This window comes from Achromobacter sp. SD115 (assembly GCF_017355315.1).
Classification (GTDB): domain Bacteria; phylum Pseudomonadota; class Gammaproteobacteria; order Burkholderiales; family Burkholderiaceae_B; genus Achromobacter; species Achromobacter xylosoxidans_B.
This window is the reverse complement of the sequence record NZ_JADIJM010000001.1, coordinates 230279-287949: the sequence shown is the minus strand read 5'-3', so window position 1 is coordinate 287949 and position 57671 is coordinate 230279. Positions and strand designations below refer to the sequence as shown.

Below are 57671 nucleotides of genomic sequence, written 5' to 3'. Positions count from 1 at the left end.
CGGTCAAGGGCGTTTCGGTGGCGGGCTTGAGGATGCAGGTGCAGCCTGCCGCGAGTGCGGGCGCGATCTTGCGGGTGGCCATGGCGGCGGGGAAGTTCCACGGCGTGACCAGCAGGGCGATGCCTATGGGCTGGTATTGGACGATGATGCGGCTGGCGCCGCCAGGCGACACGCTGATGTCGCCGTTGATGCGCACCGCTTCCTCGGAGAACCAGCGGAAGAACTCGGCGGCATAGGCGACCTCGCCGCGCGCGTCGGCCAGCGCCTTGCCGTTCTCCATCGAGATCAGGCGGGCCAGGTCGTCGGCGTCGCGCACCATCAGTTCATAGCATTTGCGCAGGATTTCGCCGCGCTGGCGGGCGGGGGTGGCGGCCCAGCCGGCGGCGGCGCGCGCGGCGGCATCCACGGCGGCGGCGGCGTCTTCCAGCGTGGCGTCGGCCACGCTTGCGATCACCTGCTCGGTGGACGGGTCGAACACGTCGATGCGACGCCCCGACGTGGCGGCGCGCCAGGCGCCGTCGATGTAAAGGTCAGTGGACAGCTTGCTGGCCTCGATGGTCATGTGTCAGCTCCGGATAGGGATGGGGAAGGGGTTATCGGGATGGGCGAAACGAGCCGCGGCCTGCGTGGGCGGCGGCCACGATGGCCGCGATGCCGGTCTGGTCCAGCGGGCGGGGATTGTTCGTGACCAGGCGCGCGGCCAGCATGGATTGCTCGGCGATCCAGTCCAACTGGTCGGCGCGCACGCCCAATCCTTCCAGCGTTGCAGGGATGCCGATGCCCGCGAACAGCTCGTAGACATGGCGGGGCGCGTTGGCAGCGAGGCGTCCGGGATCGGTTTCCGTATCCCCCATCGCCTGCGAGATGGCTGCGTAGTCGGCGGCGCAGGCCGGCGCATTGAAGTCCATGACGTAGGGCATCAGCGTGGCCACGCCCGCGCCGTGCGCCGTGTGGGTCAAGGCGCCGATGGGGTACTGGATGGCGTGAGCGGCGGCGGTGCCGGCCACGCCGAAAGCCAGGCCCGCGGCCAGCGCCGCGGCCATGACCTGCCCTCTGGCGTGCAGGTCGGCGCCGTTTTCGACCGCCCGAGGCAGATACGACGCGAGCGCGCGGATGGCGACCAGCGCCTGTTGGTCGCTGAAGGCGTTCTTGCCGACGAACACGCGCGTCTGCGCGATGTCGGCGTCGGGGCTGCGCCGGACGGCGGTCAAGGCCTCGATGGCATGGGTCAATGCGTCGGCCCCGGCGATGGCGGTCAGCCCCTTGGGGCAGGTCAGCGTCAACTCCGGATCGCAGATGGCGGTGTGGGGTATCAGGTGCGGGCTGGATACGCCGACCTTCAGGTCGCGGGCGCTGTCGGCCAGCACGGCCACGGGCGTGACCTCGGAGCCCGTGCCCGAGGTGGTGGGCAGTGCGATCACAGGGATGGTGGGGCCGGGTACCTTGTACTCGCCGTAATAGTCGGACGCTTGTCCGCCGTGCGCCAGCAGCAGGCTGACGAGTTTGGCCATATCCAGGCAGCTGCCGCCGCCCAGCCCGACAATGGCATCAGGCTGGAAGGCGCGGTGCGCGGCCACGCATTCGTAGACGCCTTCAACCGGCAGGTCGGGCTGGGTGCGGTCGTACACCTGGACGCGCACGCCCGCGGTTTCCAGCGACGCCAGCAGTGCGGACATTTCGGGCGTGCCGGCAAAACGCTCGTCGGTGCAAATCAGCACGCGTTGCCCCAGGGCGGCCGCGACGCGGCCCAATGCCAGGCGCTGGCCGTTGCCGAACAAGACAGCGCGCGGCGCGCGCATGATTCCAAACAAATCAGTCATTGCGGATCCTTGAGAGAAGTCGTAGTGCGTTCAGGCGGCGCATTGCGCCAGATCGAGAATGCGGCGCCAGACCTCGTCGGCCAGCTCGATGCCGGTGTCCAGGCGCTGGCGGCGTTCTGCGCGCGCCCGGTCTCCCGGTACCGCGACGGGCCGCTCCGGCTGGAGGGCGGGGCATGCGCGGATTTCATCCAGGTAGCGGGTGATGCGGTCGGCGACCGCGCCCGACCCCGCCTCGACCACAATGAAGACGTCGCCCTTGTTGCAAACCTCGGTGGAATCCAGCGTGCCCTTGACCGCCGTGCCGAGCGCGGATGTCGTCAGGCTGGCCACCAGCAGTTCAAACGCCAGCCCCAGCGCGTAGCCCTTGGCTTCGCCAAAGGGCGCCAGCGCGCCTGCCTTGGCGGCCGTGGCGTCGGTGGTGGGATTGCCCGCGCCGTCCAGCGCCCATCCCGGGTCCAGCGGCCGGCCATGGTTGGCATAGTCGTGGATCTTGCCCATGGCGACCTGGCTGGTGGCCATGTCCAGCACGAAGGGTTCGTCCTCGGTAGGCACGCCGATCGCGATGGGATTGGTGCCGATCAGGGCGCGGCGGCCGCCCCAGGGATGTACCAGGGCTTCGCTGGTCGACAGGGCCAGCAGGATCTGGCCTGCACGGGCCACCTGTTCCGCATACAACGCCAGCATGCCGATGTGGTTGTTGTTGCTGACCGCCGCGATCGCGATACCCGTGTCGCGGGCCCGGCCGCAGATCTGGTCAAGGGCCGCCAACGCGATGACCGGGCCCAGGCCTCGTTCGCCATCCATGTCCAGGAAGGCGGGGGAGCGCCAAACGGCGGCGCCGCGGGTTTTCGGGTCGGCCACGCCGTTGTGGATCCGTTCGATGATGCGCGGAAGCCGTAGCAGGCCGTGGGAAGCCCGGCCTCGCAATTCGGCTTCAAGCAGCAGGCTGGTCTGTGTCGCGGCGTGGCTCGTGGGGGTCCCCGCCAGTTCCAGCGCGCGCATGCAAGCCAGCCTTGCCTCCCCCGTTTTTATCGTTGTCGTCATAGTCTCGTTCAGTTGTTAAATCCGATCGGATCCGAAATACGATCTGATTTATGCTAACCTCGTAACAAATTGGACGTCAACACATTGTTGGCAAACCTGGGTGAAACAACCATGACGACTCTCTCTCTCGGTTCCGGAGCCGCGCCATCAAACGCGTCGGCGAGCGGCCAGCGCCTGGGCGAGCGCGTGCGCTCCTTGGGCGATGAGGTCTATGAGACGCTGCTGTCGCAGCTCATTTCCTTGAAGATCGCGCCCGGCATGCGTATCGCGGTCGATGCGCTGGTGCGCGAATTGGGCGTGTCGCAGACGCCAATACGCGCTGCGCTGATCCGGCTTGAAACGGAAGGCCTCGTCGTCAAGACCCACCACGTGGGATACAGTGCGGCGCCCATGCCCACGCGCCGGCGCTTCGAGCAGATGTATGAACTGCGCCTGCAACTGGAGCCGTTCGGGGCGAGCCTGGCCGCGCAGCACATGACGGACGCGGCGCGCCAGGAATTGGCCGCGCTGTCTGCCGCGATGAGCGCCCCAAGCGCCGACGACGCGCGCGTGGCCTACGGCAAGTTCGCCGTGCTGGACGCGCAGTTCCATTCCTGGATCGCGCAGCAGAGCGGCAACGAGCTGCTGGCCGAAGCGCTGGCGCGGTTGTATGCGCATACCCATCTGTTCCGGCTGCGCTTCCACTCGCGGGTCACCGAGGAAGCCGTGACCGAACACGCGCGCATCGTGCAGGCGCTAGAGGCGCGTGACGCCGACGGCGCGCAGGCCGCCATGCGCGACCACATCCTGAGGTCGCGTGAGCGCATGGCGCCGTTCTTTGAAATGCTGGACTGAGTCGAGGCGTCGGCTTTCGATTCCCGCCGTCGTGCGCTGCGGGAGTCCCTCGGCCAGGGCGGGGCGGGGAGCCCGCCCTATTGCTTGCCCAGGCTGATTCCGTCCCGTATCTGGCGGAATGCGGACAGGGCGCCTGGCATGTCGCGGCTCGTCGTGGTGCAGCGCATGGCGACACGCAGCGTGGGGCTGTCCAGCAACGCGTTGTACTCCAGCAGGGGCACGCCATCCGCTCTGCTGCCGGCCGGGGCGAGGTAGTCGATGCCCTTGACGCCCTGCAATTCAAAGCCGCTCCGCTGTCCGGGCGACTCGTTTTGCGCGGCCAGAATGGCTACGGCGGCCGCCAGCCGGGAAGCGGCCGAGAGCGGGGCTTCGGCGCCGGGGTGGGTCTTCAGCGCCTTGCGCGGTGTGCTGAAGCCGACGCCGCACAGATAGCCCGCCGCACCCGCTGCTTGCGGAGTACTGGCGGTGCTGGCGATCTGCACCAGCACGTCGAATTCCTCGGACTTGCCGACCCGTGCGATCTCGTAGGGGGCGGGCACGGTCACGCCGAAGCCGCGCGCCGGGTCGGCGTAGCGGAGCTGCACATTGCGTGTGGGCCGCGAGGGCTGGTCTTCGATCTCGAAACGCACCGGCACCATCAAGATTTCCTTGTCGGCCGGCATGTCGGCGGAAAAGGCCGGCAGCGGACTGGCGCGTTGGATCATGCGGGTGACCGCTATGTCCACGGCGACATGACCCGAGGACTTGGCCAGTTCCACCGCAGCGATCTTGCCGTCCCGCATCACCGTCAGCCGCAGGCGCAGGCTCAGCGAGCCATCCAGGCCTTGCGCTTCCTTGGGCATCGACAGGTCGCGATGCAGCTTGCGCATGACGCCGCTGGTCCATTCGGCCCGATCGGCCGGCGCGGCGGCCAAGACGGTGGTGGATGCGCACAGCGTGATTGCGGCGATTGTCCAAGCGCGCAGCGGCCAGTTCATGTCGGCAAGTCTCCAGAGTGAACGGCGCCCGCAAGCGGGGCGCGTTGGCAGCATAACCCGGCCGCTAGGACGCTTTCGGCGATCCCAAATCGAGATTGCTGGCCAACAGCTCGACGAACTCGCGCACCTTGGGCGAGGAGCGTCGCGGCTGCGGATACACGGCATACAGGTTTCGTTCCGCAGGCTGCCAATCGGGCAGCAGGTGCGTGAGACGGCCGCAAGCCAGATCCTGCGCCACCAGAAAGGCCGGCAACAGTCCGACGCCGGCGCCGCTCAGCGCGGCGTCGTGCAGGGTCTGGCTGTTGTTGCAGCGCAGGGAGCCGCTGACGTGGACGGTCTGCTCCACGCCGCTGCGCGTAAAGCGCCATTCGCTGGGGCTGGCGCCGCGCGTGTAGACCAAACATTGGTGGCTGGCGAGGTCCTGGATTTCCCTGGGGCGGCCATGGCGTTCGAGGTAGGACGGTGCCGCGACCAGCATTCTGGGCAAGGTGGCGATGGCTTGGGCGCCGGTCGCGAAATGCTTGGGCGTGGCGCCGATGTAGAGCGCCACGTCGACGCCTTCCTCGGCCGGATCGAGATACCTGTCGTTGAGCGTCATCTCCACGGTGACCTCGGGAAAACTCGTGGTGAATGCGGTGATCAGGCGGCCCAGGTTGGCGCTACCGAACGAGATCGGCGCACGCACCTTCAAGAGCCCCCGTGGCGTGGTCTGGACCTGGCCGGCGGTGCGTTCGGCTTCCTCGACATCGTCCAGGATGCGCGAGCATTTGTCGTAGTAGGTCTTGCCCGCGTCCGTGAGCACGATACGGCGGGTGGTGCGCGCCAGCAGCGGCGTGCCGATGTGGTCTTCCAGCGCGGACACGTTCTTGCTGACCGAGGCGGTGGACATGTCGAGGCGCGTTGCGGCGACCGTGAAGCTTCCGTGTTCGACGACTTTGCAGAAGACGCTCATTGCCACCAGGCGATTCATATTCTTTCCCGCAGCGAAACCGTTTATTTCTGGAGCGACCCTTTAATCACGGGACCTGGCGATGTCAATATTGCGGCTGATTATAACGAGGGAGACTAGCGTGGCACAGAAAAGATCAGGCGTTCCGTTGGAGTCTTGGGACGCAATCAAGATGAGCAGGAAATCCTTTCTGCGCCTGTCCTTGGGCGGGGTGGCGGCTGCTGCCGCGAGCGGCAACGCGTTTGCGCAGGAGCCCCTTCGGAAGGTCGCCGTGGCCGCGCGCCCCGCATCGGGATTCTCCCGGACTTTGATCCGGAATGCGGACCTGCTGACCATGGACCCGCAGCATCAGGAGATGACCGGCGCGGACGTGCTGATCGACCAGGGCCGCATTGCGGCCATAGGCAGGAACCTGTCCGCGGGCGATGCGGAAGTGATCGATGCCCGCGGGAAAATCCTGATGCCTGGCATGGTCGACGGCCATCGCCATCTCTGGCAGTGCATCGACGCCGGACGCCTGGTCAAGATGGACCCCACGGGATACTCGCGCGCCTATCTGGGATGGCAACGCCGGACCATGGCTTGCATGACGCCGGAAGACAACTATCTGGTGGAGTTGATTGGCGGCCTGCAGGCCATCGACTCGGGCGTGACCACGGTGCTGGACTATGCGCATGGGCAACCCTCCGAGGAAACGGCGCTGGCCGCGGCGCGCGGCATCCGCGATTCGGGCGTCAACGGCTGGTTCACGTTCCAGCTGGGGCGCACGCTGGCGTTCGGTCCCGGGTCGACGATCTCCATGGCGCGGGTCCAGGCGGATCTCACCACCACCACCGAGCAGAACTGGCGCACCGTGGAGCGGCTGCGCTCCGAAATATTCTCGGATAGCGCCGCGCCGCTGCAATTGGGGCTGGCGCCCTCGGACGCCATCGGCCGCGCGGTCGCGGACGTGAAGAATGAATGGGCGCGGGTCCGTGACACGGGCGTGAAGCTGCTCGCGGCGCATGTGCACAAGCCCGCGGCGCCCAAGGCTTTGGGCGCGATCGGCCACCGCGGGTCCGGCATCCAGGATCTGTACGAGGCCGGGCTGTTGGGGCCGGACTATCACATCGCCCATGGCAACCGCCTGACGGCGGAGGAACTTGGACTGTTGCGCGATACGGGGGGCATGCTGTGCGCTACCGTGGTGGGCGAATTTCCCTACATGCTGTCGCCCAACATGATGGCTTCTTCCCATGGACGCGCGCGTCAGGCCGGCGTGGCGACCGGCATTGGCATCGATGGCGCGCTGGTGGTGCAGCAGGACTTCTTCGAACATGTGCGCGGCGCGTTCCTGAGCCTGTTCCTGGAGCCGGAAGGGCGCGAGATCGTGCGCGAGTACAAGTCGCAGGACGCGCTGGCGTTCGCGACCTCGCTCGGGGCGAGCGCGGTCCGGGCGGGGGACATGGCGGGCAGCATCAGCGTCGGCAAGCGCGCTGACCTGGTGCTGCTGGCCACGGACCGCATCGGATTCCCCATGCAGGGCAGCCTTGCCGATCGCGTTGCCAACTTCGCCTCCCTGGCGGACATCGATAGCGTCTGGGTTGCCGGCCGGGCCCGCAAGCGCCACGGCAAGATGCTCGACGTTGATTGGGCCAAGCTCAAAGCGGAGCTCGCCGCCGTGCAGCAACGCATCAGCGCCCAGGCGCAAACCATCACGTTCACCGCGTGACGCGGGCGCGGGTCCGCCTGAGCGCGGGCCCGTTTCCTGCATGAGGCCGGCGTCCGCCGGCATCCATCAATCCTGCCTGTAGTACGGCGCCGCGCATCCCGGTTCGCGCGGGGCCGGGAGTTGCTGCGTCCTGCGGCAGGCTTGTTGCCGACCATGGCAAACATAACGAAGTCAAAAGGGGGGGTGTTCATGAAGTGCAGCACGCAATTCAAAGCTCTGGCGAAATGGGCGGCCTTGGCTGCCTGTGCCGGGTACGGACCATCGGCACTCGCACAGTCCAGCCTGACGCTGTATGGGCTGGCCGACAGCTATATTGAGTACCGGAGCAACAATCGCTCGTCTGCGGATTCGTCCTCGTCCGGAGGGTCCGCGTTGCGGATGAATTCGGGAGGACTGTCCGGCTCTCGCTGGGGGTTGCGGGGCGTGGAGGACCTGGGCGGAGGAACGCAGGCCGTGTTCGCGCTGGAGAGCGGTTTCTACATGCATACGGGGGCGATGGGCGAGGCGGGGCGGCCGTTCAACCGGCAGGCATTCCTGGGCCTGAACGGGCCCTACGGCATGCTGAGTCTCGGGCGGCAATACATCAGCATGTTCGATCTGTTGCCGGCCTTCATGCCTCTGACCTACGCGGGCGCCTATGAGCCCATGCCGTTTCTCATGGGCAACCTGCGCCTCGATAATTCGGTCAAGTATCGCGTCGCAACGGGGTCCCTGGCCGCGCAGGCGCACTACCAGCTCGATGACGCATCCGGCGCGCCGTACCAGCGGTCGGCCTGGGGCGGCGGCGTGAGCTACCTCTCCGGCCCTTTCGGCCTGGCGGCGGTCTATGACCAATCGGGGGGCGTGGCGGCCGCCGCATCCAACCGGCTGCGCAAGCTGGCCCTGGCCGCAACCTATGCGCCGGATCCGTGGAGGTTGACCATAGGCTACCGGTGGGCGCAAGACAAGACGGCGACAGGCAATCTGAACCAGCGCGACGACATGTGGTGGATCGGAGTCGGGTACCGCATTTCTCCCGTGCTGCGGATTACGGCCGCCTTTTATTACGACGACGTGAAGGCCAGGGCGGGGGCGGGCAATCCGTCGAATCCCAGGCAGCATGCGCTGCAACTCGTGTACGGCGGTCTGTCCAAGCGCACCGACCTGTATGCGGCCGCTGCCTATGCGCGGAATTCGGCGCTGAACTTCGCGCCCCTGAGCACATTGCCGGCCGGCAAGGACAGCCAGGCCGCCGTCGCGCTGGGCATCCGCCACAAGTTCTGAGGGGCATGGCGCGCGGCGGCGCGCCATGCGGGTTCAGTTCATGTCCGCCAGGCCTTCCTCGCGGACGACTTTCTGCCACCGGGCGACCTCGCTGGCCAGCAGTTCCTGCGCGGCGGTTGGTGTGGACGGCGCAGGTTCCGCCGCCTGCAGACGCAGGCTTTCGATGATGTCCTGGCGTTGCAGCGTGTCGCGCACCATCTCGTTGAGCTTGGCGACGATGGCGGGCGGCAGGTCCTTGGGCCCCGCCAGCGCATACCAGGCCGTGACGTCGAAGCCGGGGGCCACCGTTTCCGACAGCGTGGGCACGTCGGGATACTGCGCAAAGCGCTCCCGGGTCGTCACGGCCAGCGGCTTGACCTTGCCTTCAGCGATGTAGGTGCTCATGCCCGCCAGGGCCGTCATGATGACGGGAACCTCGCCGCCGATCACCGCCAGCGCGGGCGCGCCGCCGCCCTTGTAGGCCACGTGGTTCAGGCGGACGCCGGTGCGCGCCTGCAGCAGCGTGGCGGCCAGGTGCATGCCGCTGCCTATGCCGCCGGAACCGTAGTCGATCTTCTCCGGCTGCTGGCGCGCCGCGTCGATGAGTTCGCGCATCGATCCGTAGCCGGCGGCGGGATTGGCGATCACGGCGTAGGGACTCTGGGCCACGACGGAGATCATGGTGAAGTCCTTGACGGGATCGTAGCCCAGGGACCTGTAGAGGCCCGGCGCGGACGCATGGCCGGAGGCCATCAGATAGAGGATGTATCCGTCCGACGGACTGCGCGCGACGAAGCGCGCGGCGATGGTGCCGCCGGCGCCCGGTTTGCCCTCCACGATGGCAGGTTCGCCGAAGCGGTCGTTGAATTGCGCGGCAAGCAGGCGTGCGAAATTATCGATGGGACCGGCGGGCGCGAAGCCATGGATGATCCGCACCGGCCGGTTTGGCCAGGAATCCGCGCCCTGCGCGGCGGCCGGGGTGAAACAGGCCTGGAGGGCGGCGAGGGTGGCAATACCTAGTATCTTTTTCATGTTCGAAAACTCCTGTACGCGTGAAACGCCCGCGGCGGCTGCGACTTGGCCGGGATGCGTTTCCCGCCGAGGTCTGCAGCCGCCATGCGGAAGGCGTCCGTAGGAAGAATGACGATCAGACGAGACGTATCGTGGCCGCCAACTGGCCGACGCGCTCCTGCGCTTCGACCAGGCGTTTTTTAAGCGTCGGCCAGTCTACGCCCAACATCTGACCGTGGCGCTTGCGCGCCTTGCCGGCGATCCACACGCTGTCCACGTCCGCCGTGCAGGCGAAGCTGACCACGCGGTCGGCCAGACTGCCCGCCATGCCGAAGCCGATGCGGTCCGTGCTCAGCAATACCAGGTCGGCACGCTTGCCCACGCTGATCGTGCCGGCGGTGTCTCCCAGCCGCACCGACTTGGCGCCCAGGCCGGTGGCGAAGTCCAGGATGTAGTCGGAGGAACAGGCCTTCATCACGTCGCGGACTTCCGGATCCAGGTACAGGTTCCAGTAGGTCGCGCGGATATGCTCGAAGTAGTCGCCCGGCAACGCCAGGGAGATGTCGATGCCCATGCCCGTGGGCACGCCCGCTCGGCGCGAGCGGCCATGCACGGACGGCCCCTTGTCGGCCGACATGACATAGGGGAACTCGCCCATGGCGGTGGCGCAGATCATCCCGCCGGTATCACGCAGCATGGCCAATTCCTCGGACGTGAGGCGGTTGGCGTGCGTGGCCTGATAGTCTGGCCCGAGCAGGCCGGCATCGTGCAGGTCGCCGATGCCCGAGTCGCGGTGCCCCATGAAGCCCGCGGGGTGGGGCGCCTCGGGCTTGTGGATATGGGCGGCGAGCATGCCGACGCCCATGCCTCGGGCCCGGCCCCATTCGGCGCGGATGTCGTCCAGCGCGCTGCCGTTATTGCCGCTGGGAGCCAGCGCCAGTTGCAGCGGCGCCGAACTGTCGGAGAAATACTCGCGCTGCAGGCGCTCGGCGGTGCGCCAATGCGTTTCCGTGGTCTTGGCGATGCGCTGGCCGTCGGCCTGGGCCAGCGGCACCGTGTCGCCGGGTCCATAGGAAGAGGACACACCCAGCTGGAAACCGAACCAGCCGGCGATGCCCGAATCCTTGAGCCCCTGGGCGGCGGCGAGCGCGCGGTCCTCGGTGGGCTGGCCATGGGCGAAGTCGAAAACCGTGGTGACGCCGGAGTTGATCGCTTCCAGCCCGCCGACCAGCTCGGCCAGGTAATTGTCCTCGGGCGTCATGCAGACGATGGTCCGCATCTTCCACTTCTGGTAGTTGCTGGCATACTCGGCCGGCCGGGATTTCACCAGCCGGCCCATGTCGATGATCTCCCATACGTGGCGATGCGCGTCGATCAGTCCGGGCATCAGGATCATGCCGCTGGCGTCGATGACCTCAGCGTCCTGCGCTTGCAGGTCCGGGCCGATCGCGGCGATGCGGTCGCCATCGATCAGGACGTCGCCATGCAGTTCGCCAAGCGTCGCATCCATGCTCAGGATGCCGGCATGTTTTATCAATGTTCTTGCCATGTCTTCCGTGTCTCCTTTGGGGAGCACAGATTCTGTCAGCTTCCATTGGCCGGATAAATCCAGGTATGGGAAACAATGGCTTTCCAATAGCAAAAGAATGGGCGCTGTCAGGCTGCTCCCAGCGCCAGCTCATCGAACAACAGATCGCCGCCCATCTGTCCGCCCTTGAGCATCAGTTCGATGCCGTCGGTCACAGGGTCGTCGCTGCGCGCCAGGCTGACGGTGACACCGGGCGCCAGCACGCAGCGGAACGCCAGGCCCCACAGGCCCAGGGCCAGGGTGGCCTGGCTGGAGGTGTCGCCGCCGGCAATGCCGATGCGCGACAGGCGCGTGCTGGAATGCGCGCTGGCGCGCACGATGTCCGCCACCATTTGGCCGGTGGCGCGGGCGGTGGCGGCGGTCTGGTGCGCGCTGAGCGCCTGGGCGGGCCGGTCGGTGTGCGCCAGTACGTTGCGCCCCTGGGCCAGCATGGCCGCGGCTTGCCGGACCTGTTCCGCCGCATAGGCCGGATCCCGCTGCAGCCGTTCCGCTTGCAGCGGCTGGCGCTGGTACTGGCGGCAAGCGTCGATCTGTCTGGCGGTGACTGGAGACAGGCTGCCGGCCACCACCAGCACGGGGCCGCTGGCGACACGCAGCGGCGCGGCCGTGGCGCTTGCGCCGCCTGCCGGGGTGGCGCGGGCCAGCGCTTGCTGCACGCTGCTGGGACCCACGGCCAGCAAGGGCAGGCAGGACGCCGCGCGCCAGATCAGGCGGCCGATGACGGCCAGTTGCTCGTCGTCGACCAGGTCCAGCAGCAGCGGCCCGTCGGTGGTCTCGATGACCTGGTCTACCCAGTCGTCCAGCAGCGGCGCGTCGGCTGCCCGGCGCAGGCGCGGGTAGGCCGTGTGCGGCAAGGAGCGGATGTCCGGCAGGCCTTGCGCCGCCAGGTGCAGGCGCAGGTCGGCCTCGTGCATCGGGGTGACGGGATGCGCGCGCATGACCGGATGGCGGTCGATGCGGTGGATCTCGGGCGCGGCACCCGCGCGGGCGAACAACTGGGCGAAGCTGCAATAGCGGCCGATGCTGGGCTGTCCGCCGACGATGGGCACCAGCGGGTTGGGCATGTGGCGGCGCAGTTCAAGCACCGCGGCGCCGATGCTGCCCACCTGCGGCGCGCTGTCGAAGGTGGAGCAGCACTTGTAATGCAGCACGCGCACGCCCGCGCCCGCCATGTAGCGGCCCACGGCGCGCAGCTCGGTCTGCATTTCGGCTGGCGCCATGCCGCGCGCCGCGCCGGCGATGCCGATGGCGTCCAGCGGGCCGGCGCGGCGCAACTGTTCCGGCGTCGGCACGCCCAGGAACAGCAGGCTGCGCAGGCCGGCGCGGGCGGTTTCCGCCAGCGTGTCGGTGGCGCCGGTGAAGTCGTCGCCGTACCAGCCGAGCTGCGGCCGCGTTGCCTGCCGCTGTTCCGGCGGCGTGTCTGCGTGCGAGACCGCGCTCATGCGCGGTGGCCGAAGCATTCGATGGCGCGCCGCAGTTCGGGCGCGTTGCGCGCATAGTCTTCCAGGCGCTCGCCGTCGCGCATGGCCTGCCAGGCCTGGCGGATGCTGAGCACGCCCGCGGCGGGGCCGTCGGGGTGGGCGAGGATGCCGCCGCCGGACATGAACAGCAGGTCGTCGCTGCGCACCGCCGCCCAGGTGGCGGGCACGGTGCCGGCCCATTGGCCGGACGAAAACGCGGGCATGACGGGGTCATCGATGCCCAGGGTCAGCGAGGCCAGGCAGTCGCGCGCGGATTCGACCACCTCGGCGTCTTCCTGGGAGAACTTGCCTTGCAGGCCGTGCACGTGCATATGGTCCACGCCGGCCAGCCGCCACAGCGTCTGGTAAGCCTGGAAGCCCACGCCCAGCAAGGGGTGGCGCGACAGCGCGCCGTAGCCGTTGCGGTGGCCGTGCAGCGCCAACGGGGTGCTGCGGCGCAGGGTCTGGATGGCCGAGTAGCCGCAATGGTTCAGGCTGGCCATGACGCAGGTGCCGCCTTCGCGTTCGATCAGCTCGGCATGGCGGCGCATGGCGTCGGTTTCGTCGCTGATGTTGAAGGCCACCATGACCTGCCTTCCTGTGCGTTCACGGTGCGCGCGCACCACTGCCATGACGGCGGCGACGCGCTGCGCCAGCGGCGCGTGGGCGGGGTTGGCGCAGACTTCGTCGTCCTTGATGAAGTCCACGCCCGCAGCGCACAGCTGGGCTGCCAGATGCGCGGTCTGTTCGGGCGACAGGCCGACGTTGGGCTTGATGATGGTGCCTACGAGCGGACCCTGCGCCACGCCAGTCAGTTGCCGCGTGCCGGCGATGCCGACGCGCGGCACGTCGAACTGGGCGCGGTAATTGGCCGGCAGTTCCATGCTTTCCAGGCGCAGCCCGGTGACTTCGCCCAGATCGTACAGATTGCCGCCTACGGTGGCGGCCAGCGTAGGCAGGTTGGCGCCGATGTTGGCGACGGGAAAGGCGATGCGCACCCGGGCGCGCCGGTAGAGGCCCGGCATGCCGCCGGGCTGCCGCGCCAGCCAGGCGTTGGGCAGGCTGGGCGCGGCAGCGGATTCCAGGGTTTCGATCGATTCGATGCGCGCGCGGGCGCGGGCGCGCAACTCGTCGGTTTCGCCCTGCACCCGCGTGAAGGTGCCGCAGGATTGCTCGCCGGCCATGACATCCGCGACCTGGGCGGGGTCCAGCGGGGTTTCGATCAGATAGGTGGCGGTAAACGATTGGGAATTCATGGCGGCGGTGGCGGGTAGGGGTCAGATCCGGTTCAGGTCGGGGAAGGGGCGCACGGGGTCCTTGCCGTCCCAGTCGCGGGCGCTGTCGCGGATCAGGTCGAACAGGCGGCCCTTGGGGCCGGCGACTTCGGACAGCTCGATCACGGTGCCGGGGTGGTACTCGGTGTCGAAGTAGATGAAGCGGCCTTTCTCGCCAACTTCGCCGCTCATCTTGGGCTTGAAGCCCTGGGCCAGCAGGCGCTCCAGGTCGGCGTCGTAGCTCTCGGTCCAGTAGGCCACGTGCTGCAGCCCGGTGCGGCCGGCCAGCAGGAAGTCGCGGTACATGGAGGGCACGTCGTTGCGGGTCTGGATCAGTTCGACCTGCACGAAGCCGGAGTTGGCCAGCGCCACCGAGTTGTGCGGCTGGTGGCTAGCGCCGTCGTACTGATAGTTCACGATGGGCACGCGCGGGTTGTAGTACCAGGGGCCGACGCCCAGCGTGGCGCTCCAGTAGTCCATGGCGGCTTCGATGTCGTGCACCACATAACCGAGTTGGCGGATTTCGCCCAGGAAACGACTCATGATGGATTCTTTGCGGGAAAAGGTTTGAGGATGTCGGGAGGACGCTGCCCGGACCCGGGCCGCGGGCCTCACAGGAAACCGATGGAGAACCAGGGGAAGGCGGCGACGATGACCAGGCCCACCAGCAGCGCGGCGATGTAGCCCCAGATCGGGCCTATGCCTTCGTTGGGATCGACGCGGCTGATGGCGCAGGCGCCGTAGTAGCCCACGCCGAAGGGCGGCGCGAACAGGCCGATGCCCATGGCGAAGATCACCACCATGGCGTAGTGCACCTCGTGCACGCCGGCCTGCGCCGCGATCGGGAACAGCAGCGGGCCGAACAGCACGATGGCGGGTATGCCTTCCAGCACGCTGCCCAGGATGATGAAGGCGACGATGGACACGGCCAGGAAACCGTAGCTGCCGCCGGGCATGCCGGCCATCAGCTTGGCCAGGTCGCCCGAGAAGCCGGACTGCGTCAGCGCCCAGGCCATGGCGGTGGCGCAGCCCACGATCAGCATGATGGCGCCCGACAGTGAGGCGGTCTCGATCAGCATGGGCTTGAGCCGGGCCCAGTCGAAGCGCCGGTAGATCAGCAGGCCGACCACGGCCGAATACACGATGCCGATGGTCGAGACCTCGGTGGCAGTGGCCACGCCTTCGACCACCGCGGCGCGGATCACGAAGGGCAGGGCCACGGCGGGCAGGGCGATGACGAAGAAGCGGCCGATTTCGCGGGCGCTGAAGCGCTGCGCCAGGCTCAGGTCTTCCTTGCGGTAGCGCCACCACACCACCGAGCACAGCGCCAGGCCCAGCACCACGGCCGGCAGCAGTCCGCCCGTGAAGAGCGCGGCGATCGACACGCCCGTGACCGAGCCGATGGTGATGAGCACGATGGACGGCGGAATGGTCTCGGTCTGCGCGCCGGTGGCCGACAACAAGGCCACCAGATCGCCGGGCTTGGCGCCGCGTTTCTGCATTTCCGGGAACAGCACGGGCGCAATGGCCGCCATGTCGGCGATCTTGGACCCCGAGATGCCGGACACCAGGTACATGGCGCCGATCAGCACATAGGACAGTCCGCCGCGCACGTGTCCCAGCAGGCTGGCCAGGAACTGGATCATGGCGCGCGCCATGCCGGTCATCTCGATCAGCGAGCCCAGGAAGATGAAGAGCGGCACCGCCAGCAGCATCAGGTGCGACATGCCTTCGTCCAGCCGGCCGACCATCACCACCATCGGGGTGTTGGTGGTCAAGGCCAGGTACGAGAACGTGGCCAGGGCGAACGAGAACGCAATCGGCACACCCGAGAACACCGTGGCGGCCACGATGCCCACGAAGAAGATCAGCAGGTTCAGCTTGCCCAACGTGGAAAACAGCGGCTGCGCCAGCCAGAACAGCGCGACCACCGCGGCCGCCCCGGCCAGCGCCGCCAGCATCTGCGGCGCGGTCTGTGTGCGCAAGAGCCGCAGCAGGGCCACCACCGCCATCAGCCCCATGCCCACCGGAATTGCGGCGGCGCGCCAGGCGTTGCTCAGTTCCAGCGCGGGCGTGATGATGAAGTGTTCTTCATGCGCGTATTCCACGGCGGGCGCCAGGATCAGCGCCAGGAAGGCCAGCGACGCGGCCAACGCCAGCGTTTCCAGCTGGGCGCGGCGCGCCGGGCTGACGTTGTTGACCAGGGCCGTCATCCGCATGTGCTCGCCGCGGCGCAGGGCGACCACCGCGCCCAGCATGGACAGCCACAGGAACAGGATGGAGGCGAGTTCGTCGGACCAGACCAGCGGGCTGTGGAAGGCGTAGCGCGCCACCACGCCCGCGAACAGCACGGCGATCTCGACCAGCACGAGGGCCGCCGCCACGTGTTCGACCACGCTGCCCAGCAGCGCGTCGAAGGCCCCGGCGGCACGGCGCAGGGGATGGGCCGGCAGCGCTTGCGGCGCGGGGTGGGGTGCGGACAAAGAGGACATGGCGCGTCCTCAGACCAGCTTGCCGACGGCCTGCTCCAGCAGGGTCCAGGCTTCGTTGCCGAAGCGGCCCTGCCATTCCTTGTAGAAGCCGGTGGTGCGCAGTTGTTCGCGGAAGCTGTCGGCGGACGGCTGGTTGAACAGCAGACCCTTGCCTTCCAGATCCGATTGCACCGAGGCATTGAGCTTCTTGATGTCTTCGCGCTGGGCCAAGCCGGCTTCGTTGATGCCGCGCGCCACGATGGCCTTCAGGTCCTGCGGCAGGCCTTCCCACATGCGGCCGTTGGCGATGAACCAGTAGCCATCCCAGATGTGGTTGGTGAGCGAGCAGTACTTCTGCACTTCGTACAGCTTGGCCACCTGGATGATGGGCAGGGGATTTTCCTGGGCGTCCACCACCTTGGTCTGCAGCGAGGAATACACCTCGCTGAATTGCAGGCTGGCGGGGGCGGCGCCCAGGCCCTTGAACATGGAGATCGGCAGCGAGCTGACCGGCACCCGTATCTTCAGGCCGTCCATGTCGGCGGCGGACTTGACCGGCGCCTTGCTGCTGGTGGTCTGGCGAAAGCCGTTGTCCCACATCTTCTCGAAGGCATAGAGGCGGCGCTGCGCGATGGCGGCGCGCACGTGGGCGCCGAGCGCGCCGTCCATGGCGCTCCAGACCTGGTTGTAGTCCTTGAAGGCGAAGCCCACGGCGTTGATGGCCGCCACCGGTACCAAGGTGGCGATGACCAGGGCGGACGGGGTGAAGAAATCGATGCCGCCCGAGCGCACCTGGGCCAGCATGTCGGTGTCGCCGCCCAACTGGTTGTTCGGGAAGATCTTGATGTCCACGCGGCCGTTGCTTTCCTTGAGGATGCGTTCGGCGGCTTCCTGGGCGCGGATATTCAAGGGATGCGTGACCGGCAGGTTGTTGCCGTACTTGAGCGTGTAGTCCGCCGCGCGGGCAATCAGCGGAAAGCCCGAGCTCAGGGTGAGGGCGGGTATCGCGCAAAGGCGGCGCAGGGCACTACGGCGTGTCAGCAGCTTCATGGTTGTCTCCATAGTTTTGGTTATGATGTTTTTTGATGTGCCACAACAGCGCCAGTACCATGCGGCAGAATGGACAATAGTGAATCAGAGCTATCATCGTCAAACCTGATTAATGATGGATTTTGATGTGAATCGAACGCCTCCCGAACGCAAGCTGGCGCGCCTGGCCGATGTGGCGGAGCGCGCCGGAGTGTCCACCGCCACGGCCGACCGGGTCCTGAACCGCCGGCCCGGCGTGCGCGCCAGCACCGCCCAGAAAGTCTTCAAGGTGGCCATCGAGCTGGACTATCTGCCGGAACAGGAGGTGCTTGCGGCCGCCGCGCCCGAGCCCCTGCGGCTGGTGTTCCTGCTGCCGCGCGGCAGCAACCGCTACCTGCGCATGCTGGGCGACACCGTCAGCTATGCGCAGGAACACTTCGCGCCGCTCAACGCCAAGTGCCAGGTCGAGTATGTGGAAAGCTTCAATCCCGACGCGCTCGCGCAGGCGCTGGCCAGGCATGGCAAGCGCGCCGACGGCATCGCGTTCATGGCGCTGGAGCATCCCGCCGTGCGCGAGGCCGTCAACCTGCTGGCGCAGCAGGGCGTGCCGGCGGTGACGCTGATTTCCGACCTGGCCAACAGCGCCCGCGTGGCCTATGTGGGCCTGGACAACCGCGCGGCCGGACGCACAGCGGGCTACCTGATTGCCCGCTTCATCGGCTCGCGCGCGGCGCACGTGGCGCTGATCGCCGGGTCACGCCACTACCGCGCCCATGAAGAGCGCGAAGGCGGCTTTCTGCAGCTGTACGCCGAACAGTTCCAGGCCATGCAGGTGGTGGACCTGCGCGAGGGCTATGACGATGCGCAGCGCAACTACGAGCAGGCCCGCCAGTTGCTGGAGCAGTACCCGCAGCTTGCCGGCATCTACAACATCGGCGGCGCATCCGACGGCGTGGCGCGCGCGTTGAAGGAAGCCGGCTTGCAGCACCGCGTTGTCTTCATCGGCCACGGCCTCACGCCCGACACCCGCGCGCTGCTGATAGACGGCACCATGGACGCAGTCATCACGCAAAGCCCGATGGAAGCGCTGATGAGCTGCGTGCGCATCTTCTGCAACCTGCGCGACAAGCGCAGTCCGATGAACGGGGTGGAACTGGCGCGCAGCCAGGTGATCTTCCGCGAAAACCTGCCGTAGACGGGCAGGTCCGGAGTAACCCTGACTGCGGGGGCGTTATGCAAACTATGCATAAGCCCCCCGGACGCGGTCCCTATACTGCCTCGCATTCAATCTGACGGCGCGGCGGTTGTTATGGATCTACGTTGGTTCCAGGATTTTCTGACCCTGGCGGAATGCGGGCAGTTCACCACGGCCGCCGAATTGCGGCATGTCTCGCAATCGGCGTTCAGCCGGCGCATCCAGTCCCTGGAAACCTGGGCTGGCGCCGCGCTGATCGACCGGGGCTGTTTCCCCTTGCGTCTGACCGCGGCGGGCGAGCAATTCCGCTCCAATGCCGCCGAGATCGTGCGCAAGGTGGTGGATGCGCGCGGCGAGGCCGGCGTCACCGGCCATGACGGCGCAGTCCTCAGAGTGGCCATGCCGCATTGCCTGGCGACCTCGCACTTTCCGGGTTGGTGCGTCCGTTGGAAGGACGAGAGTGGAGTCGAGTCGCTGCGGCTGCATGTAGGCAATGTGCACGACTCGGTCGAGTGGCTGGCCGCCGGCGTGGTCGACCTGCTGGTGTGCTTCCGCCATGCCGCCGAAGACATACAACTGGACCCGCAAGCCTATATGCGGACCGGCATGGAGCCGGACTTCCTGCGCCTGTTCCGCCCCGCCGCCATGCCGGTGGACGAGACCGCGCTGTACGCCGCCGATTCCCAGGCGCGCTATCCCTATGTGTCGCATGCCCAGGGCGCCTACTTCCGGCGGCTGGTCGACCTGTCTTGCGGCGACCTGCTGCAGCGCCCCGTCCTGCAACGCGTCTGCGAAACCGATTTCGTGGACGGCGCGCGCACGCTGGTCAGTGCCGGCGTCGGGCTGGCGTGGCTGCCCGAATCCAGCGCCAAGGTGTCGGTGGACGCCGGCCAGATCGTCGCGATCAAGGACCGCCGCTGCGCGATCCCGATGCAGATCTGCATGTATGCCCGCCGCCAGGGGCCGGCCCAGGAGCCCGTGGAACGCGTGTTCAACCTCTATACCAAGCGCTGACATAAACCCCAAGGAGAAAAGCATGGCACTTTGCATCAAGGCATCGGTCGCGGCGTTGGCGATCTTTATGGTGGGCGCCGCCTCGGCCCAGCAGCTGGAAGGAACGCTGAAGAAGGTCGCCGACACCGGCACGATCACCATCGGCCACCGCGAGACCTCGATTCCGTTTTCCTACTATGACGGCAACCAGAAGCCCGTGGGCTACTCGATCGACATCTGCGAGCGCATCGTCAGCGCGGTGCAGACCCGGCTCAAGCGCAGCGATATCCAGGTGAAGTACCTGCCCGTCACCTCCGCGACGCGCATTCCCCTGATGGGCAACGGCACCATCGACCTGGAATGCGCCTCGACCTCCAACACCCTGGACCGCCAGCAGCAGGTGGCATTCTCGGTCACGACTTTCGTGACCGGCAATCGATTCCTCAGTCAGAAGTCGTCGAAGTTGCGCACTATCGACGACCTGAAGGGCAAGGTCGTGGCCTCGACCTCCGGCACCGCGAACATCCGCCAGATCAACGAATTGAACGAGACGCGCGGGCTGGGCATGCGTATCGTGCCCGTGAAGGAGCATGCCGAAGGCTTCCTGATGGTGGAGACCGGCCGCGCCGCCGCCTTCGTCATGGACGATATCCTGCTGTACGGCCTGATCGCCAACGCCAAGCAGCCGGATCGCTACGAGGTCTCCGACGCGTCCCTGTCGATCGAGCCCTACGCCATCATGCTGCGCCGCGACGACCCGCAGTTCAAGGCGCTGGTGGATGACGCCATCAAGGCCCTCTACGCCAGCGGCGAGTTCCAGGCGCTGTACGACCGCTGGTACCGCAGCCCGCTGCCGCCCAAGGGTATCAACCTGAACGTGGCCATGAGCGAGGCGCTCAAGCGCGTGGTCGCCACGCCCACCGATTCGGGCGATCCCGCCGCCTACCGCTAGGCCCAGGCTTAGCCGCAATACGCCGATGCGCGGCCCCGGCGAGGGGCCGGGACCGCGCGCGGCCAGATCATCGAGAAAAGCATGGCATATCAATGGAACTGGGGCGTGTTGTTCGCCCCGTCGCCCGACGGCGGGCAGACATATCTGCAAACCCTGCTGGACGGGCTGAGCGTGACCGTGAAAACGGCGGCGCTGGCGTGGCTGATCGCGCTGGCGCTGGGCTTGGCGGTCGGCGTGGCGCGCACGCTGCCGTCCCGCGGGGTGCGCGCGGCGGCAGCCGTTTATGTGGAAGTGTTCAGGAACATCCCGCTGATCGTGCAGATGTTCCTGTGGTACTTCGTCTTGCCGGAGCTGCTGCCGACGACGGCCGGCGACTGGATCAAGCAATTGCCCGACGCGTCCTTCTATACGGCGGCGCTGGCTATCGGCATGTACATGTCGGCGCGCATCGGGGAACAGCTGCGCGCCGGAATCGAGGCCTTGCCGCAGGGCCAACGCAACGCGGGCCTGGCGCTGGGCCTGACCTTGCCGCAGTTGTACCGGCATGTGCTCTTGCCTAACGCATTGCGCACGGTCCTGCCGACCATGACGTCTGACTGCCTGAACACCATCAAGAACACGTCGGTGGCGCTGACTATCGGGCTGGCGGAACTGACTGCCCAAGCCCATGCGATGCAGGAATTCTCGTTCCAGGTGTTCGAGGCCTTTCTGACCGCCACCATGGCCTACCTGGCGCTCAATCTCATCGTCATCGTGGTGATGCGCGCGCTGGAATACAAGCTGCGGATTCCGGGCCGGGCCGCTGGCGGGCGCATGGCGAAAGGGAGCCGGGCATGACCGATTTCGATCTGCAATCGATTGTTGACGCCTTGCCGTACCTGATCCTGTCCGGCTTGCGCTTCACCCTGCTGTTGACCTTGACGTCGACCGTGGGCGGCGTGCTGCTGGGCACCTTGCTGGCCGTTGCCCGGCTTTATGGCGGACGCCTGGCGGCGTGGCCCGCGACGGTATATGTGAACCTGTTCCGTTCCTTACCGCTGGTGCTGGTGATCTTCCTGATCTATTTCATCCTGCCCTATGCCTTGCAAGCGATCACGGGGTCTGAAAGGCCCATCGTGCTGGGCGCCATGGGGTCGGCCTTCATTACCTTCATTCTGTTCGAGGCCGCGTACTTCTCGGAAATCATCCGGGCAGGGGTAGGCAGCGTCGGGCCCGGCCAGTATGCCGCGGGCAGCGCCCTGGGCCTGCGACACGGCCAGGTGCTGCGCAAGGTGATCCTGCCGCAGGCGTTTCGCAACATGCTGCCGGTACTGCTGACCCAGGTGATCGTCATCTTCCAGGAAACCGCGCTGGTCTATGTCCTGTCGCTCACGGATTTCCTGGGGGCGGCGACCAAGATCGCGCAACGAGACAACCGGCTGGTCGAGATGTACATGCTGGTGGCGCTGGTGTTCTTCGTGATCTCGTTCACCGCCTCGCGCGGCGTGCGGGCGCTGCGCGCCCGGATCGGCGCCTGAGCGCCCGGGCGTTTCCATTCGGAGTCTTCATTCATGATCGAAATTCAACAGGTCGGCAAGCGCTACGGCGACTTGCCGGTACTCAAGCAGTGCTCGCTGCGCGTGCAGCGCGGCGAAGTGGTGGTGGTCTGCGGGCCGTCCGGGTCGGGCAAGTCGACGCTGATCAAATGCGTGAACCGGCTGGAGCCGTTCGATGCGGGCCGCATCGTGGTGGACGGCACCGACGTCGGCGCGCCGGGCACGGACCTGCCGAAGCTGCGCGCCCGCGTCGGCATGGTGTTCCAGCACTTCGAGTTGTTTCCCCATCTGACGGTGCGGGAGAACGTCTGCCTGGGACAGGTCAGCGTGCTGGGCCGCAGCCGTGCGCAGGCGATGGACAAGGCCGCCGCGCTGCTGGAACGGGTCGGCGTGGCGGCGCATGGCGACAAGCATCCGGGCCAGCTTTCAGGCGGCCAGCAGCAGCGGGTCGCGATTGCGCGGGCGCTGGCCATGGACCCGGTGGTGATGCTGTTCGACGAGCCGACCTCGGCGCTCGACCCGGAAATGATCGGCGAAGTGCTGGATGTGATGACGGGGCTGGCGCGCGACGGCATGACCATGATGGTCGTCACGCACGAGATGGGATTCGCGCGCCGCGTGGCCGACCGCGTCGTGTTCATGGAGTCCGGAGAGATCGTCGACGACGCCAGTGCCGAGGCATTCTTCGGCAACGCCGCCTCGGCGCGCTCGCGCGCTTTCTTGTCCCGCATCATCAGCCACTGATTTCCCTCACCCTCATAAGCATCCATGTCCTCCATTTTCTATATCAACGGCAATCTCGTTCCGGCCGGGCAGGCCGTCATTCCGGCGCTGGACCGGGGTTTTCTATTCGGCGACGGCGTCTACGAAGTGATCGCGGTGATCGACGGACTGTTGCTGGAGTTCGAACGGCATGCCGCCCGCCTGGCGCGCAGCCTGGCCGAGGTCGGCATCCGCAATCCGCTGCCGCGCGACACGCTGCTGGAGCGTTGCCGCGAACTGGTGCGGCGCAACGGACTGCGCGAAGGATCCGTCTATGTGCAGGTAACGCGCGGCGCGGATAGCAAGCGCGATTTCGCCTTTCCGGCCGAGGTCGAGCCCACCGTGATGATGTACGTCAGCGAGAAGTCCTTGCGCGTGAATCCGTTGGCCGAATCTGGCGTCCGGGTGGCAAGCGTGCCGGACATGCGCTGGCAGCGGCGCGACATCAAGAGCGTGTCGCTGATCGCCCAGGTGCTGGCCAAGCAGGCCGCGCAGGCCTCGGGCGCGTTCGAGGCGCTGATGGTCGACCCCGACGGCGTGGTGACGGAAGGAGCGTCGTCGAGCGCGCTGCTGGTCGACGCGCAGGGGCGGATCGTGGTGCGGCCCTTGTCGCGCGAGATACTGCCGGGCTGCACCCGCGCCGCCGTGCTGGCGCTGGCCGCCAAACGCGGGGTGGCCGTGGAGGAGCGCAAGTTCACGCTGGACGAGTGCCGGCGGGCGACGGAACTGGTGTTGACGTCCGCCTTGCACTTTGTGCTGCCGGTGATCGAGCTGGACGGCCAGCCCGTCGGCACGGGACGGCCGGGACCGGTATGCCGGGAGCTGCGGCAACTCTATATGGAGTACGTGCTGGCGTCCGCGCTATAGCGCTGCGCGAGCCGCGGCGGGCGTATGATTCCCGATAAGGGCTCGCACCCCGTCCGGCAATGGCCGGCACGCCATTGCCTCCTTCATCGCAGGGTTGCTCAACCTCGGTCACCCGGGCCTATCGTCGGGTGACCGTGAAGGCGTTGCGCCATGGATCATTTCCTGTCCGCTGTCCGCGTGGATGGCCCGGACCGCGCCAAGGCTGGCATCAAGACCCGGTCACCGGCGCGTCACCACGATCTCCAGGTATTCGCTGGGTACGACCATCGCGCTATCGCCAGAGCGGTTGTACCGGTCTATCTGCACCATGAGATCGTTGGTCAGCGCGGACTGCGCCGCAGGTTCCAGCGCGCCAAAGGCCTTGAGCAGCGGACCATAGTAGGTCTTGAAGACCTGCAGCCAGTGCTCCGGCGAGCGGTAACGGAACACGAAGTGGCGGGGTTCGGCCTGGATCGAGGACGCATGCGGGCCGAACATTTCATCGATTCGCGCCCGGGTGCCCCACAGCGCGGGCGATTTGATCCCGGCGGGCGGCGGCAGATGCTTGCCGATGGTCTTGAAGACCTGGCCGATGAAGCCGTCCGGGGTCCAGTTGGCCAGGCCGATCTTGCCGCCGGAGCGGCACACGCGGACCATTTCGGCCGCCGCCTGGTCCTGGTCGGGCGTGAACATCACGCCGAAGGTCGAGACCACCGCGTCGAATCTCCCATCCGGGAAGGGCAGGGCTTCGGCATCGGCCTCCTGGAACTCGATCTGCAAGTGTTCGGCGGCGGCGCGTTCGCGGGCGCGTCCCAGCAGCGCCGGCACGTAGTCGGTCGAGACGACATCGCACCAGCGGCGCGCGGCGGCCAGCGAGGCATTGCCGTTGCCGGCGGCCACATCGAGCACCTTCTGTCCGGCGCGGACGTCCAGCGATTCGCACAACTGTTCTCCTACGATCTGCAACGTGGTGCCGACAACGGCATAGTCCCCGGAAGCCCAGGTGCCCTGCTGGCGTGTCTTCAAGGCGGCCAGGTCGGGCTGCGCGGTGTCGCGCACGGGGCTGGTGGCGAGGGAGGAAATGGACATGGTCTGTCTCCGTTAAAGCACTGTGTATGCGGCAGCGGGCGAAGCCGGCCTGCCGGGAAATCGCAACCGGCGCCGCGCAGGCTTGCGCGCACCGTGCTTCCCGAGATCCAAGTTAAGAGCTGGCCATGGAGGCGGGCGTGGTAGCCGGCGTGGAATCCGCCGAGGGTTCGGCGGACCGCGATCCGCCGGCTGGTTCCGTCCCCGGCGCGGCTCTCCAGTTGCGGCTGCTTGGAGCCATGGCGATCAGCCGGGCGGGCGCAGCCGTGGCGCTGCCGCCATCGCGCAAGCTACGCGCGCTCATCGCCTATCTCGCGCTCGCTCCGCATCCCGTGCAGCGCGCGCATCTCTGCGAGTTGTTGTGGGACGTGCCGAACGATCCGCGCGGCGAGCTGCGCTGGTGTCTCAGCAAGGCCCGAGCCCTGCTGGACGATCCCGGACGCCGCCGGGTGGAGACGGCGCAGGACACGGTGAGGCTGAACCTGGCCGACTGCCAGGTGGACGCCATCGAGATCGGCAACGCGATGCAGCAAGGCATCGCCCGGCTGGACATCGAGCGGCTGCGCGCGCTGGCCGGCCTGTTTGCGGGCGATTTCCTGGAGGGGCTGGGGATCGATCGCAATCCCTTTTTCAATAACTGGCTGACCGCGCAGCGCCGGCGCTTGAGGGCCTGCCATGCGGCTGTCCTGGAGCATCTGGCGTCCGCTCTGCCCGCAGGGTCCGGCGAGGTCTTCGCCTGCCTGGACAAGTGGCTGCAGCTTGCCCCGTTCGACCGGCGCGCCCACGAGCTGCTGCTGGACCTGCTGGCGCAGCGTGACCAGTGGCGTGAAGGCGAGGAGCATCTGGCCGCGGCCATGCGGGCCTTCGAGGCGGATGGCCTGGACGGGCGGCCCCTGCGCGATGCATGGCGGGAACTCAGGGGGAGAGCCAGCCAGACGCCACGGCCGGAGGCGGCACGAAGGGAGGAAGCCGAGAGCCCGGTCGCGGACGCCGGCGACCGCGCAGGCCGCGCTTCGATCGCGGTGATGCCGTTCGTGGACCGCTCGGCGCAGGCCGGCGTGCGGGGAGGGCTGGCGGACGGCCTGGCCTACGACATCATCACCCGGCTGGCCAAGCTGCGCAGTCTGTTCGTCATCGCCCAAGGCACGGTTTTTGCGCTGGACCAGCGCAATGTGGGGCCGGACGAGGCAGGCCGTACGCTCAATGTGGACTATGTCGTCAGCGGTGCGCTGCAACGGCGCGAAAAGCGCATAAGCGTGGCCGTCGAACTCGTGGAATCGCGAACCGCCCGCATTGTCTGGGCGGACGTCTTCGACCGCGAGCTGGATGACGCATTCCTGGCCCTGGACGAGATCGGCAACCGGATCGTCGCGTCCGTCGACATCGAGATCGAATCCGCCGAGCGCAACCGGGCCATTCTGAGGCCGCCGAACTCCCTGGACGCCTGGCAGGCGCATCATCGCGGCCTGTGGCATATGTACCGCTTCAACCGGGCCGACAACGCGCAGGCGCGGCATTTCTTCGAGATGGCCTTGCGCCTCGATCCGACGTTTTCACGGGCCTACGCCGGCCTGTCGTTTACCCATTGGCAGGATGCGTTCCAGCGGTGGGGCGAGCCGGCGCCGGCCATCGACCTGGCCTTCGAAGCCGCCGGGCAGGGCCTGATCGCCGATGACCGCGACCCGGCGGCGCACTGGGCCATGGGCCGGGCGCTATGGCTGCGCGGCAGCCAGGAGCCGTCGTTGGCGGAGTTGAGGCGCGCCGTGGACCTGAGCCCGAACTTCGCCCTGGCGCACTACACCCTGGGCTTCGTCAACTGCCAATCCGGCGACGCCGAGGCCGCGATAGGCTCGTCCGACCATTCGCGCGACCTGAGCCCCTACGACCCGCTGCTGTTCGGCATGCTGGCCGTGCGCGCGCTGGCGCTGGTCCGCCTGGGCCGGTTCGAGGAGGCCGCCGACTGGGCCCTGAAGGCCGCGGCGCGTCCCAATGCCCATGTGCACATCCTGGCGATCGCGGCCTGCTGTCTTGCGATAGCCGGCAAGGGCGATGAAACGTCCGGCCTGCTGGCCGCGATCCGCAAGACGCATCCCTCGTACCGCGTGGACGATTTCCTGGCGGCATTCCGCCTGGCCGGCGACGCCGAGGCCTTGTTCCGGCAAGGCGCCCGGCGCATCGGGCTGGGCTGATCCGGCGGCGGCGCGCCTCAGGCGATCTCCACCGCATCGCCGTTCACGCGCGCCCGCCAGGTCCGCAGGCGCTGTTCCGGGTACTGCACACACACGCCGTCGGCGAGCCGGAAGTGTTGCTTGTAGAGCGGCGAGGCCACCACGAGTTCGCCGCCGACGTGGCCGACGAGGCCGCGGCCGATGACGTTGGCGCCGGATCGGGGGTCGCGGTTTTCCAGGGCGTAGACGCCGCCGCCCGCGGGCTGCGGCACATAGAAGAGGGCGATCTGGGCGCCATCCACCAGCGCCACCACGCCGGAGTTGGGCACCAGGTCCTGGCGGCGGCACACCGGTAGCCAGTCTTGGGGTTCGCGGATCAGGGCGTCCATCAGGCAATCTCCTCGGCGATGGGGATGACGCGCGCGGGAGCGGGCCGGGGCTGGCCGCGTTCCTGCACGAACTGGATGTCGGGATCGGCGCCGCGATCGTTGACGAAGGTGCGGAAGCGCTTGAGCTTTTCCGGGTCGTTCAGCGCGTTGGCCCATTCGCATTCGTAGCGGTCCACCACCAGCTGCATCTGCGCTTCCAGCTCGGCGCACAAGCCCAGGCTGTCCTCCAGCACCACCTGCTTCAGGTAGTCCAGGCCGCCCTCCAGCGATTCGCGCCAGTCCGAGGTGCGCTGCAGCTTGTCGGCGGTGCGGATGTAGAACATCAGCAGGCGGTCTATGGTGCGGATGAGGGCGGCGTCATCCAGGTCGGTCGCGAACAGTTCCGCGTGGCGCGGGCGCATGCCGCCGTTGCCGCAGACGTAGAGGTTCCAGCCGTTCTCGGTGGCGATGACGCCTATGTCCTTGCTTTGCGCCTCGGCGCATTCGCGGGTGCAGCCGGATACGGCGAATTTCAATTTGTGGGGCGAACGCAGGCCCTTGTAGCGGTGCTCGATGCCCAGCGCCATCTTGACGCTGTCCTGCACGCCGTAGCGGCACCAGGTGCTGCCCACGCAGGACTTCACCGTGCGGGTGGACTTGCCGTAGGCGTGGCCGGTCTCGAAGCCGGCGGCTATCAGTTCCGCCCAGATGTCCGGCAGCTCATGGAGTTGCGCGCCGAACAGGTCGATGCGCTGGCCTCCCGTGATCTTGGTGTACAGCTGATACTTCTTGGCCACGGCGCCGATCGCGATCAGGCCGTCGGGCGTGATCTCGCCGGCGGGGATGCGCGGCACCACCGAGTAGGTGCCGTTCTTCTGCATGTTCGCCATGAAGGTGTCGTTGGTGTCTTGCAGCGGCACCAACTGCGGGTCCTGGATCGGGCGGTTCCAGCACGAGGCCAGGATGGAACCGACCGCGGGCTTGCAGATGTCGCAACCCTGCTGGCCGCGTCCGTGGCTGGCCAGGAGCTCTTCGAAGGATTCGATGCCGTTGACGCGCACGATGGCGTACAGCTCCTGGCGGGTGTGGGGGAAGTGTTCGCACAGGCTCTTGTCGACCGACACGCCGCGGCTGGCCAGTTCGTGTTCGACCACCTGCTTGAGCAGGCTGGCGCAGCCGCCACAGCCGGAAGCCGCCTTGGTGCAGGCCTTGACCGCGGCCAGGTCCGCGCAGCCGCCGTCGATCGCGGCGCAGACCGCGCTCTTGCTTACGTTGTGGCAGGAACAGAGGGTGGCGCCCGCTGGCAGCGCGTCCACGCCCAGCAGCGGCGCGCCCTGGCCCTGCGGCAGGATCAGGCTGGCCGGGTCCGCCGGCGGCGCGATGCCGTTTTGCACGTATTGCAGCAGCGTGTCGTAGTAGCTGTTGTCGCCCACCAGCACCGCGCCCAGCACGCGTTTGCCGTCGGCCGAGACCACCAAGCGGCGGTAGCCGGCGCCGGCTTCGTCGATGTAGCGGTAGCTGCGCGAACCGGGCGTGGCGCCATGGGCGTCGCCGATCGAGCCCACGTCCACGCCCAGCAGCTTGAGCTTGGTCGACATGTCGGCGCCGCTGAACGCCTGCGCGGCGTCGCCGCAAAGCGCTGCCGCCACCGTGCGTGCCATCTGATAGCCGGGTGCCACCAGCCCGAACACGCTGCCATTCCAAGCCGCGCATTCGCCGATGGCGTAGATGTGTTCGTCGCTGCTGCGGCAGTGGTTGTCGATGGCCACGCCGCCGCGTTCGGCCAGCGTCAGTCCGGCTTTGCGCGCCAGCGTTACTTGCGGCCGGATGCCCGCCGAGAACACGATCAGGTCGGTTTCCAGCGGCGCGCCCTCGGCAAAGCGCATGCGGTAGCGGTACTGCGTGCCGGGCTTGATGTCCTGCGTGGCGCGCGACAGGTGCACGCCCACGCCCAGCGCCTCGATGCGCGCCTTGAGCGCCGTGCCGCCTTGCTCGTCCAGCTGCACCGGCATCAGGCGCGGCGCGAACTCCACCACGTGCGCCTCCAGGTTCAGCGACTTCAGCGCGTGGGCGGCTTCCAGCCCCAGCAGGCCGCCGCCCACCACCACGCCGCGGCGCGCGCCGTGGGCGGCATCGCGGATCAGGTCCAGGTCGTCGAGCGTGCGGTACACCAGGCGCGATGCGCCTTCCGCGCCCGTGATCGGCGGCACGAAGGGGTAGGAGCCCGTGGCCAGTATCAGTTTGTCGTAGGCGCTGCGGCCGCTGGCGGTCACGATCTCGCGCTGGCGGCGGTCTATCTCCAGTACGGGCGCGCCCAGGTGCAGGGTCACGCCTTCCTGTTCATACAGCGCCGCATCGCCCAGCGCCATCGATTCCGCGTCGCGTCCGTTCAGATATTCGGACAGGTGCACGCGGTCGTAGGCGCGGCGGCTTTCCTCGCCGTAGACGTGGATGCGGTAGCGCGCAAGCGCGCCGCGGGCGATGAGTTGCTCGACGCAATGGTGGCCCACCATGCCGTTGCCGATGACAACGAGAGTCTGCAGAGAATCGGATGAGGCCGCTACGTTCATGGGATATCCCCGGGCTTGGGTATTCGGTTTTCAGAAAACGCAAAGGCGCCCTGGACCTTGCGGTCGGGGCGCCATTGCCGTTGCTGCTCAAGTTGTCTCGCCGGCCTTGCGGCCCGCGCATGAACCATCAAGCAAAGTCCGTGCCAGGGATGCCGTAGTGCATCCGCGAGCGGGAGCCGTCCGCGGATTCATAGGGGAAACAGAGTGGGAGCGGGGCGGGCGGCGCGATCTGCCTGCGGACGCCCCAAGGTGCCGATGCGTCAAGGCGGTGCATATCCCTGTGCGGATCTGCACCCGTTTGGCGCAGCCGGGCGGACAGGGAAACGCCGCTACGCAAACGCCGTCTGGACAGCGGCAAAGGCGGCGGCGACCAGCGGATCGTCGCGGCGGGAGGCCTGGGTGATGAAGGAGAGTTCGGCCTGGATGGCCAAGCCCTTGACCAGCACCAGTCCGCTGGCCTGGGACTCGCGCAGCGCGATGGAGTCTCGCGCCAGCGACAGGCCCACACCGGAGCGCACCAGGTCCAGCATCGAAGCTTCCTGGTCCACCTCGGCCACGGCATTGGGCGCAATGCCCAGCGCGTCGAATTTTTCCGACAGCAGCCGGTGATGGACCGAGTCCGGCGGCGTCCAGATCCAGGGCAGGGCGGCGATCGCGGCCCAATCGCGGCCGGCCACCTGCGCGCCCCAGCCCTTGGGAGCCACGACGAAATAGGTGAATGATGCGAGCGGCAGCGCCTCCAGTCCGGCGGGCCCCGGGTCCCGCCCTTGGGGGCCGAGCGCAAAGCCCACGTCCAGTTCGCCCGCGCGCACCTGTTTCGCCACCGATCCGGACATGCCATGGCGCAGGGTGGGGCGGATCTTGGGATAGCGCTCCACCAGGTATTGCAGCGTGGCGCCCAGGCGCAGGAACTCCGGATCAAGAATCGTGCCGATGCGCAGATCGCCCTGGACGGTGTCGCGCAAGGCGCCGATGGCGCGCTGGAAGTCGTCGAGCGCGTCCAGGATGCGTTGCGCCGAGGGCAGCAGGGCGCGGCCGTCGGCGTTGGGCGCCAGGCCCTGCGCCGTGCGCGAGAACAAGCTCAGGTCCAGCGATTCCTGGAAGTTCTTCAGTTGCAAGCTGAGCGCGGGCTGGGTCAGGTGCAGATGCTCGGCCGCGCGCGTCAGGTTGCCCTCGCGGGCCACGGCGGCAAAGGTGCGGATGTGCTTCAGGTCCATGGGGCGGTTCCCGGAGTGAGTGGCGAGCGGCAGGACTGAAAGCCGTCAAAAGGCTTGAGCATTATTTAAGTTGCTTATAAATCGTTTTTCAACAATTCATTGGACAGTTTTGCCCGGCTGCGCGAGAGTCACGCTGATGCCCGGCGCAACGGAAACGGTCGCAGCCGGGTCGGCTCAATGTCGCCGGCGGGCGTTTCGTCCGGCAAATAGATAAGAAGAGCTTATGGAGACATACGACTACATCATTGTCGGCGCGGGTTCGGCTGGCTGCGTGCTGGCCAACCGCCTGAGCCGCGACCCCGCTGTGCAGGTGCTGCTGCTGGAGGCCGGCGGCAGCGACAACTACCACTGGATCCATATCCCGGTGGGTTATCTGCATTGCATCGGCAACCCCCGGACGGACTGGATGTACCGCACCGCGGCGGAACCGGGCCTGGGCGGCCGTTCGCTGATCTACCCGCGCGGCCGCGTGCTGGGCGGCAGCTCATCGATCAACGGCATGATCTACATGCGCGGCCAGCGCCAGGACTACGAGGATTGGGCCGAGCTGTCCGGCGATCCGGCCTGGAGTTGGGATCAAGTGCTGCCCGTGTTCAAGCGCAGCGAGGACTATCACCGCGGCGCGGACGAGTTCCACGGCGCCGGCGGCGAATGGCGCGTGGAATCGCAGCGCTTGCGTTGGGACATCCTGGAAGCCTTTGCCGGCGCGGCCGAGCAGGAGGGCATCCCGCGGGTGCAGGACTTCAACCGGGGCGACAACTTCGGCTGTGGCTACTTCGAAGTGAACCAGCGCGGCGGCTGGCGCTGGAATACCTCCAAGGCGTTCCTGCGCCCGGTGCGCAGGCGCGCAAACCTGCGGGTGATGACAGGCGCGCAGGCCGAGCAGCTGGTGTTCGAAGGCAAACGCTGCGTGGGCGTGCAGTTGCGCCAGGGCGGCCAGAGCGTCACCTTGCGCGCGCGCCGCGAGGTGGTGCTGGCGGCGGGGGCCGTGAATACGCCGGTGTTGCTGGAAACCTCCGGCGTGGGGGAACCTGCGCGCCTGCGCGAAAGCGGTATCGCACTGCGCCACGCCCTGCCGGGGGTGGGCGAGAACCTGCAGGATCACCTGCAGCTGCGCGTCATCATCCAGGTGCAGGGCGTGAAGACGCTGAACCGCATCGCCTCCACCTGGTTGGGCAAGGCGGGCATTGGATTGGAATATCTGCTCAAGCGCAGCGGCCCCATGAGCATGGCGCCGTCGCAGCTGGGCGCGTTCGCCAAGTCGGATCCGGGGCAGGCGCGCGCCAACGTGGAATTCCATGTGCAGCCGCTGTCGCTGGGCGCTTTTGGCGAACCCCTGCATGGCTTTGACGCTTTCACGGCCAGCGTGTGCAACTTGCGGCCTACCTCGCGCGGCAGCGTGCACGCACAGGGGCCGCAGGGGAAGCCCGCCATTAGCCCCAACTATCTGAGTACCGAGGAAGACCTGCGCGTGGCGGCGGACTCGATCCGCCTGGTGCGGCGGATCGCGGCGGCACCGGCCTTGCAGCGCTACCAGCCGCAGGAATGGCTGCCGGGGCCGGCGTTCCAGACCGACGCCGAACTGCGGGAAGCGGCCGGCAAGATCGGCACCACCATCTTTCATCCAGTGGGCACTTGCGCCATGGGGCGCGATGCGGACGGCGGGGCGGTGGTGGACGCGCGGCTGCGCGTCCACGGACTGGAGGGCTTGCGCATCGCCGATGCTTCGGTGATGCCGCTGATCACCTCCGGCAATACCAACTCGCCCACCATCATGATTGCGGAGCGGGCGGCCGACATGATTCGCGAGGACGCCGGGGGCGTCGCCGCCGGCCGCTGAACCGAAGCTTCCCAGCAAGAAGGCCGCCCGAGAGGCGGCCTTCTTGTCATGGCGTCACCGCGCTCAGCGTAGCGAGCGATACATGTCCTGCCGTTGCGGATGCGTCAGCATCACTTGCCAGAGCTGGCCTTCGCGCGATCGGAAGAAGCCGGCGCAGCACATCAGGTAGTACTTCCACATGCGGTAGAAGCGCTTGCCGTAGCGCGGCTCCAGTTCGGGCCAGGCATGATCGAACCTGTCCCACCAGGCCATCAGCGTGCGGTCGTAGTCGGCGCCGAAGTTGTGCCAGTCTTCGATGATGAAGCGGCCCTCCACCGCCGTGGCGATCTCGCGGGCGGACGGCAGCTTGCCGTTGGGGAAGACGTAGCGGTCGATCCAGGGGTCGGTACTCTGGCTGGTGGAGGCGATGCCGATGGTGTGCAGCAGGAACACGCCGCCCGGGGCCATCAGGCGCTGCACGTTGCTGAAGTAGGTGTCGTAGTTCTTGGGGCCGACGTGCTCGAACATGCCTACCGAGACCACCTTGTCGAAGCTGCCCTGCAGGTCGCGGTAGTCCTGCAGCAGCAGTTGCACGGGCAGGCCCTTGACCCTTTCCTGCGCCAAGGCCAACTGCTCCTTGGACACGGTGACGCCGGTGACCTTGACGCCATAGCGCTCGGCGGCAAAGCGCGCCAGGCCGCCCCAGCCGCAGCCGATGTCCAGCAGCGTCTCGCCTTCGCGCAGCTGCAATTTGCGGCAGATCATCTCCAGCTTGGCCAGTTGCGCTTCTTCCAGCGTCTGGGCGTTTTCCCAGTAGGCGCAGGAATAGATCATGCGGCTGTCCAGCATGGCCTCGAACACGTCGTTGCCGGCGTCGTAATGCTGTTCTCCGACCTCGAAGGCGCGGTTCTTGGATTGCAGGTTGAACAGCTTGTGGCGCAGGTGCTCGGCGATCAGCTTGACGCGGGCCATGCCCAACGCCGCCGATCCCATGTCCGCGCGCAGCAGGCGGGTGAACAGTTCGTCGAGCTGGTCGCAGTCCCACTCGCCGTCCATATAGGACTCGCCCAGCCCCAGCGACCAGCTGGCGAAGACGCGGTCATACATATGCTTGTCATGAACCTGGATGTCCCAGGGGCGCGTGCCGTTGATGTGCACGTCAGCGCGGGCCAGGACGTCCTGGAGCACTTTGGGAGGTTCGGGGGGAGGGGGACTGACGGATTGATGGCCGGTGGCCAGCGGCGAGGAAGGACTGCTTTGCTGCATACGGACTCCATATCAATTTTGGGATGACTGATCTGGCAATGCTTGAAACTTCCGACTCTGATCCTAACAGGTCCGCAACTCCAATTTAATGATTGGATCGCCTCGATAGGCAATGGCAATTCCGCGGTGGCAGGGGGCGGGATGGCGATCCGAATGCAAGGATCGTAGCGACGACCGGGCTGATAGTCCAGAACCAGGCGGCCTGGGTGTTGCGGCGCCGCCGCTCGCCGTCCTATAAGATACCGGCCTGGCGCGCCTCCAGCCGCGGCGCGCACCGACTTGTGGAGTGTATCGATGGTGGACGCCAGCCTGGAACCCCGTTTGGATTTCGTCACTTGCGCCAGCCCGGCGGGCCTGCACCGCATGGCCTACTGGGAATGGGGCGACCAGGCCAACGACCAGGTGCTGGTCTGCGTGCACGGCCTGACCCGCAGCGGGCGCGACTTCGATACGCTGGCGCGGCGGCTGGCCGGGCGCTACCGGGTGGTCTGCCCGGACGTGGTGGGGCGCGGCCGTTCCGATTGGCTGGCCAATCCCGCGTTCTACACCGTGCCGCAATACGTCTCGGACATGGTGACCCTGCTGGCGCGGCTGAAGCCGGAGCGCCTGGCCTGGGTGGGTACGTCCATGGGCGGGCTGATCGGCATGGCGCTGTCCGGCGCTGCCGTGTTCGCTCGCGCCATGCTGCCCATGCGTCCGCACGCGGGCATGTTGCCGCCCGAGCAGGGCTTCCATCTGGACAAGCTGGTGCTCAACGACGTGGGGCCGCGCCTGGAAACCGGCGCCCTGGCGCGCATCGGCCAGTACGTGGGCGAGCCCGGCGAATTCGCGAGCTTCGAAGAGGCCGTGGCCACCATGCGCGCCAACTCCACGACCTTCGGCCCGCATACCGATGCGCAGTGGGCGGAACTGGCGCGCTACCTGTATCCCCAGCAGGGCGACAAATGGGTCAAGCACTACGATCTGGCCCTGTCCCAGGCCCTGGCCGCGCAGACCCCCGAGGAACTGGCGGCCGGTGAACAGATCCTGTGGCGGTCGTATGATTCCCTGCCGTGCCCCGTGCTGATCGTGCGCGGCGCGGAATCCGATCTGCTGACGCGCGCCACTGTCGAAGAAATGCTCAAGCGAAATCCACGCGCGCAGGCCCTCGAGGTGCGCGGCGTGGGCCACGCGCCCACCTTGATGTCGGACGAGCAGGTGGATCCGGTCGCGGCGTTCCTGCTGTCCTGAGTACGCCAGCAAACCGGGGACGGCACGGCGCTATCCACGCTGCCGGGCCTTCTCTACAATAGCGGGATGAACGCGCGCACCCTGAACATCGATCTGCATTGCCATTCCACCGTCTCGGACGGCGCGCTCGCGCCGCGCGACGTGGCGCAGCGCGCGCATGCCAACGGCGTGGACGTGTGGGCCTTGACCGACCACGACGAAGTCGGCGGCCTGGCCGAAGCGGCCCGCGCCGCGCGCGACCTGGACATGGACTTCGCCACCGGGGTCGAGATCTCGGTGACCTGGGCAGGCGTCACGGTGCATATCGTGGGCCTGCGCTTCGACCCCGAGAACACTGCCCTGGTCGAAGGCCTGCGCAAGACCCGCTCCGGCCGCGCCGAACGCGCCAAGCGCATCGGCGAACGCCTGGCCGACATGGGCATGCCCGGCGCCTACGAAGGCGCGCTGCCTTTCGCCGGCAATCCCGAACTCATCAGCCGCACGCACTTTGCCCGTTATCTGGTCGAAGCGGGTTATTGCCCCGATGTGCAGACCGTGTTCACCAAGCACCTGGGCGACGACCGGCCCGGCCACGTGCCCATGCAATGGGCCACGCTGGCGGAGGCGGTGGGCTGGATCCGCGGCGCGGGCGGTACCGCGGTCATCGCGCATCCCGGCCGCTACAAGTACACGCCGCTGCAATTCGCCGCGCTGTTCGACGAATTCCTGCAGCTGGGCGGCCAGGGCATCGAGGTCAACACGGGCAGCCATACCTCGGAAGAGGCCCGCTATTATGCGGACGTGGCGCGCCGCTACGGCTTTCTGGCGTCGCGCGGCTCGGACTTCCATAGTCCCAAGGAAAGCCGGGTGGACCTGGGCCGCTTGCCGGCGCTGCCGCCCGACCTTAAGCCGGTCTGGCACGACTGGTTCTGACGCGGGTGGCGGCCAGGCCGCCTTGCCCTGCACGCTATCGACTGTGACCGCGCCCAAACGGCGCAACCGCCATGAATAAAGCCTTTGTCAAAGAGTCGGACAACGAGGACGACGACGATCTGCCGCAAGCCCAGGCCCTGCCTGCCGGCACCAAGAACTACATGACGCCTGGCGGCTACGAGCGCCTGCGCGGCGAACTCACGCACCTGATGAACGTGGAGCGCCCGTCGGTGGTGCAGGTGGTGTCGTGGGCCGCGTCCAACGGCGACCGCTCCGAGAACGGCGACTACCTGTACGGCAAGAAGCGCCTGCGCGAGATCGACCGCCGCATGCGCTTCCTGACCAAGCGGCTGGACATCGCCGAAGTGGTCGACCCGGCCGCCCAGCCCAACCGCGATCAGGTCTTTTTCGGCGCCACGGTGCTGTATTCGGACAAGGCCGGCGAGGAACACAACGTCACCATCGTCGGCGTGGATGAGGCCGAGCCGCTGGCCGGCAAGATCAGCTGGATCTCGCCGGTGGCGCGCGCGCTGATCAAGGCCAAAGAGGGCGATACCGTGGTGCTGCGCACGCCGGGCGGGATCGAGGAACTGGACATCCTGGACGTCAGCTATCCGGCCTAGCTGCCCGATCTGGCCGGCGCCAGCAACGGAATCTTGACGCGTAAAAGAAAACGGGCGCCAGCTTGTGGCCGGCGCCCGTTGGTGGGCGGGATCTGACGTCCCTGCCTCGGTTGGCGGCTTGCGCCGCCGTTCCCCTGGGGCTTGCTGCTTGTTCTTTGCGGCTTACTTCTTGCGGTTGGCGATCGACTTCTCGGCCAGGTTGACCAGGTCTTCGCCGATCTGCTTCTTCCACTTTTCATAGACGGGCTTGGTGACCTTGACGAAGGCCTCGTGGTCCGCCTGCGACAGCGAGGTCACGGTCACGCCGTGGCCGGCGATTTCCTTCAACAGCGACGGATCTTCCGGCGTCACGCCCTTGCGCGCAATCACGATTTGCTGCTTGCCGGCGTCCAGCGCGGCCTGGCGCACGATGTCGCGGTCTTTCTCGGACCAGGAATTCCAGACCTCGCGGTTGACCACGAAGATCAGCGGATCGGCCACATAATTCCACAGCGTCAGGTACTTCTGGCCCACGGTGTAGAGCTTGGAGCCGGTGTAGATCGACAGGGGGTTTTCCTGGCCGTCGACCGCGCCGCTGGCCAGCGCCGGCTGGGCGTCGGCCCAGCTCATCTGCGTGGGGTTGGCGCCCAGCGCGGTGAACGTGTCGATGTACAGCGGCGAACCCACCACGCGCAGCTTCAGGCCCTTCATGTCCTCGGGCTTCTTGATCTCGTGCTTGGAGTTGCTGAGCTGGCGATAGCCGTTTTCGCCCCAGGCCAGCGGCACCACGCCGGCTTTCTCGATGAGCTTGAACATCTCCTTGCCCACATCGCCTTGCACCAGCGAGTCGATGGCGGCGTAGTCGGGCATGAGGAAGGGCAGGGAGAACAGGTTCAGTTGCTTGACCTGCGGCGACCAGTTGATGGTCGAGCCCACGGCCATGTCGATCACGCCCTGGCGGATGGCGGTGAATTCGCGCGTCTGGTCGCCCTGGACCAGCGAGGTGCCGGGATAGACCTTGATATTGATGCGGCCCTGGGTGCGCTCGCGTACCAGGTTGGACCAGATTTCGGCGCCCTGGCCCCAGGGGAAGGTCGTGCCGACAACGATGGAGAGCTTGTACTCGGGCTTGTAGTTTTGCGCATGCGCGGGCGCCATACCCACCACCGCGGCCGCGCACAGGGCGGCTCCGATCAGGTTGCGGAATTTCATGTTGCGTCTCCTCTCTTTGCGAGTCTGTCTGTTGTTGTAATGAACACCGGTACCGCCGGCCTTGGGGTCGCCCCGACCGGCCCTTTCAATAACCCAGCTTGTGCGGCAGCCACAGCGCCAGCTGCGGGAACACCAGCACCGCGACCAGCACCAGGAACATCGCGCCCAGCAGCCACACCACCCAGCGCACCGTGGACTCCATCGGCACGCGCGCGATGCGGCAGGACACCATCAGGTTGACGGCCAGCGGCGGGGTGAACTGGCCCAACGCCACCTTCAAGGTCAGGATCACGCCGAACCACACCGGATCCCAGCCATAGGCGTTGGCGATGGGCATGAGCAGCGGCACGAAGATCAGGAAGATGGAGATGCCGTCCAGGAACATGCCCACGGTCATCAGCAGCAGGATCAGCAGCGCCAGCACGCCCCATTCGCCCAGGCCGGAATTGACGATGGCATGGGTGATGGGGTCGATCACGCTCAGCGTGGACAGGGCCCAGGCGAAGATGCCGGCCAGCGTCACCACCAGCATGATGACGGCGGACAGTTCGGCGGCTTCGCGCAGGATGGTGTACAGGTCGCGCAGTTTGATGGTGCGGTGGATGAACATGCCCACGAACAGGCCGTAGAACACCGCGACCACGGCGGCTTCGGTGGGCGTGAACCAGCCCATGCGCATGCCGCCCAGGATCAGCACCGGCGCGGCCAGGCCCCAGGAGGCTTCGCGCAGGCTGGCCCAGAAGGGCGGGCGCGGCAGGTGGGCTTCCAGCGCGCCCATCTTGTGCTTGCGCGACAGCCAGACCGCCGGAACGATGAGGGCGATGCCGGCCAGGATGCCCGGGATCATGCCGGCGGCGAACAGCGCGGGCACCGAGGCGCCGGGCACCAGCACCGAGTAGATGATGAAGGCCACCGAGGGCGGGATCAGGATGTCGGTGGCGGCGCCTGCCGCCACCACGGCAGCCGAGAACGAGCCCGGATAACCCGCACGCGACATGGCCGTGATCATCACCGCGCCCACTGCCGCCGCGCAGGCCGGACCCGAGCCGGAAATGCCGCCGAGGAACATGGCTACCGCGATCGACACCAGCGGCAGCATGCCCGGGCCGCGCCCGACGATGGCGATGGCGAAGTCCACCAGCCGCTTGGCCACGCCGGAGCGGTCGAAGATCGAGCCCACCAGCACGAACATGGGAATGGCCAGCAGCGGGTACTTGGCCAGGCCGGCGTAGAAGTTTTGCGGCACGGTCAACAGGCCATACCAGGGCGTGTCCAGGTTGGACAGCACGATGGCCACGGTCCCGCCCAGGCCCAGCGCCACGCCGACCGGCACGCCGATCAGCATCAGGACGATGAAGACGGTAAAGAGGATGGCCGCGATCATTGCTGTTCCCGGCTGGGGCTTTTGGCGATGCGGCGCAGGGTGCCGATGGTGCGCAGCGAAATCGCCGCCGCCATCACCGGCAGCCAGATCGAATACCACCAGGTCGGCACGCCGATGGCGGGCGAAGTCTCTTCGTAGATGTATTCGTCGGCCACCAGCTTGACCGACAGCACGGTCAGCAGCAGGAAGAAAGCCAGCACGCAGCCGTTGGAGATCAGCGCCATGATGCGCTGGCGGCGGGGCGAACCGGAGTCCGCCAGGATCTCGATGCGGATATGGTGGTTGCGCACGAAGGCGACGCTGCCGCCGGCCATGGTCAGCACAATCAGCAGGAACACGGAGATTTCTTCCGTCCAGGCGAAGGACTGGTCGGTGAAGTAGCGCACCAGCACGTTCAGGAAGGTGATGATGGCCAGGGTCGCCAGCAGGATCACGGCCAGCCAGTCCTCGATGGCCAGCGGCACTTTGACTGCGGGATCTGATTCGGCGGGAATGATCGGTTCGACAGGCTCGGCGGGGGCTTCGGGGCGGGACATGTGAGGCAACGGCCAGCGCCGGGTAGGCGCTATTCATTTATGGGGTCGCTGCATCCTACCGTCGCGCCGTGGGGCCGGAAGTTCGTGTTTTCCCGTGGTGCGGGATAGCTGCAACATGTTGCGACGCAGCATAAATTTTGTGCCTCGAAGGCCGCCGATATCGAGAAAGTTTCGCGGCAGCGGGCTTTTGCCGCGAATGTTGCTACGCAGCATCCTGCCGCGCGGCGCTTGGAATTCTTTTGTAACAATGGCAGAAACGGAGTTGTCCGGCATGGATCGAACAACGGCTCCGGGAAAACCCCCTAAACAGGTAAAATCTCTTTTTGCTCTCCTCTCTTTATACGGCGCCCGCATCGTGTCCCTAGTTCAGCATCTGCCTGGTTCCTCCGTCCTGTCCTCCTTCCGTCGTGATCGTCTTTTGGCGCAATTGAAGGAAGCCGGCCTGCCGGTGGCCGACATATCCGCCCGCTACGAGCACTTCGTCAGCACCGACGCGGCCTTGACGGCCGAGCAGCAGCAACACTTGACCCAACTGCTGGACTACGGCACGCCCGCCACCGGCGACGTGCCGGCCAAGAGCCTGTCGCTGCTGGTGATCCCGCGCCTGGGCACCATTTCGCCCTGGGCCAGCAAGGCCACCGACATCGCCCACAACTGTGGCCTGGCCTCGGTGCACCGCATCGAACGCGGCGTGCGCTACGTGATCACCCCCGAGCGCGGCCTGCTGGGTACCAAATCCTTCGACGACGCCATGCTGGCGCGCGCGGCCGACTGCCTGCACGACCGCATGACCGAAACCGTGGTGGACGCCAGCTTCGACGGCCAGGCGCTGTTCCAGCCGCTGGCCGGCAAGCCCATGCGCACCGTCGGCGTGCAAGCGCGCGGCGCCGAAGCCTTGGCCGAAGCCAACACCTCGCTGGGTCTGGCGCTGTCGGACGACGAAATCGAATACCTGGCCAAGTCCTTCACCGACCTGGGCCGCGATCCCACCGACGTGGAATTGATGATGTTCGCGCAGGCCAACAGCGAACACTGCCGCCACAAGATCTTCAACGCCCAATGGGTGATCGACGGCCAGGAACAGCCCAATACGCTGTTCGGCATGATCCGCGCGACCCACAAGGCGCAGCCCCAGGGCACCGTGGTGGCCTATTCGGATAACGCCGCCATTATGGAAGGCGGCCCCGCGCAGCGCTTCCAGGCCGGTGTGCCGGGCGTGACGGGCGAGGGCGCCGAAGGCGCCAAGTACATCCGCCGCGACACCACCGTGCACACGCTGATGAAGGTGGAAACGCACAATCACCCGACCGCGATCGCGCCGTTCCCCGGCGCCTCCACCGGCAACGGCGGCGAGATCCGCGACGAAGGCGCGACCGGCCGCGGCTCCAAGCCCAAGGCCGGCCTGACCGGCTTTACCGTGTCGCACCTGCGCTTCGACGACGCCTTGCAGCCCTGGGAAGCCGATCACCACGGCCTGCCCGAGCGCATCGCCTCGCCGCTGTCCATCATGATCGACGGCCCCATCGGCGGCGCGGCGTTCAACAACGAATTCGGCCGTCCCAACCTGCTGGGCTATTTCCGTTCGTTCGAGCAGACCGCCGGCGGCACGCGCTGGGGCTATCACAAGCCCATCATGATCGCGGGCGGCCTGGGCAGCATCGATGCCGGCCTGACGCACAAGGACGTGATTCCTCCCGGCGCGCTGCTGATCCAGCTGGGCGGCCCGGGATTCCGCATCGGCATGGGCGGCGGCGCCGCCTCCAGCATCAGCATGGGCAGCAACTCGGCCGAACTGGACTTCGATTCCGTCCAGCGTGGCAACCCTGAAATCGAGCGCCGCGCCCAGGAGGTCATCGACCGCTGCTGGCAACAGGCCGAGAACAACCCCATCATCGCGATCCACGACGTGGGCGCGGGCGGCCTGTCCAACGCCTTCCCGGAACTGGTGAACGACGCTGGCCGCGGCGCCATCTTCGATCTGAAGCGCGTGCCGCTGGAAGAGTCCGGCCTGTCGCCCGCCGAAGTCTGGAGCAACGAATCCCAGGAACGCTACGTCCTGTCGATCCTGCCCAAGGACCTGGAACGCTTTGACGCCATCGCCCGCCGCGAACGCTGCCCCTACGCGGTGGTGGGCGTGGCCACCGAAGAGCGCCAACTGCGCGTGGTGGACGGCGAGGGCCTGCCGGGCCTGGACACGATCCGCCCGCAAGGCGAAGCCGAAGTGCGTCCCGTCGACGTGCCGATCGACGTCATCCTGGGCAAGCCGCCGCGCATGACCCGCGACGTCACGCGCCTGCCCGGCGTGTCCGCGCCGCTGGACCTGGCCGGCATCGACCTGACCGAAGCCGCCTACCGCGTGCTGCGCCACCCCACGGTGGCCAACAAGTCCTTCCTCATCACCATCGGCGACCGCACCGTGGGCGGGCTGTCCAGCCGCGACCAGATGGTCGGCCCGTGGCAGGTGCCGGTGGCTGACTGCGCCGTGACCCTGGCTGACTACGAAGGCTTCCGCGGCGAAGCCATGTCCATGGGCGAGCGCACCCCGATCGCCATGCTGGACGCGCCGGCTTCCGGCCGCATGGCCGTGGCCGAAGCCCTGACCAACCTGGCCGCCGCCGACGTGGCGCGCCTGGAAGACATCAAGCTGTCGGCCAACTGGATGGCCGCCTGCGGCGTGGCCGGCCAGGACGCCGCGCTGTACGACACCGTGTCCGCCGTCAGCGAACTGTGCCAGGCCACCGGCCTGTCGATCCCGGTGGGCAAGGATTCCCTGTCCATGAAGACGTCCTGGGAACAGGACGGCGAGCAGCGCCAGGTGGTGGCGCCGGTGTCGCTGGTCGTCACGGCCTTCGCGCCCGTGGCCGATGTGCGCGCCAGCCTGACCCCGCAGCTGCGCACCGACGCGGGCGACAGCGTGCTGATCCTGATCGACCTGGGCCGCGGCCGCCATCGCATGGGCGGCTCGATCCTGGCGCAGACCTACAACCAGGTCGGCGAAACCGTGCCGGACATCGATGCGCCGCAGGATCTGCGCGCCTTCTTCGTCACCATTCGCACCCTGGCCGAAGCCGGCACCATCCTGGCCTACCACGACCGTTCCGATGGCGGCCTGTTCGCGACCCTGACCGAAATGGCCTTCGCCGGCCGCACCGGCATCTCGGTCAACCTGGACATGCTGACCTTCGATCCGCAATCGGCGGATTGGGGCGACTACAAGATCCGCCCGGAACAGGTGGCGGTTCAGCGCGAGGAACTGACGCTCAAGGCGCTGTTCTCCGAAGAAGCCGGCGCCGTCATCCAGGTGCCTGCCGCCCAGCGCGACGCCGTCATGCAGGTGCTGCGCGGCGCGGGCCTGTCGGCCCACTCGCACGTCATCGGCGGCCTGAACGGCGCCGACGAAGTCGAGTTCTACCGCGACGGCAAGAAGGTCTGGGGCCAGCCGCGCGCCGAACTCGGCCGCGCCTGGAGCGAGGTGTCCTACCGCATCATGTCGCGCCGCGACAACCCGGCCTGCGCCCAGGCCGAGCTCGACGTCTGGAACGACGCCACGGATCCGGGCATGAGCCCCAACGTGGACTTCGATCCCCAGGAAGACGTGGCCGCGCCGTTCATCAACACCGGCAAGCGTCCGCGCGTGGCGATCCTGCGCGAGCAGGGCTGCAATAGCCAGGTGGAAATGGGCTGGGCCTTCGACACCGCCGGCTTCGAAGCCATCGACGTGCACATGACTGATCTGCTGTCCGGCCGCGTGGACCTGGCGCAAGTGCAGGGCCTGGTGGCCGTGGGCGGCTTCAGCTACGGCGACGTGCTGGGCGCCGGCGAAGGCTGGGCGCGCACCATCCGCTTCAACAGCAAGCTGTCGGACCAGTTCGCTGCCTACTTCGCTCGTCCCGACACCTTCGCGCTGGGCGTGTGCAACGGCTGCCAGATGATGGCCGCGCTGGCGCCCATGATCCCGGGCGCCGAATTCTGGCCGCGCTTCACGCGCAACCAGTCGGAAAAGTACGAAGCCCGCCTGTCCATGGTCGAAGTGGCCAAGTCGCCGTCGATCTTCTTCGCCGGCATGGAAGGCGCCCGCATCCCGGTCGCCGTGGCCCACGGCGAAGGCTATGCCGACTTCTCGCAGCAGGGCGACGCCAGCCGCGTGCTGGCTGGCGCGCGCTACATCGACAACCGCGGCCAGGTCACCGAAGCCTACCCGTTCAACCCGAACGGCAGCCCCGCCGGCCTGACGTCCGTCACCACCGCCGACGGCCGCTTCACGGTCATGATGCCGCACCCGGAACGCGTGACGCGCAACGTCATGATGTCGTGGGCGCCTGAAAAGTGGGGCAAGGCGGATGCGGGCGGCGCGTTCAGCCCCTGGATGCGCATCTTCCGCAACGCGCGCGTCTGGCTGAAGTAAGGCAGTAGCCGCCGCCGGGACTTGTCTCCCGGCGCGTGCGACACGCCCCGCCATTTGGACCTCTTGGGTCCGAATGGCGGGGCGTTTTTCATGTTCCGTCAAGCCTGCTCTGGATTCGAGGCGTGCAACGCAATGAGATATTTAACTTTTCATTGCAACCTGTCGTAAAGCATAGGTAGCCGCTATACGCAACCCGGAGTGACCCCAATGTTCAAGAATCTCAGTATTCGCGCGGTCTTGACGACCGCTTTAGCCGTTTTCTTCGCGCTTTTCCTGCTAACCGGCATCGCCGTGCATCAGCAGCTGACCTCCAACCGCAATTCCATCGAAGTCCTGCTGGACACCAACCTGGTCCGCGCCAATGCCGTGAACGGCGCCGGCACTGAACTGCTGCGCGCCCGCTTGGTGCTGCTGTCCGCCCAGACCGCCCTGATGGAAGGCAAGAGCCTGGACAACCTGGCCAGCATGCAGCGCCTGGACGGCTATACCAAGAAGGCGGGCGAGCTGATCGATCTGGTGCGCAAGACGCCGGAAACCTCGGCCCAGGGTAAGCCGCTGCTGGACGCGGCCCTGGCGGCCTACGACGTCTATCACCGCGATGCGATCGTGCCGATGATCGCGGCCATCCGCGCCGGCAACGCTCAGGAATCCGGTCGACTGAATCTGGAGAAAGTGACGCCGCTGGGCCTCACCTTCACAGCGGCCATCCAGAAGTACCTGGACTACGCCGACGAAGTCGGCCAGCGCGTGGCGCGCGAGGCTTCCTCCCGCATCAACGCAGCGATCGCGGTGCTGGTCGGCCTGCTGGTCGTGGTGGCCGCGCTGGTGGTGGGCCTGTATGCGGTGTTCGGCCGCTCGGTGTTCCGTCCGCTGCATGAAGCCGGACGCCTGTTCGACCGCATCGCCGCCGGCGACCTGACCAACCGCATCGAGCAACGCGGCAACAACGAAATCGGCGTGCTGTACGGCGCCGTCAAGCGCATGCAGGACAGCCTGGCCCGCACGGTATCCGCCGTACGCCTGGGCGTGGAAGAGATCCACACCGGCGCGCGCGAAATTGCCGCCGGCAACATCGACCTGTCTTCGCGCACCGAGCAGCAGGCCGCTTCGCTGGAAGAAACCGCCGCCAGCATGGACGAGCTGTCTTCCACCGTGAAGAACAACGCGGAAAGCTCGCGCAGCGCTTCGGAACTGGCCGTGGCGGCGTCCGAGGTGGCCTCGCGCGGCGGCCGGGCGGTGGGCGACGTGGTCGGCACGATGCGTGGCATCGCCGACAGCTCCAACCGTATCGCCGACATCGTCGGCGTGATCGACGGCATCGCCTTCCAGACCAACATCCTGGCGCTGAACGCGGCCGTGGAAGCGGCGCGCGCGGGCGAGCAGGGCAAGGGCTTCGCGGTGGTCGCCAGCGAAGTGCGCGCCCTGGCGCAGCGCAGCGCCGCCGCCGCCAAGGAGATCAAGGGCCTGATCGACGACTCGGTGCAGAAGGTGTCCATCGGTTCGGACCAGGTGGAAGCCGCCGGCGCCACCATGCAGGAAATCGTGACCTCGGTGCGCCGCGTGACGGACATCATCAACGAGATCTCCAGTGCTTCTGAGGAGCAGTCGCAGGGCATCCAGCAGGTCAACCAGGCCGTGTCGCAGATGGACAGCGTGACGCAGCAGAACGCCGCGCTGGTCGAAGAGGCTGCGGCGTCCGCAGCCTCGCTGGAGACTCAGGCGCAGCGCCTGCGCGAAGCCGTGGCGGTGTTCAAGCTGCAAACCGGCCGCGTGATCGACGCCGACGCGCTGGCCGTGGGCCGCAGCGGCGAACCGGCCTTGCTCGGCGCCTGAAGTCCTTGCGGGACGGGCCATCAAGCCTGGCCGGTTGAGTCCCGTCTTAGCCCCCAGCGCATCGCGTCTGGGGGCTTTGCCGTTTTTGGGCCGGGACCGACGCGCCGGCAGAAACCGTGGCGGCGAAACCAGGGCCGGATGGCGGCACCATTTCCCCGTACCGACAACAATCAGGGACAAAAGATGCCAGCCGCGCCGCGCAGGCATAAAATAGCGGATTGCCTATCCCCCTCCGCACACAGGATCCCGCGCCATGAACGCACGCATCCCCGAAGACGCTCTTCCTCCCACCCTGGACCCGAAGGCCTTGCAGGCTTTCGTGGACGACAAATGGGACAACGAGATCATCCCGGCGCTGACTGACTACATCGCCATCCCGGCCAAGAGCCCGGCGTTCGACGCGGACTGGGAAAAGAACGCGTTCATCGAGCGCGTGGTGCGCGACGCCGCGCAGTGGGTCGAGGCGCAGAAGGTCTCCGGCCTGAAGCTGGAAGTGGTGCGCCTGCCGGGCCGCACGCCCGTCATTTTCTTTGACGCGCCCGCCACCCGCAGCGACAACGGCGACACCGTGCTGCTGTACGGCCACCTGGACAAGCAGCCCGAATTCTCCGGTTGGCGCGCGGGCCTCGGCCCCTGGACCCCCAAGCTCGAAGACGGCAAGCTGTATGGCCGCGGCGGCGCCGACGACGGCTATGCCGTGTACGCCTCGCTCACCGCCATCATGGCGCTGGACAAGCAGGGCATTCCGCGTCCGCGCTGCGTGGGCATCGTCGAAACCTGTGAGGAATCCGGCAGCTACGACCTGCTGCCCTATGTGGACGCGCTGCGCGACCGCCTGGGCAACGTGGCCCTGGTGGTATGCCTGGACTCGGGCGCCGGCAATTACGACCAGCTCTGGATGACGACCTCGCTGCGCGGCATGGTGTCGGGCACGCTGGAAGTGCAGGTGCTGGACGAAGGCGTGCACTCGGGCGACTCCAGCGGCGTGGTGCCGTCGTCGTTCCGCATCCTGCGCCATCTGCTGGACCGCCTGGAAGACAGCGGTACCGGCCGCCTGTTGCCGCAGAGCCTGCATTGCGAGATTCCCGCCGATCGCGTGGAACAAGTACACGCGACCGCGCGCATCCTGGGCGACGAAGTCTGGCGCCGTTTCCCCTGGAGCTGCGGCGCCGACGGCGGCTTCGTGCTGCCCATGACGACCGAACCCGAACAGGCGCTGCTGAACCGCACCTGGCGTCCGACCCTGTCGGTGACTGGCGCCGAAGGCCTGCCGCCGCTGTCCAGCGCCGGCAACGTGCTGCGTCCGCGCACGGCCTTCAAGCTGTCGCTGCGTTTGCCGCCGCTGGTGGACGCCGTGGCCGCCTCGCAAGAGATCAAGGCTTTGCTGGAAGCCGACGCGCCCTACAACGCCAAGGTGCTGTTCAAGGCCAACGAAGGCGCTGCCACCGGCTGGAACGCGCCGGCCTCCGCGCCCTGGCTGACCCAGGCGCTGGACGCCGCCTCGCAGCAATACTATGGCGCGTCCTGCGGCTACATCGGCCAGGGCGGCACCATTCCGCTGATGAGCATCCTGCAGAAGGGCTTCCCCAAGGCCCAGTTCATGGTCTGCGGCGTGCTGGGCCCCAAGTCCAACGCCCACGGCCCCAATGAATTCCTGCACGTGCCGTACGGCAAGAAACTGACCGCGGCCGTGGCCCAGACCATGGCGGCCATGCCCACCGCGTAAGCGGCGGCGACGCTGTCCTTAGCGCGGGCCGCAACGCCCGCGCTTTTCTTTTTTCCAGGATGGACCCCCATGATTTCCACTTCCGACGCCTACGCCAACGTGGTCGCCGAGACCAAGCACTGGCTGAACCAGGCCGTCATCGGCCTGAACCTCTGTCCCTTCGCCAAGGCGGTACAGGTCAAGGACCAGATCCGCTTTGCCGTCAGCGACGCCACCGACGCCGAAGGCGTCCTCACAGACCTGCAGGACGAGCTGGCGCTGCTGGCCGAATCCGACCCGGAAAAGATCGACACCACGCTGCTGATCATCCCGGACGCGCTGGATGACTTTCTGGATTTCAACGACTTCGAGGAACTGTCGGACCGCCTGCTCAAGCGCATGCGCCTGGTGGGCGAACTGCAGGTGGCTACCTTCCATCCGCAGTTCCAGTTCGCCGACACGCAGCCGGACGACATCGAGAACTACACCAACCGTTCGCCGTATCCGATCCTGCATCTGCTGCGCGAAGACAGCATCGACCGCGCGGTGGAATCCTTCCCGGACGCCGCGGAGATTTACGAGAAGAACATCGACACGATGAAGCGGCTGGGCCTGGAAGGGTGGAAGAAGCTGATGACCAAGGCTTAGCAGCCGAGGGGTTTCGTCAAATCGCATACTAAATACCGTTTGGCGAAATACAAGGCTTGCTTTCTTGCTGGACGCTTCGGGATATCCCTAGATAGCCTGCTGGCGGTATTGCATACAACATACTAAAGTCGTGACAGCTTATCGTAAGGTGAGCGGTCCGCGCGTTCTTTCCCTTCGATTGCTATGCCCCGCGGCCTCTCCCGGGCGCGGGGGCGTTGTCCTTGCCTGGAGAGCTGTATGCGATTTACCCGCCGCCATGCCCTGGGCGCGCTTGCCGCGCTGCCCCTGATCTCGCGCCCCGCCTGGGCGCAGAACACCTTTCCGACCCGCCCCGTGCGCCTGCTGGTGGGCTTTGCCCCAGGCGGACTGACCGACATCGCGGCGCGCGCACTGGCCGAGCGCATGGGCAAGACCTTGAAGCAGAGCGTGGTGGTGGAAAACCGTCCCGGCGGCCAGGCCATCATCGCCACGGTGGCCGTGGCGCGCGCCGAACCGGACGGCTACACCCTGGGCTTTGCCGGCACCAACGGCATGATCCTGAACCCCTTGCTCTACAACAACCTGCCTTACCAGCAGTCGGACTTCAAGCAGCTGGGTTCCATGGGCAAGTCGCCGATGCTGCTGATCGTGCACCCCGACCTGGGGGTGAAGAACGTGCAGGAATTCATTGCGCTGGCCAAGAAAAAGCCCGGCGACATCACTTGCGCGCACGCCGGACGCGGCGTGATCAATCACCTGGCGCTGCTGCATTTCCAGTCCAAGACCGGCACCCAGTTCCAGGACGTGCCCTATAAGGGCAGCGGCCCCGCGCTGCTGGACCTGATGGCCGGCACGGTGCAGAGCACCTTCGACTTCCCGACCTCGGCGCTGCCCAACATCAAGTCGGGCAAGCTGCAGGTGCTGGCAGTCACGTCCGACAAGCGTCTCTCCAGCCTGCCGGATGTGCCCACCATGAAGGAAGCGGGCGTGGACGGTTTCGAGCTCTATACCCGCATGATGATTTCCGGGCCGGCCGCCATGCCTGCTCCGGTGGTCGCCGCGCTGGAGAACGCGGTGCGTGAAGGCACGCGCGATCCCAGCCTGGTGCAGCAGTTCGCCGACCAGGGCGTGACCGTGGAGTTCACGTCCTCGGCCGATCTGGACAAGGTCATTGCCGACGAATCCGCCATGTGGGCCCAGGTGATCAAGGCCAACGGCGTGCCCAAGACCGACCTGAAGAGCTAAGGAGCCACCGTGGCAGAACAACCCAGCATTACCGTTACCCCCGAACGCGCCCTGATCGACGTGGCGCGCGAGATCCGCGTGAGTGGCTTTCCGGCCTACGCCTTCATCACCGTCACCGCCAGCATGACGATGTGCGGCGCGCCGTGGCGCTCGCAAGCCGTATTCGTGGCCGGCCACGACGGCAGCCTGGACCTGGCCCGCGATTGCCCTGTGTCCGGCAGCTATGCCGAACCCTCGGCGATGGGCATCGTCTGGTCCATGGCGTGCGAGGACATCGCCAGCGTGGTGTTCCCGCCAGACCGGACCGAGCCGCTCGTGATCCGCATCGAAGCCAGCGATGGACGCCACACCGCTACGGCCACCCTGGTGCAGGAGTTCCTGGCCGACGGCGTGACACACCGCGCGGTGCGCGAGCAGGTGGGCGGCATGACGTTGTCGGGCGAGCTTTACACGCCCGCAGGCCCTGGCCCGCACCCGTTGGTGATCTACATGAACGGCTCGTCAGGCGGCGTCAACGCGCCGCGCGCCGCGCTGTTCGCGTCCCGTGGCTATCAGTGCCTGGCGCTGGCCATCTTCAACTACGAGGGCCGTCCCAAGTATCTGAACGACATGCCGCTGGAGTACTTCCAGCACGTGTTGCGCTGGGCCCGCGCCGAACTGGCGCCGCGCGACGGCTTCGTGGCCTTGTCCGGCATCAGCCGCGGCGGCGAGACTTCGTTGCTGGTGGCCTCGCATTATCCGGAGCTGGTCAGCGCGGTGGTCGCCTACGTGCCGTCGCCCGTCATGCACGGCGTGGTCAGCGCCGGCGCGCCTGGCACTGGCCGCGACGCGCAGGTCTGGACCAAGGCGGGCGAGCCGCTGCCGCATCTGTGGCAGGACAACGCCAGCGCCAACTGGGACGCGGCCTACGCCTCGCAGCCGCCATACCGCCAGACCCACGCCTTCCTCAGCGCCACGCGCGACAGCGCCGCGTTCGAGCGCGCCCGCATTCCGGTCGAGAACTATCCCGGTCCGGTGCTGCTGGTCAGCGCTTCCGATGACGGCTTCTGGCCCAGCACCGCGTACTCGGAAATCGTCATGCGCCGGCGCCAGGAACATGGCCTGCCGACTTTCCACCATGTCTGCATGGGCGCCGGCCATCACGTGCACTATCCCTGCCTGCCCGCCACCCTGATCAGCAAGCCGCACGCGATGTCCGGCCTGCTGCTGGACGCGGGCGGAACGCCCAGCGCCAATGCGGCAGGCAACGAAGGGTCCTATCTGGCGGTGCTGGAGTTTCTGGGACGCGTGGGAGGCGTCGCCCGGTAAGCGGCAGCCAAGCGGCCGCGCAAGCCGCCGGCTCCAGCCCGACGGGCATTCCGGCGGCGCGACAACGAGGCGGGCAGGCGAGCGCGTGTACGCCTGCCCCAAGGGCGCGGCGGCCTATCCGTTGCGCAGCTTCTGGTCCGACACGAACGCCGACCAGCGCTGCAGCTCACCCCGTATCAGTCCCGTGAACTCGGCCGGCGTATTGGGCTGGGCGGCTTCCATGCCCAGGCCGGCCAGTTTGTCGCGCACCCCGGCGTCGGCCAGGATGGCTTGCATGGCGCTGTTCCATTTTGCGATCAGGTCCGGCGGCGTGCCTGCAGGCGCGACGATGCCCTCCCATTCCTTCAGGTTGTAGGCCGGCACGCCGGCCTCGGCCAGCGTGGGTACGCCAGGCAGGGCGCTCATGCCGCCGTCGCGCGTGACGGCCAGCGCGCGCAGCTTGCCGGACTGCGCCAGCGGCACGGCGACGGAGGCGGTGGCGAACATGGTCTGCACGTAGCCGCCCATCAGCGCCTGCGCCGCTTCCGCCGGGCCCTTGAACGGCACGTGCAGCATGTCTATGCCCGCCGCCTGGCAGAAGGCCGCGCCCAGCAGATGGGCGGGCGAGCCGTTTCCGCCGGAGCCATAGCTGAGCTTGCCGGGCTGGCGCTTGGCCTGTTCCACCAGACTGCGCACGTCGGTGTATTCGCTGCCCGGCGGGACCATCAACACGTTGTATAGCCAGACCAGATTGGCGATCGGCGCAAAATCGCCGTCCGTGCGGTAGGACACCTTGCCGAACAGCGCCGGCAGCACCGTGTGGCTGAGGAACATGATGCCTACCGTATAGCCGTCGGGCGCGGCCCGCGCGACGGCGTCCAGGCCTATCATGCCGGTCGCGCCCGGCCGGTTTTCCACCACTACCGGTTGTCCCCACAGGCGCTGTAGCCTCTCGGCCACCACGCGCGCCAGCACGTCGGCGGGACTCGCCGCGGGCAGCGGCACGATGATGCGTACGGGCTTGTCCGGGTACGCGGCCCGCGCGGACCACGGCAGGGTACAGGCAAGGGCCCCGGACAGGCCCTTCAGTAGCGTGCGGCGGCGCATGGTTCAGGCCGCTGACGAAACAGGCGGCATGAAGATCACGTCGTACTCCGGCGCCACCGCCACCACCTCCGCCGGACTCGACATGTTGTGGATGCGCCGGTACAGCTCCAGCAGCTTGCCGGCGGGCGCGGCCCAGAACAGCGCGGTGGCGGCGACGCCCGAATTGTTGAAGAACGCATGCGGGACGCCGCGGGGCATGCGCACCAGATCGCCCGGGCCGGCCGAGGTTTTCTTGCCGTCCAGCAGCAGGTCGATGCGGCCGTCCAACACGAAGATGTACTCGTCCTGGTTGGGATGCACGTGCGGGGGCACGAAGGATTCTTCCGGGAAAGTGGCGTGCCAGGAAATGCTGTCCAGGCTGATCTGCTTGGGCACGTACACCTGGCCCAGGATGTTCCAGGAGACGCCGTCCAGGCCGGCCTGGGCGCGGGTGATGTCGGGGGTTTCGAGAATCATGGTGCACTCCTCAGGATTGCGAGAGCCGATCCAGCGTCGGCTTCACGAGCGGGTTGGATGATGCGAAGCGGGGCTTGAAGGTCTGCCGGGCGCGTGCCAGGTCGGCTTCGTCCCAATAGCCGATCAGGATGCCGCCTTCGGATATGCGCGGCTGGACTTCAATGGACTCGATGGTGCCGTCGGCCACCGTGGCGCGCTGGCGCGGCTGGCGCGCCCAGCGGAACAGCAGGTCCTCCATGCGCCGGCGCACCGCCTCGTGCGCGGGCGACGCGCCCAGGTCGACGAATTCATTGGGGTCTTCCTGGAGGTCGTACAGCATCGGCCGGTAGCCTTCGGCCAGCACGTACTTCCAGCGTTCATCACGCACCATGCGCAGCCAGGCCTGGCGCGCCGGCGTCCCCAGCGCGATGCGCGAATCCTGGAAGGCGTAGTCGTATTCGCAGATGACGTGGTCGCGCCAATCCTGTGGTTTCTGGCCGAACAGCAGGGGGCGCAGTGAGCGGCCGTCCATGATGTGCGGCACCGGCACGCCGCCGCAGGCTTCCAGGAAGGTCGGCGCCAGGTCTATCGCTTCGACCATGGCCGCGCAGCGCGTGCCGCGGGCCGCATCGGCGCGCGGGTCCGGGTCGTAGACGATCAGCGGCATGCGGATGACGGGTTCATGGAACAGGTCCTTTTCCCCCATCCAATGGTCGCCCAGATAGTCGCCGTGATCGGAGGTGAAGACGATCATGGTGTTGTCGAACAGGCCGCGCGCCTCCATGAAGCGGAACAGCACGCCGAGCTGGTCGTCGATCTGCTTGATCAGTCCCATGTAGCCGGGCATGACCGCCTCGCGCACGCCGGGCTCGGAGAAGGTCGCCGACACGCGATGCTGCATCATCGCCGCGTACACGGGATGCGGATCGGCGCGTTCGGCGTCGGAGCGGACCACCGGCAGCGCGTCTTCCGCGCCATACATGCCGGCGTAGGGCGCCGGCGCCAGATAGGGCCAGTGCGGCTTGATGTAGGAGAGGTGCAGGCACCAGGGCTGTTCGCCGGCCTCGCTGATGAAGTCCATCGCCCGGCGCGTGATGTACGGCGTTTCCGAATGCTCGTCGGGCACGCGCGCGGGCAGATTGGAGTACTTCAGGAACCAGCCCGACCGTACCGTGCCGTCCGCGTCCTGGGCGGAATTGGCCCAGCTCTCCCAGGGGTTGTCGCCGCCATAGCCCTGCGCGCGCAGATAGTCGTTGTAGCGCGGGTCCGGATCGTGGCCCGAATACGGGTGGATGCCATCGTCGCGTTCGTAGGCGTCGAAGCCGCATTCGGCTATGCGGCGGCCGATGACGGAAGCCGGGTCTATGCCCAGCCGCGACATGCCCGCCGCGTCGGCGCGCATATGCGTCTTGCCCACCAGCACGGAACGCACCCCCAGCGGCCGCAGATGGTCGCCTATGGTCATCTCGCCGGCCTTCAGCGGCACGAAGTTCCAGCTGGCGCCGTGCGCATGCACATAGCGTCCGGTGTAGTAGCTCATGCGCGAGGGGCCGCACACGGGCGACTGCACATAGGCCCGGTCGAAGATCATGCCGCGCGCGGCCAGCGCGTCCAGATTCGGCGTCTTCAGCCTGGGGTGGCCAAAACAGGAAAGATGGTCGTAGCGCAGCTGGTCGCACATGATGAAGAGAATGTTCTTCACGCCTCGGGTCATGCTAGGCTCCTGTCTCCGATGGGGTATGCAGGAATTCTATCGACGACCTGCGCGCGCATCCCTTGAATTGTTTTGATGTCGATTACCCCAGGTAATCGGCCGGAGAGCCGGCTTGCGACTCCAGCATCTGAACCTGTTGCTTACCTTGGCCCGGACCGGCAGCATGCGCGCCGCCGCGCAAGTCCTCAACGTGTCGCAGCCGGCGCTGACCAAATCGCTGCGCCAGCTGGAAGAAGAGGTCGGCGCTGAACTCGTGGTGCGCACGCCCAAGGGCGTGCGGCTGGCGCAGGCCGGCGAGATCCTCGCGGCGCGCGCCGCCGTGGTCATGCGCGAAATCGAAAAGGCCCGCGAAGACCTGGCCTGGCATCTGCGCGGCGCCGAAGCCCAGGTGACGCTGGGCGTGTCGCCTGCCGCCGCCATCTTGCTGGCGCCGGGCGCGGTGGCGCGCTATGGCGCGCGCTGGCCGCAGGTGCGGCTGCGGGTGCGCGACACGCTGTATCCGCAGGCGCTGGAACGCATCCGTTCTGGCGAACTCGACATGGCGCTGGGGCCGCTGCCCGAGGCGGGCGGCGGCGGCGACCTGGCGGTGCAGCCGCTGTTCGAAAGCCAGTCTGTCATCGTCGCGCGCGCCGCGCATCCGCTGGCAGGCGCGCGGCGGCTGAGCGAGCTGGCCGAGGCGGCGTGGGTGTTGACCGGGCCGGCGCAGGGGCCGGGCGATCCGAGGGCGCTCTATGCCGATGAAGCGCAGGCGCGCACCCTGCACCTGCAGCTCGAATGCGAGTCCTTCTCCACGCTGCTGGCGCTGATGCCGCAGCTGGACCTGATCGGCATCATGCCGCAGGGGTTTCTGGACCGTTACGGCCCGGCGCTAGGACTGGTCCGGCTCGACCTCGCCGATCCCTTGCCCAAGACCGTCATCTACGTGACGCACCGCGCCGACGCGCCGCTGACGGTGCCGGCGCGCCGCCTACTGGACGCGCTGCTGGGCGAGGCCGCGCAGCTGGCCGGCCATCCCTGAAACGCGACGGATCGGTCCAAAAGGTTGAGACCGGCCCGGCAAGCCATGCCAGCGGCGTAAGCCTCAATATCTTTGACGGTTGGCCATGCCCGGTCTTATTTTTTTGGATTCGTGCCGAGGCGCAATACGGGCCGCCTCGACGTTTCCAGAGGCCTCATCATGGTGATCGCAACGACAGTCCTGGTGGTTGGCGCCGGTCCGGCGGGCCTGCTCACCGCCGCCGAACTGCAACGGCGCGGCGTGCAATGCCTGCTGATCGATGCGCATGAGCGGCCGCTGGAATGGGACCGCGCAACGGTGGTCCATCCCCGTTCGCTGGAGATATTCGATTCGCTGGGCATCGTGGAACCGCTGCTGAGGGCAGGCGTGAAGCAGCGCGGCGCGCGCATCCACGCCGATGGCAAGGTGCTGGGCGAAATCGATCTGGACCTTTGCGGCAGCCGCTATCCCTACAACATCGGGATTTCGGAAGAGGTCACCGAGACCATCCTCGCCGACTATCTGGCCAGCCACGGCGGCGGCGTGCAGCGGGCAAGCAAGCTGGTGGACCTGCGGGAACGGCCGGACGGCATGCTGGCCAGGATCGAACAGCCGGCCGGCGAGATCGAAGTGCTGGCCCAGTGGGTGATAGGTTGCGACGGTCACCAAAGCACGGTGCGCGCGCTAGCCGGCATCGAACAGGACGGCCACGACATCAGCCAGCCTTGGGCCGTGTTCGATGCCGCGGTCAGTGGCTGGCCCGAGATTTTTGAAGCCAATTACGCCTACCTGGACCGCATCCCGGTCATCCTGACGGCGCTGCCCGGCCAACGTTGGCGCGTGTATCTGCGGCCCAGCGCCGAAGACTCCGATCTGGTGGCCGATGCCTTGTCCACGCTGCGGCGCTATCTGCCCGAAGCCCGCTTCGAGGACGTTGCCCATCCGGCGCGCTTCCGCTGCTACACGAAAGTCGCGCGGCAGTTCCGTGCCGGCCGCGTCCTGCTGGCCGGCGACGCCGCGCATACCTGCAGTCCGGCCCAGGGCCACGGCATGAACACCGGCCTGCACGACGCCGTCAATCTGGCCTGGAAGCTGGCGCTGGTGTGCGGCGGGCAGTGCTCGGACTGGCTGCTCGACAGCTACCAGGCGGAGCGCCGTCCCGCCGCACAGCGCGTGCTGGCATCGGGCGACGAGGCCGAAAGCGCGCAGTTGGCCACCGATCCGGACGTGTTGCGCGAGCGCAATGCCGCCATCCGCAAGGCCTTCGAGGACGGCGCCTCGCAGCATCATGAGGCCGTGGCCGAGGCGGAGCTGGACATCGACTACGCCGATTCACCCATCGTCATGGGAGACCGGCACGACCCCGTTTCGCCGGGGCAGCGGCTACCGGACCAGATCCCGATCCGTCTTGCGGCGGGAGGCGAGGGGATGTTGCACGACCACACCAACCGCAGAGGCCACACGGTCTTCATTCTTGGCGGTCCGCGCACGCCCAGGGAGGCGCTGGCCCAGGTCCGTGCCGCGATCGAGCCGCTATCCGACGGCTCCATCATCGAAGCCGTGATCGCCTTGACGGCGAATGCGGACATTGACGATGTGGACGGCTACCTGGATCCCTCGATGGCCGGACGGCTGGGCGTGAGGCATGTCCTGTTGCTGGTCGTCAGGGCGGACGGCCACGTCGGGTTGCGCGCGGAAGAACGCCACGCGGAGACCCTGGGGGCTTACGTAGCGCTGCTGCGCGCGCCCGCGCCGGGTACGCCCGCGTCGTCCTGATCGGGGGCGGCAGCCTGCGGCACGCCCGGCACGCCGCGCCGGATATTGCGCGAGAACTGCGCCGGGTCGAGCGTCGCGCGGGCGCGTTGCGTGTAGTGGCCGGCCTGCCGGTAGGCCTGAGGGCTGTCCGCGCCTTCCAGCGCGTCCAGGCGGTACAGGTATTCGGGCAGATAGCCCGAAAACAGCACGCGGTAATCCAGCGGCAGGCCCGGCACGATCTGGTCGGCCAGCCGGTAGACGATGGTGGTGCAGTTGCCCGTCAGCGTGTTGTAGAAGCGCGGCTTCTTCACCAGCCGCGTGGCCGTTTCCACATAGGACAGGAACAGCTTGCGGGCCGCGCCTTCCGGCATGTGCACGCGGTACAGATAGCCTTCCTCGCCGCGCACATTGGTGCGCACGCGCAGGCTGTCTTCCTCGGTCGAGGCCAGCACCGACAGTTCGTACTGGCGGAAGAAGCCGCCGATTTCGGAAAACACG

Annotated in this window: 47 protein-coding genes (2 of these 47 running past the window's edge); 23 read left to right on the top strand and 24 right to left on the bottom strand. The window is 67.2% G+C overall.

The window, feature by feature from the left end:
• The 3 genes in view from IPU70_RS01190 to IPU70_RS01180 are tightly spaced (at most 31 nt apart) and all read right to left on the bottom strand, a layout consistent with a single transcriptional unit that may run on beyond the window.
• Positions 1-562: the 5' end (the start) of an NAD-dependent succinate-semialdehyde dehydrogenase gene (locus IPU70_RS01190; RefSeq protein WP_207464301.1), read on the bottom strand. Its footprint begins 887 nt before the window's first position; only the first 562 of its 1449 coding nucleotides appear in the window; the start codon lies at positions 560-562; its stop codon lies off the left edge, out of view.
• Between the two features lie 31 nt (positions 563-593).
• Entirely contained in the window at positions 594-1820 is a 1227-nt protein-coding gene (locus tag IPU70_RS01185) for an iron-containing alcohol dehydrogenase (protein ID WP_207464299.1), read from the bottom strand.
• A 30-nt stretch (positions 1821-1850) separates the two neighbouring features.
• Positions 1851-2864, bottom strand: coding sequence for an Ldh family oxidoreductase (locus IPU70_RS01180; protein ID WP_207464297.1), 1014 nt, complete (start codon positions 2862-2864; stop codon positions 1851-1853).
• A gap of 111 nt (positions 2865-2975) precedes the next feature.
• Here IPU70_RS01180 and IPU70_RS01175 point away from each other — a divergent pair, with 111 nt between their 5' ends.
• Positions 2976-3698, top strand: a complete 723-nt coding sequence (locus tag IPU70_RS01175) for a GntR family transcriptional regulator (protein ID WP_207464295.1) — start codon at positions 2976-2978, stop codon at positions 3696-3698.
• A gap of 77 nt (positions 3699-3775) precedes the next feature.
• Here the strand turns inward: IPU70_RS01175 and IPU70_RS01170 are convergent, their stop codons facing one another.
• Positions 3776-4675, bottom strand: coding sequence for a TonB family protein (locus IPU70_RS01170; RefSeq protein WP_207464293.1), 900 nt, complete (start codon positions 4673-4675; stop codon positions 3776-3778).
• Between the two features lie 64 nt (positions 4676-4739).
• Positions 4740-5645, bottom strand: coding sequence for a LysR family transcriptional regulator (locus tag IPU70_RS01165; RefSeq protein ID WP_207464291.1), 906 nt, complete (start codon positions 5643-5645; stop codon positions 4740-4742).
• A 151-nt stretch (positions 5646-5796) separates the two neighbouring features.
• On the opposite strand from IPU70_RS01165, the gene IPU70_RS01160 reads away from it, so the two are divergent.
• Together IPU70_RS01160 and IPU70_RS01155 are read left to right on the top strand one after the other, a co-directional pair.
• Positions 5797-7335, top strand: a complete 1539-nt coding sequence (locus IPU70_RS01160; protein ID WP_242702247.1) for an amidohydrolase family protein — start codon at positions 5797-5799, stop codon at positions 7333-7335.
• 153 nt (positions 7336-7488) lie between these two features.
• Positions 7489-8598: a porin gene (locus IPU70_RS01155; protein ID WP_371818851.1), complete on the top strand. Its 1110-nt coding sequence runs from the start codon at positions 7489-7491 to the stop codon at positions 8596-8598.
• Positions 8599-8631: 33 nt separating this feature from the next.
• Here IPU70_RS01155 and IPU70_RS01150 read toward each other — a convergent pair whose 3' ends face one another.
• The 7 genes from IPU70_RS01150 to IPU70_RS01120 all read right to left on the bottom strand — a co-directional run bounded on the left by IPU70_RS01150 (position 8632) and on the right by IPU70_RS01120 (position 17431).
• On the bottom strand, positions 8632-9609 hold the full coding sequence (locus tag IPU70_RS01150; protein ID WP_207464287.1) for a tripartite tricarboxylate transporter substrate binding protein: 978 nt from the start codon (positions 9607-9609) through the stop codon (positions 8632-8634).
• Positions 9610-9724: 115 nt separating this feature from the next.
• Positions 9725-11137: an amidohydrolase family protein gene (locus IPU70_RS01145; RefSeq protein ID WP_207464286.1), complete on the bottom strand. Its 1413-nt coding sequence runs from the start codon at positions 11135-11137 to the stop codon at positions 9725-9727.
• A gap of 107 nt (positions 11138-11244) precedes the next feature.
• A complete protein-coding gene (locus IPU70_RS01140; RefSeq protein WP_207464285.1) occupies positions 11245-12618 on the bottom strand; it encodes a four-carbon acid sugar kinase family protein in 1374 nt (457 codons plus the stop codon).
• Complete coding sequence (locus IPU70_RS01135; RefSeq protein ID WP_207464283.1) at positions 12615-13892, bottom strand: ribulose-bisphosphate carboxylase large subunit family protein; 1278 nt, start codon at positions 13890-13892, stop codon at positions 12615-12617. Before IPU70_RS01135 ends, IPU70_RS01140 begins: the two co-directional genes overlap by 4 nt.
• Before the next feature lie 21 nt (positions 13893-13913).
• Positions 13914-14453 (bottom strand): VOC family protein, encoded by a 540-nt coding sequence (locus IPU70_RS01130; RefSeq protein WP_207464281.1) that lies wholly within the window; start codon positions 14451-14453, stop codon positions 13914-13916.
• A 68-nt stretch (positions 14454-14521) separates the two neighbouring features.
• On the bottom strand, positions 14522-16402 hold the full coding sequence (locus IPU70_RS01125; RefSeq protein ID WP_207464280.1) for a TRAP transporter large permease subunit: 1881 nt from the start codon (positions 16400-16402) through the stop codon (positions 14522-14524).
• Positions 16403-16411: 9 nt separating this feature from the next.
• The gene (locus tag IPU70_RS01120) at positions 16412-17431 is read right to left on the bottom strand and encodes a TRAP transporter substrate-binding protein (protein ID WP_207464279.1); all 1020 of its coding nucleotides are present in this window, start codon (positions 17429-17431) and stop codon (positions 16412-16414) included.
• Between the two features lie 112 nt (positions 17432-17543).
• Here IPU70_RS01120 and IPU70_RS01115 point away from each other — a divergent pair, with 112 nt between their 5' ends.
• The 7 genes from IPU70_RS01115 to IPU70_RS01085 all read left to right on the top strand — a co-directional run bounded on the left by IPU70_RS01115 (position 17544) and on the right by IPU70_RS01085 (position 23714).
• On the top strand, positions 17544-18605 hold the full coding sequence (locus IPU70_RS01115) for a LacI family DNA-binding transcriptional regulator (protein ID WP_207464278.1): 1062 nt from the start codon (positions 17544-17546) through the stop codon (positions 18603-18605).
• 114 nt (positions 18606-18719) lie between these two features.
• Positions 18720-19619, top strand: a complete 900-nt coding sequence (locus tag IPU70_RS01110; protein ID WP_207464277.1) for a LysR family transcriptional regulator — start codon at positions 18720-18722, stop codon at positions 19617-19619.
• A 22-nt stretch (positions 19620-19641) separates the two neighbouring features.
• On the top strand, positions 19642-20550 hold the full coding sequence (locus IPU70_RS01105; protein WP_207464276.1) for a transporter substrate-binding domain-containing protein: 909 nt from the start codon (positions 19642-19644) through the stop codon (positions 20548-20550).
• Positions 20551-20631: 81 nt separating this feature from the next.
• Complete coding sequence (locus IPU70_RS01100) at positions 20632-21387, top strand: amino acid ABC transporter permease (RefSeq protein WP_207464275.1); 756 nt, start codon at positions 20632-20634, stop codon at positions 21385-21387.
• Entirely contained in the window at positions 21384-22067 is a 684-nt protein-coding gene (locus IPU70_RS01095) for an amino acid ABC transporter permease (RefSeq protein WP_207464272.1), read from the top strand. Before IPU70_RS01100 ends, IPU70_RS01095 begins: the two co-directional genes overlap by 4 nt.
• A 33-nt stretch (positions 22068-22100) precedes the next feature.
• The gene (locus IPU70_RS01090; protein ID WP_207464271.1) at positions 22101-22829 is read left to right on the top strand and encodes an amino acid ABC transporter ATP-binding protein; all 729 of its coding nucleotides are present in this window, start codon (positions 22101-22103) and stop codon (positions 22827-22829) included.
• 24 nt (positions 22830-22853) lie between these two features.
• Positions 22854-23714 (top strand): D-amino acid aminotransferase, encoded by an 861-nt coding sequence (locus IPU70_RS01085; protein WP_207464269.1) that lies wholly within the window; start codon positions 22854-22856, stop codon positions 23712-23714.
• Between the two features lie 219 nt (positions 23715-23933).
• Here IPU70_RS01085 and IPU70_RS01080 read toward each other — a convergent pair whose 3' ends face one another.
• Positions 23934-24782, bottom strand: a complete 849-nt coding sequence (locus tag IPU70_RS01080; RefSeq protein WP_207464267.1) for a class I SAM-dependent methyltransferase — start codon at positions 24780-24782, stop codon at positions 23934-23936.
• A 125-nt stretch (positions 24783-24907) separates the two neighbouring features.
• Here IPU70_RS01080 and IPU70_RS01075 point away from each other — a divergent pair, with 125 nt between their 5' ends.
• The gene (locus IPU70_RS01075) at positions 24908-26968 is read left to right on the top strand and encodes a transcriptional regulator (RefSeq protein ID WP_207464265.1); all 2061 of its coding nucleotides are present in this window, start codon (positions 24908-24910) and stop codon (positions 26966-26968) included.
• Between the two features lie 17 nt (positions 26969-26985).
• Here IPU70_RS01075 and nirD read toward each other — a convergent pair whose 3' ends face one another.
• The 3 genes from nirD to IPU70_RS01060 form a co-directional block, all read right to left on the bottom strand.
• Positions 26986-27336 (bottom strand): nitrite reductase small subunit NirD, encoded by a 351-nt coding sequence (gene nirD / locus IPU70_RS01070; protein ID WP_207464263.1) that lies wholly within the window; start codon positions 27334-27336, stop codon positions 26986-26988.
• Positions 27336-29885: a nitrite reductase large subunit NirB gene (gene nirB, locus IPU70_RS01065; RefSeq protein WP_207464262.1), complete on the bottom strand. Its 2550-nt coding sequence runs from the start codon at positions 29883-29885 to the stop codon at positions 27336-27338. The genes nirD and nirB overlap by 1 nt, the downstream gene beginning before the upstream one ends.
• 329 nt (positions 29886-30214) lie before the next feature.
• Positions 30215-31102, bottom strand: a complete 888-nt coding sequence (locus tag IPU70_RS01060; RefSeq protein WP_207464261.1) for a LysR family transcriptional regulator — start codon at positions 31100-31102, stop codon at positions 30215-30217.
• A 223-nt stretch (positions 31103-31325) separates the two neighbouring features.
• On the opposite strand from IPU70_RS01060, the gene IPU70_RS01055 reads away from it, so the two are divergent.
• Positions 31326-32942, top strand: a complete 1617-nt coding sequence (locus IPU70_RS01055; protein ID WP_207464260.1) for a GMC family oxidoreductase — start codon at positions 31326-31328, stop codon at positions 32940-32942.
• Positions 32943-33005: 63 nt separating this feature from the next.
• Here IPU70_RS01055 and cfa read toward each other — a convergent pair whose 3' ends face one another.
• Positions 33006-34187 (bottom strand): cyclopropane fatty acyl phospholipid synthase, encoded by a 1182-nt coding sequence (gene cfa / locus IPU70_RS01050; protein ID WP_207464259.1) that lies wholly within the window; start codon positions 34185-34187, stop codon positions 33006-33008.
• Positions 34188-34481: 294 nt separating this feature from the next.
• Between cfa and IPU70_RS01045 the strand changes: the two genes are divergently transcribed.
• The 3 genes from IPU70_RS01045 (at position 34482) to greB (ending at position 36952) form a co-directional block, all read left to right on the top strand.
• Positions 34482-35417: an alpha/beta fold hydrolase gene (locus IPU70_RS01045; RefSeq protein WP_207464258.1), complete on the top strand. Its 936-nt coding sequence runs from the start codon at positions 34482-34484 to the stop codon at positions 35415-35417.
• Positions 35418-35483: 66 nt separating this feature from the next.
• Entirely contained in the window at positions 35484-36329 is an 846-nt protein-coding gene (locus tag IPU70_RS01040; protein WP_207464257.1) for a 3',5'-nucleoside bisphosphate phosphatase, read from the top strand.
• Positions 36330-36400: 71 nt separating this feature from the next.
• On the top strand, positions 36401-36952 hold the full coding sequence (greB, locus tag IPU70_RS01035) for a transcription elongation factor GreB (RefSeq protein ID WP_207464256.1): 552 nt from the start codon (positions 36401-36403) through the stop codon (positions 36950-36952).
• Positions 36953-37114: 162 nt separating this feature from the next.
• Here the strand turns inward: greB and IPU70_RS01030 are convergent, their stop codons facing one another.
• From IPU70_RS01030 to IPU70_RS01020, 3 genes are all read right to left on the bottom strand, one after another.
• The gene (locus IPU70_RS01030; RefSeq protein ID WP_207464255.1) at positions 37115-38143 is read right to left on the bottom strand and encodes a DctP family TRAP transporter solute-binding subunit; all 1029 of its coding nucleotides are present in this window, start codon (positions 38141-38143) and stop codon (positions 37115-37117) included.
• An 85-nt stretch (positions 38144-38228) separates the two neighbouring features.
• Positions 38229-39527, bottom strand: coding sequence for a TRAP transporter large permease (locus IPU70_RS01025; protein WP_013394481.1), 1299 nt, complete (start codon positions 39525-39527; stop codon positions 38229-38231).
• Positions 39524-40063: a TRAP transporter small permease gene (locus tag IPU70_RS01020; RefSeq protein ID WP_013394480.1), complete on the bottom strand. Its 540-nt coding sequence runs from the start codon at positions 40061-40063 to the stop codon at positions 39524-39526. Before IPU70_RS01020 ends, IPU70_RS01025 begins: the two co-directional genes overlap by 4 nt.
• A 355-nt stretch (positions 40064-40418) precedes the next feature.
• On the opposite strand from IPU70_RS01020, the gene purL reads away from it, so the two are divergent.
• The 6 genes from purL (at position 40419) to IPU70_RS00990 (ending at position 51186) form a co-directional block, all read left to right on the top strand.
• Positions 40419-44468: a phosphoribosylformylglycinamidine synthase gene (gene purL, locus IPU70_RS01015; RefSeq protein ID WP_207464254.1), complete on the top strand. Its 4050-nt coding sequence runs from the start codon at positions 40419-40421 to the stop codon at positions 44466-44468.
• Positions 44469-44675: 207 nt separating this feature from the next.
• On the top strand, positions 44676-46301 hold the full coding sequence (locus IPU70_RS01010; RefSeq protein WP_207464253.1) for a methyl-accepting chemotaxis protein: 1626 nt from the start codon (positions 44676-44678) through the stop codon (positions 46299-46301).
• Positions 46302-46554: 253 nt separating this feature from the next.
• Positions 46555-48027 carry a M20 family metallopeptidase gene (locus IPU70_RS01005; protein ID WP_207464252.1) on the top strand — a complete coding sequence of 491 codons (1473 nt, stop codon included), beginning with the start codon at positions 46555-46557 and terminating at the stop codon, positions 48025-48027.
• A 69-nt stretch (positions 48028-48096) separates the two neighbouring features.
• On the top strand, positions 48097-48654 hold the full coding sequence (locus IPU70_RS01000; RefSeq protein ID WP_207464251.1) for a DUF1415 domain-containing protein: 558 nt from the start codon (positions 48097-48099) through the stop codon (positions 48652-48654).
• 237 nt (positions 48655-48891) lie between these two features.
• Positions 48892-49878 (top strand): tripartite tricarboxylate transporter substrate binding protein, encoded by a 987-nt coding sequence (locus IPU70_RS00995; protein ID WP_054456251.1) that lies wholly within the window; start codon positions 48892-48894, stop codon positions 49876-49878.
• A 9-nt stretch (positions 49879-49887) separates the two neighbouring features.
• The gene (locus tag IPU70_RS00990) at positions 49888-51186 is read left to right on the top strand and encodes an acyl-CoA thioesterase/BAAT N-terminal domain-containing protein (RefSeq protein WP_207464250.1); all 1299 of its coding nucleotides are present in this window, start codon (positions 49888-49890) and stop codon (positions 51184-51186) included.
• A gap of 114 nt (positions 51187-51300) precedes the next feature.
• Here the strand turns inward: IPU70_RS00990 and IPU70_RS00985 are convergent, their stop codons facing one another.
• The 3 genes from IPU70_RS00985 to IPU70_RS00975 are packed head-to-tail and all read right to left on the bottom strand — an operon-like array spanning position 51301 to position 54421.
• Positions 51301-52272: a tripartite tricarboxylate transporter substrate binding protein gene (locus tag IPU70_RS00985; protein WP_207464249.1), complete on the bottom strand. Its 972-nt coding sequence runs from the start codon at positions 52270-52272 to the stop codon at positions 51301-51303.
• A gap of 3 nt (positions 52273-52275) precedes the next feature.
• Positions 52276-52728 (bottom strand): cupin domain-containing protein, encoded by a 453-nt coding sequence (locus IPU70_RS00980; protein ID WP_207464248.1) that lies wholly within the window; start codon positions 52726-52728, stop codon positions 52276-52278.
• Positions 52729-52738: 10 nt separating this feature from the next.
• Complete coding sequence (locus tag IPU70_RS00975) at positions 52739-54421, bottom strand: alkaline phosphatase family protein (RefSeq protein ID WP_207464247.1); 1683 nt, start codon at positions 54419-54421, stop codon at positions 52739-52741.
• A 112-nt stretch (positions 54422-54533) separates the two neighbouring features.
• Between IPU70_RS00975 and IPU70_RS00970 the strand changes: the two genes are divergently transcribed.
• Both IPU70_RS00970 and IPU70_RS00965 read left to right on the top strand, forming a co-directional pair.
• Positions 54534-55439 (top strand): LysR family transcriptional regulator, encoded by a 906-nt coding sequence (locus tag IPU70_RS00970; RefSeq protein ID WP_207464246.1) that lies wholly within the window; start codon positions 54534-54536, stop codon positions 55437-55439.
• 159 nt (positions 55440-55598) lie between these two features.
• On the top strand, positions 55599-57194 hold the full coding sequence (locus tag IPU70_RS00965; protein WP_207464245.1) for an FAD-dependent monooxygenase: 1596 nt from the start codon (positions 55599-55601) through the stop codon (positions 57192-57194).
• Here the strand turns inward: IPU70_RS00965 and IPU70_RS00960 are convergent.
• Positions 57143-57671, bottom strand: the 3' portion of a protein-coding gene (locus IPU70_RS00960; RefSeq protein ID WP_207464244.1) for a DUF4105 domain-containing protein. The gene runs 521 nt beyond the window's last position; 529 of the gene's 1050 nt are visible here — the last part of the coding sequence; the start codon falls outside the window, past its right edge — the gene reads right to left on this strand; its stop codon occupies positions 57143-57145. The two genes, IPU70_RS00965 and IPU70_RS00960, sit on opposite strands and share 52 nt — an antisense overlap.

Excerpts from the sequence above, each read along its gene's own strand:
- IPU70_RS01185 (WP_207464299.1), bottom strand. The coding sequence starts at position 1,820 with ATGACTGATTTGTTTGGAATCATGCGCGCGCCGCGCGCTGTCTTGTTC.
- IPU70_RS01180 (WP_207464297.1), bottom strand. The coding sequence starts at position 2,864 with ATGACGACAACGATAAAAACGGGGGAGGCAAGGCTGGCTTGCATGCGC.
- IPU70_RS01175 (WP_207464295.1), top strand. The coding sequence starts at position 2,976 with ATGACGACTCTCTCTCTCGGTTCCGGAGCCGCGCCATCAAACGCGTCG.
- IPU70_RS01170 (WP_207464293.1), bottom strand. The coding sequence starts at position 4,675 with ATGAACTGGCCGCTGCGCGCTTGGACAATCGCCGCAATCACGCTGTGC.
- IPU70_RS01165 (WP_207464291.1), bottom strand. The coding sequence starts at position 5,645 with ATGAATCGCCTGGTGGCAATGAGCGTCTTCTGCAAAGTCGTCGAACAC.
- IPU70_RS01160 (WP_242702247.1), top strand. The coding sequence starts at position 5,797 with ATGAGCAGGAAATCCTTTCTGCGCCTGTCCTTGGGCGGGGTGGCGGCT.
- IPU70_RS01155 (WP_371818851.1), top strand. The coding sequence starts at position 7,489 with ATGGCAAACATAACGAAGTCAAAAGGGGGGGTGTTCATGAAGTGCAGC.
- IPU70_RS01150 (WP_207464287.1), bottom strand. The coding sequence starts at position 9,609 with ATGAAAAAGATACTAGGTATTGCCACCCTCGCCGCCCTCCAGGCCTGT.
- IPU70_RS01145 (WP_207464286.1), bottom strand. The coding sequence starts at position 11,137 with ATGGCAAGAACATTGATAAAACATGCCGGCATCCTGAGCATGGATGCG.
- IPU70_RS01140 (WP_207464285.1), bottom strand. The coding sequence starts at position 12,618 with ATGAGCGCGGTCTCGCACGCAGACACGCCGCCGGAACAGCGGCAGGCA.
- IPU70_RS01135 (WP_207464283.1), bottom strand. The coding sequence starts at position 13,892 with ATGAATTCCCAATCGTTTACCGCCACCTATCTGATCGAAACCCCGCTG.
- IPU70_RS01130 (WP_207464281.1), bottom strand. The coding sequence starts at position 14,453 with ATGAGTCGTTTCCTGGGCGAAATCCGCCAACTCGGTTATGTGGTGCAC.
- IPU70_RS01125 (WP_207464280.1), bottom strand. The coding sequence starts at position 16,402 with ATGTCCTCTTTGTCCGCACCCCACCCCGCGCCGCAAGCGCTGCCGGCC.
- IPU70_RS01120 (WP_207464279.1), bottom strand. The coding sequence starts at position 17,431 with ATGAAGCTGCTGACACGCCGTAGTGCCCTGCGCCGCCTTTGCGCGATA.
- IPU70_RS01115 (WP_207464278.1), top strand. The coding sequence starts at position 17,544 with ATGATGGATTTTGATGTGAATCGAACGCCTCCCGAACGCAAGCTGGCG.
- IPU70_RS01110 (WP_207464277.1), top strand. The coding sequence starts at position 18,720 with ATGGATCTACGTTGGTTCCAGGATTTTCTGACCCTGGCGGAATGCGGG.
- IPU70_RS01105 (WP_207464276.1), top strand. The coding sequence starts at position 19,642 with ATGGCACTTTGCATCAAGGCATCGGTCGCGGCGTTGGCGATCTTTATG.
- IPU70_RS01100 (WP_207464275.1), top strand. The coding sequence starts at position 20,632 with ATGGCATATCAATGGAACTGGGGCGTGTTGTTCGCCCCGTCGCCCGAC.
- IPU70_RS01095 (WP_207464272.1), top strand. The coding sequence starts at position 21,384 with ATGACCGATTTCGATCTGCAATCGATTGTTGACGCCTTGCCGTACCTG.
- IPU70_RS01090 (WP_207464271.1), top strand. The coding sequence starts at position 22,101 with ATGATCGAAATTCAACAGGTCGGCAAGCGCTACGGCGACTTGCCGGTA.
- IPU70_RS01085 (WP_207464269.1), top strand. The coding sequence starts at position 22,854 with ATGTCCTCCATTTTCTATATCAACGGCAATCTCGTTCCGGCCGGGCAG.
- IPU70_RS01080 (WP_207464267.1), bottom strand. The coding sequence starts at position 24,782 with ATGTCCATTTCCTCCCTCGCCACCAGCCCCGTGCGCGACACCGCGCAG.
- IPU70_RS01075 (WP_207464265.1), top strand. The coding sequence starts at position 24,908 with ATGGAGGCGGGCGTGGTAGCCGGCGTGGAATCCGCCGAGGGTTCGGCG.
- nirD (WP_207464263.1), bottom strand. The coding sequence starts at position 27,336 with ATGGACGCCCTGATCCGCGAACCCCAAGACTGGCTACCGGTGTGCCGC.
- nirB (WP_207464262.1), bottom strand. The coding sequence starts at position 29,885 with ATGAACGTAGCGGCCTCATCCGATTCTCTGCAGACTCTCGTTGTCATC.
- IPU70_RS01060 (WP_207464261.1), bottom strand. The coding sequence starts at position 31,102 with ATGGACCTGAAGCACATCCGCACCTTTGCCGCCGTGGCCCGCGAGGGC.
- IPU70_RS01055 (WP_207464260.1), top strand. The coding sequence starts at position 31,326 with ATGGAGACATACGACTACATCATTGTCGGCGCGGGTTCGGCTGGCTGC.
- cfa (WP_207464259.1), bottom strand. The coding sequence starts at position 34,187 with ATGCAGCAAAGCAGTCCTTCCTCGCCGCTGGCCACCGGCCATCAATCC.
- IPU70_RS01045 (WP_207464258.1), top strand. The coding sequence starts at position 34,482 with ATGGTGGACGCCAGCCTGGAACCCCGTTTGGATTTCGTCACTTGCGCC.
- IPU70_RS01040 (WP_207464257.1), top strand. The coding sequence starts at position 35,484 with ATGAACGCGCGCACCCTGAACATCGATCTGCATTGCCATTCCACCGTC.
- greB (WP_207464256.1), top strand. The coding sequence starts at position 36,401 with ATGAATAAAGCCTTTGTCAAAGAGTCGGACAACGAGGACGACGACGAT.
- IPU70_RS01030 (WP_207464255.1), bottom strand. The coding sequence starts at position 38,143 with ATGAAATTCCGCAACCTGATCGGAGCCGCCCTGTGCGCGGCCGCGGTG.
- IPU70_RS01025 (WP_013394481.1), bottom strand. The coding sequence starts at position 39,527 with ATGATCGCGGCCATCCTCTTTACCGTCTTCATCGTCCTGATGCTGATC.
- IPU70_RS01020 (WP_013394480.1), bottom strand. The coding sequence starts at position 40,063 with ATGTCCCGCCCCGAAGCCCCCGCCGAGCCTGTCGAACCGATCATTCCC.
- IPU70_RS01010 (WP_207464253.1), top strand. The coding sequence starts at position 44,676 with ATGTTCAAGAATCTCAGTATTCGCGCGGTCTTGACGACCGCTTTAGCC.
- IPU70_RS01005 (WP_207464252.1), top strand. The coding sequence starts at position 46,555 with ATGAACGCACGCATCCCCGAAGACGCTCTTCCTCCCACCCTGGACCCG.
- IPU70_RS01000 (WP_207464251.1), top strand. The coding sequence starts at position 48,097 with ATGATTTCCACTTCCGACGCCTACGCCAACGTGGTCGCCGAGACCAAG.
- IPU70_RS00995 (WP_054456251.1), top strand. The coding sequence starts at position 48,892 with ATGCGATTTACCCGCCGCCATGCCCTGGGCGCGCTTGCCGCGCTGCCC.
- IPU70_RS00985 (WP_207464249.1), bottom strand. The coding sequence starts at position 52,272 with ATGCGCCGCCGCACGCTACTGAAGGGCCTGTCCGGGGCCCTTGCCTGT.
- IPU70_RS00980 (WP_207464248.1), bottom strand. The coding sequence starts at position 52,728 with ATGATTCTCGAAACCCCCGACATCACCCGCGCCCAGGCCGGCCTGGAC.
- IPU70_RS00975 (WP_207464247.1), bottom strand. The coding sequence starts at position 54,421 with ATGACCCGAGGCGTGAAGAACATTCTCTTCATCATGTGCGACCAGCTG.
- IPU70_RS00965 (WP_207464245.1), top strand. The coding sequence starts at position 55,599 with ATGGTGATCGCAACGACAGTCCTGGTGGTTGGCGCCGGTCCGGCGGGC.